Consider the following 57,111-nt stretch of genomic DNA (forward strand, 5'->3'; position numbering starts at 1 on the left):
CAGTGTAACCGCGGGGAAGCGGCGGCCGGGTTCGCCGGCCTGTTCCGCTCGGGCCCCGCTGTTCGTATAAGGGTGGCATGGTTTTCTGGTTTGTCGCAGCCGGCATGACGGCTGCCGCGACGCTAATCGCCTTGTGGCCGTTGCTTGCCGATGCGCCGCGCCGGGTCGCTTCCCGCGCCGAGCATGATGTCGAGGTCTATTCCGCCCAGCTGCGCGAGCTCGATGCCGATGTCGAGCGCGGCACGATGCCGGCCGCAGAGGCGGCGACGGCGCGGGCCGAGATCGGACGGCGGCTGCTGCGCGCCGACGGCAAGGCGAGGCTCGCCGTGGAAGGCGGGGCGCGCGGCTGGCAACGGCGCGGCGCGATCGCCACGGTGGTCGCGGTCGTGGCACTGGTGCCGCTGACCTCGGCCGGCCTCTATTATCTCTATGGCGCGCCGGGTCTTCCCGACCTGCCGCTCGCCTCGCGCCAGAGCCCGAGCCAGACGCCCGATCCGGACGTCGGCCGGATGGTTGCCGCCGCCGAGGAGCGGTTGCGCACCGAGCCCGGGGATGGACGCGGCTGGGACGTGCTGGCGCCGATCTACCTGCGCATGGAACGGCCGCAGGACGCCGCGGAAGCCTTCCGCCAGGCGATCCGGCTGCTCGGTTCCTCTGCGCCGCGCGAGGCGGGGCTGGGCGAGGCACTGACGCAGCTGGCGGATGGCGAGGTCACCGACGAGGCGCGGGCGGCGTTCGAGCGGTCGCTGACGATCAATCCCGCCTTCCTGCCGGCGCGGTTCTTCCTGGCGCTCGACCTGTCGCAGGAGGACCGCCACGAGGAAGCGGCGGTTGCCTGGTCGCAGCTGGTCGAGATGAGCCCGCCCGACGCGCCGTGGATGCAGATCGCCAATGCTGCGCTGGCCGATGCCCGCCAGAACGGCGGCGCGCCGGCGGCCGATGCCGATGCCGGTGTTGCCGCCCCGGGGCCGACCGCCGCGGATGTGGAAGCGGCGTCGCAGATGGCGGAGACCGATCGCCAGGCGATGATCCGGGGCATGGTCGGGCAGCTCGCCGAGCGCCTCGCCACCCAGCCCGACGACGTAGAAGGATGGAAGCGCCTGATCCGTTCCTATAGGGTGCTGGGCGAGGACGAGCGGGCGAGCGAGGCGTTCCAGACCGCCTCGCGCGCCTTTGCCGCGGACTCGGCCGCAGGCCGGGAGATCGCCGCATTGGGGACGCAACTCGGCCTTGCCGCGCAGGAGACCCAGCCATGACCCGTAAAGCCAAGCGCCTGAGTTCGATCGTCGCTATCCTGGTCGTCATCGGCGCGGCGGCGGGCCTGGTGCTCACGGCCCTTTCGGATTCCGTCGCGTTCTTCAACTCGCCGAGCGACATCGTCGCCAATGCCCCGGCCCCGACCCAGCGCATCCGCCTCGGCGGCCTCGTCGAAGAGGGGTCGGTCGTCCGCGACGGGACGAAGCACGTCACCTTCCGCGTCACCGACACGCTGGAAAGCGTGCCGGTCGCCTATACCGGCCTGCTGCCGGATCTCTTCCGCGAAGGCCAGGGAGTCGTCACCGAAGGCACGCTCGGCCCGGACCGTGTGTTCATGGCCGACACGGTGCTGGCCAAGCACGACGAGAACTACATGCCGAAGGAAGTCGTGGACGACCTGAAGGCGCGGGGCCTCTGGGAGGACGGCAAGGGCATGGTCAATCCCGACGCGACCCCCATCGCGACAAATGCCGGAGCCGGCTCATGATCGTCGAGATCGGCCACTACGCGCTCATCCTGGCGCTGTCGCTGTCGCTACTGCAGTCGGTGCTGCCGGCGATCGGCGCCCGGACCGGCGACGCAAGGCTGATGGAGACCGGCCCGCTGACGGCGACCGCCTCCTTCGTGCTCCTCGCCATCTCGTTCTCGGCGCTGACCGCCGCCTATGTCATGTCCGACTTCTCGGTGCTCAACGTCTTCCAGAATTCCCATTCGCTGAAGCCGATGCTCTACAAGATCACCGGCGTCTGGGGGAACCACGAGGGCTCGATGCTCCTCTGGGTGCTGATCCTGGTGTTCTTCGGGGCGCTGGTGGCGCTGTTCGGCCGCGACCTGCCGGCCAGCCTGAAGGCGAATGTCCTCGCGGTGCAGGCCTGGATCACGACGGCCTTCCTGCTGTTCATCCTGATCACCTCCAACCCGTTCACGCGGCTGGTGCCGGCGCCGATGGAGGGCCAGGACCTCAACCCGATCCTCCAGGATATCGGCCTCGCGATCCATCCGCCGCTGCTCTATCTCGGCTATGTCGGCTTCTCGGTGGCGTTCTCCTTCGCGGTCGCCGCGCTGATCGACGGGCGGATCGACGCCGCCTGGGCCCGCTGGGTGCGGCCCTGGACGCTGGCGGCGTGGATCTTCCTGACCGCCGGCATCTCGATGGGCTCCTACTGGGCCTATTACGAGCTCGGCTGGGGCGGCTGGTGGTTCTGGGATCCGGTCGAGAACGCCTCGTTCATGCCGTGGCTGTCGGGCACCGCGCTGCTGCATTCGGCGCTGGTGATGGAGAAGCGCTCGGCACTGAAGATCTGGACGATCCTGCTCGCGATCCTCACCTTCTCGCTGTCGCTGCTCGGCACGTTCCTGGTGCGCTCCGGCGTCCTCACCTCGGTGCATGCCTTCGCCGTGGACCCCGAGCGCGGCGTCTTCATCCTCGGCATCCTGTGCATCTTCATCGGCGGCTCGCTGGCGCTCTTCGCCTTCCGCGCCGCGTCGCTGGAGTCGGGCGGCCTGTTCGCGCCGATCAGCCGGGAGGGCGCGCTGGTGCTCAACAACCTCTTCCTGACGACGGCGGCCGCGACGGTGCTGATCGGCACGTTGTATCCGCTGCTGCTCGAGGTCGTCACCGGCGAGAAGATTTCCGTCGGCGCGCCGTTCTTCGACCTGACCTTCGGCCCGCTGATGGTGCCGCTGCTGCTCGCTGTGCCGTTCGGGCCGCTGCTCGCCTGGAAGCGCGGCGACCTGCTGGCGGCGGCCCAGCGTCTCTATGTCGCCGTCGGGGCGGCGATGCTCGCCATCTTCGCGACGGTCGCGGCGAATTCCGGCGGCGAGATCCTCGCCGCGCTCGGCTTCGGCCTGGCGGTCTGGCTGCTGGTCGGCAGCCTGGTCGACCTCTTCGGGCGGGCGAATTTCGGCAAGGTCGGCTGGCGCGTCGGACTGGCGCGCCTGCGCGGACTGCCGCGTTCGGCCTTCGGCACCGCGCTGGCGCATTTCGGGCTGGGCGTGACGGTGCTCGGCATCGTCGCCACCACCGCCTTCGAGACCGAGACGGTGACCACGATGGTGCCCGGCCAGAGCGTCGACGCCGGGGGCTATTCGGTGCAGTTCGACGGTATCGCAGCGCGGACGGGGCCGAACTACGAGGAGCAGGTCGGCACGTTCACGCTTCGGCAGGACGGGGTCGGCGCCGGCACGATGGAAAGCGCCAAGCGCTTCTACCCGGCCCGTCAGATGCCGACGACAGAGGCCGGGATCACCACGACACGGTTTTCGCAGCTCTACATCTCGCTCGGCGATCCGGCGCCGGATGGCGGCACGGTCGTGCGGATCTGGTGGAAGCCGCTCATCACGTTGATCTGGATCGGCACGATCTTCATGGCCGTCGGCGGCACCGTCTCGCTCGCCGATCGGCGGCTGCGGGTGGGCGCACCTGCCCGCGGCCGCGGGCGCAAGCTCACGGAGGCGTCGGCGTGATGCCGCGCCTGCGCCGTCTCCTGGCGGTCATCGCCCTGGCGTGCATGTTGTTACCCGGTGCGGTGACCTCGCCGGTCCAGGCCGTCCAGCCCGACGAGGTGCTGGCCGACCCGGCGCTGGAATCGCGGGCGCGGGACCTGTCGGCGGGGCTGCGCTGCCTCGTCTGCCAGAACCAGTCGATCGACGATTCCGATGCCGAGCTCGCCAAGGACCTGCGGGTGCTGGTGCGCCAGCGGCTCGTCGCCGGCGACACCGATGCCGAGGTCATCGACTATCTCGTCTCGCGCTACGGCGCCTTCGTGCTGCTGAAGCCGCGCTTCGAGTGGGGGACCTTGGCGCTCTGGGGAGCACCCGTCGTCGTGCTTCTTGGGGGCATCGCCTTCGCCGTCTTCAGCGCCCGGCAGCGCCGGAGCGAAAGCGCCACGGCGGCGCTGTCGGCAGAGGAAGAGGCGGCGCTCGACGAACTGGTACGGCCGCGGCACTGATCGGCTGCACGGGCCAGCATCAAGCTCACCAAACCTTACGAACAATTCACCCGGCCGAAAACCTCCCGTAACCCCCGCCTCCCTATTTTCCCCGTCATCAGCGGCTATCCGACCATCGAGCGGACCAGCCGCGGGCGAATTCAACGGAAAAAGGGTCTCCGATGCGAAACCAAGCAAACAGCAAGAAGACACGCCGCGGCGTGCTCGCAGGCGTTCTCGCCGCCGGCGTCGCCGGCTCGGTCCTGGTCGGTGGGATGGTGAGCAACACCGCGCCGGTTCTTGCCGAGCCGGTGAAGGTCGAAGCGCCGGTCGAGAACTTCGGTTTCGCCGACGTCGTCGAGAAGGTCTCGCCGGCCGTCGTGTCGGTCCGCGTCACCCAGGACATCGCGCCGGCCGCCGATCGCCGCAGCGAACTGGCGACCCCGTTCGACAACCTGCCGGAAGACCACCCGCTGCGCCGGTTCTTCGACGTGCCCGGCGGCCCGGGCGGCCCTGGCGGGCCCGGCGTCAACCCGCGTCGCGAACCCCGCAACGCCATGGGCCAGGGCTCGGGCTTCTTCATCTCGGACGACGGCTACGTGGTCACCAACAACCACGTCGTCGAAGGCGGCAGCAAGTACACGGTGGTCATGGATGACGGCACCGAGTTCGACGCCAAGCTGATCGGCACCGACCCGCGCACCGACCTCGCCCTGCTGAAGATCGACGACGCGGACCGCACCTTCACCTATGTCGAGTTCGACAGCGACGACGCTGTCCGTGTCGGCGAATGGGTGGTTGCCGTCGGCAATCCCTTCGGCCTCGGCGGCTCGGTGACGGCGGGTATCGTCTCCGCCCGCGGCCGCGACATCGGCGCCGGCCCCTACGACGACTTCCTGCAGATCGACGCCGCGGTCAATCGCGGCAACTCGGGCGGCCCGGCCTTCAACCTCAATGGCGAGGTGATCGGCGTCAACACCGCGATCTTCTCGCCGTCGGGCGGCAATGTGGGCATCGCCTTCGCCATTCCGGCTTCGGTCGCCAAGGACGTAATCCAGTCGCTGCGCGACAACGGCAACGTCCAGCGCGGCTGGCTGGGCGTGCAGATCGGACCGGTGACCGAGGACATCGCCGAGGCGGTCGGCCTTGCCGACGACAAGGGCGCCATCGTCACCCTGCCGGACACCGAGACCCCGGCCTCCAAGGCGGGCATCCAGACCGGCGACGTCATCACCGCGGTGAACGGCGAGACCGTCGAAGGCCCGCGCGAACTGTCGCGCAAGGTCGCCAACTTCCGGCCGGGCACCGACGTGGAAATCACCGTCTGGCGCAGTGGCGAGGCACAGGACATCCCGGTCACGCTCGGCAACCTTGCCAGCCTCGACGAGGCGGCTTCCGCCGATAACCAGGGTGCGCCGCGGCCGTCGGTCGATCCGTCGTCGCTGTCGGGCTACGGCCTGACGCTGACCCCGTCGGAAGATGGCGACGGTGTCGTGGTCACCGATGTCGATCCGGACTCGACCGCGGCGGATCGCGGCGTCCAGCCCGGCGACGTGATTATCGCCGTCAACGGCAAGGAGGTCACGAGCCAGAAAGAGGTTCGCGACGCGATCTCGGAAGCCTCGGAAGCTGGCCGCAAGGCGGCGCTGTTCCAGCTGCGCAACGGCGACCAGAACCGCTTCGTGGCGTTGCCGATCGCCAAAAGCTGACCTGATGACGGACGGGACCGACCAGGTCCCGTCCAGACCGGCGGGCGGCGGGGCCGGCGACTCGGGAATCGAGACGCTTCGGCGCCGCCGCCTTTTCTTTTGGGTTCCTTCGACGACATAAGGAAGCAGACATGTCTTCTCCTGCAGCCGAGCGACCCTCTCCCGATTCCATGCGCATCCTGATCATCGAAGACGACCGCGAAGCGGCGGCCTATCTCGTCAAGGCGCTGCGCGAGGCAGGTCATGTCGCCGAGCACGCGGCGAACGGCGAGGACGGCTTCCACATGGCCGATACCCGCAGCTACGACGTGCTCATCGTCGACAGGATGCTGCCCGAACGCGATGGCCTCTCGGTAGTCTCCGGCCTGCGCGAGAAGGGCAACGGCACCCCGGCGCTGATCCTCTCGGCGCTCGGCCAGGTCGACGACCGGGTTACCGGCCTGCGGGCCGGGGGCGACGACTATCTGCCGAAACCCTTCGCCTTCTCCGAGCTGCTCGCCCGCATCGAGGTGCTCGGCCGGCGTCGCGGCGGCAAGGAGGTCGAGACCGTCTACCGGGTCGGCGACCTCGAACTCGACCGCCTGTCGCACGAGGTGAAGCGGGCGGGGCGGACGATCATCCTGCAGCCGCGCGAGTTCCGGCTGCTCGAATATCTCATGAAGAACGCCAACCAGGTCGTGACCCGCACGATGCTGCTGGAGAATGTCTGGGACTACCATTTCGACCCGCAGACCAACGTCATCGACGTGCATGTTTCGCGGCTGCGCTCGAAGATCGAGCGCGAGTTCGGCTCGGCGCTGCTCCACACGGTGCGCGGCTCGGGATACATCATGCGCGCCGGCGAATAGGGCATGGAGCGGCTGAAGGCGCTGATGCGGATGACGGCGGTCCGCCTGTCCGCGGTCTATCTGCTGCTCTTTGCCGTCTGCGCCGTCGTGCTGGTGTTCTACGTCACCGCCACGGCGTCGAACATCCTGAAGAGCCAGAGCCGCGCGGCCATCGCCGAGGAAATCAGCGAACTCGGCCTGATCTACGAGACCGCCGGCATCATCGGCCTGGTCCGCACCATCGACCGGCGTGCGCGCCAGCCGGGCGCCTCGCTCTACCTCGCCACCGACGCCACCGGCCGGATCATCGCCGGCAATGTCGAGAGCCTGCAGGCCGGCGTACTCGACAAGGGTGGCTTCACCGAGAACGTCTTCGGCTACGAGCGCTTTGCCGACAATGCCGACGACCGCTACCACATCGCCGTCGCCGAGGTGGTGAGCCTTCCGAACGGCATGCGCATCCTAGTCGGGCGCGACCAGACCGAGCAGGAGCGCTTCCGCCAGGTCGTGCGCTCGGCGCTGATCCTGGCGCTGGCGCTGATGGGGGCGGCTGCGCTGCTGGCCTGGGTCTTCGTCGGCCGTCGGGCGCTGCAGCGGCTCGACCGGATGTCGGCGGCCAGCAACCGGATTCTCGCCGGCGACCTGACCGAACGGCTGCCGGTGACCGGGGCGGGGGACGAGTTCGACCGGCTTTCGGAAAACCTCAACCGGCTGCTGGCGCGCGTCGCGCTGCTGCAGGAGGGGCTGCGGCAGGTCTCCGACAACATCGCCCACGACCTCAAGACGCCGCTGACGCGGCTGCGCAACCGCGCCGAGGCGGCGCTGGGCGGCGGGACGGGCGAGGGCGTGCCGCGCGAGGCGCTGGAGGGGATGATCGGCGAGGCCGACCAGATGATCCGCACCTTCGACGCGCTCCTGATGATCTCCCGCGTCGAGGCCGGATCGCATCCGGTGCTCAAGGACCGCGTCGACATCGCGACGATCGTCGCCGACGTCTGCGAACTCTACGAGCCGCTGGCCGAGGAGGTCGGCGCGCGGCTGGTCGTCGATGCGCCGTCGCCGGTTCCGGCGCTGGTGAGCCGCGAGCTGATCGCCCAGGCTTTGTCCAATCTCATCGACAACGCGCTGAAATATGCCGTCGGCAAGGGGCGGCAGACGACCGTGACGATCCGCCTTTCGGCGCAGGACGGCAACTGCATCCTGTCGGTGGCGGACGATGGGCCCGGCATCCCGGCCGACCAGCACGAGCGGGTGCTGGAGCGCTTCTACCGGCTCGACCAGAGCCGGACGATGCCCGGTTCGGGTCTCGGCCTGTCGCTGGTCCAGGCGATCGCCCGTGTCCATGACGGCGAGCTGACGCTTGAGGATGCGGCGCCCGGCCTTAGAGTCGTGCTGGTGTTTCCCCTCGACGGAAGGACCGGCAGCGACGATGGCGGATGACAGACCACGCCTGAGGATCGGCGGAGAGATCCGCCCGGTTCCGCTCGACCCGGAGAAGGCGGCGGCCTGGCTCGCCGATCTGCGCAAGGCGGCGGGGGCGAAGGAACTGCCGAAGCTGGACGCGTTTCTCGGACGGGGCGGCCCGGATGTCGACGCGCTCGCGGCGATCCTCGACCTTTCCACCCATCTCAACGCCGAAATGCTGCAGCATCCCGAATGGCTGGAAGCGCTGTTCGGCGAGGATGCGCGGGCGCGGATCGATGCGCTGATCGGGCGAGCCGCTCACCTCGACGGGCCCGAGCTCGGCGAAGCCGCCATGATGGCCGAGCTGCGCCGGATCAAGCGCGAGACCTGCCTGCTGATCGCGCTGCGCGACCTGTTCGGCGCGAGCACCGTGGCGGAAACCACGGCCGATTTGTCGGCGCTGGCGGAAGCGGCGATCGGCGCTGCGATGCGCTTCTGCATCGCCGAGGCGCATCGCGCCGGAAAGCTAAAGCTGCCGCATCCGGACGAGCCCGAGCGCGGATGCGGCATCTTCGTGCTCGGCATGGGCAAGCTCGGAGCGGGCGAGCTGAACTATTCCAGCGACGTCGACCTCATCGTGTTCTTCGACGCCGCGTCCGGCATCTGCACCGATCCGGGCGAGCAGGTGGACGTCTTCTCGCGGCTGGTGCGCCGGCTGGTGCGGATGATCGGCGAGCGCACGGCGGACGGCTACGTCTTCCGCACCGACCTGCGCCTGCGGCCGGATCCGGGCGCCATGCCGCTGGCGATCTCCACCGATGCGGCGATGACCTATTACGAGGGCAGCGGGCGCAACTGGGAACGCGCTGCGATGATCAAGGCGCGCCCTGTCGCCGGCGACCGCGCGGCGGGCGAGGCCTTCCTGCAGGAGCTGACGCCGTTCGTCTGGCGGCGATACCTGGACTTTGCCGCGATCGCCGACATCCAGGCGATGAAGTCGCGCATCGACGAGCATCGCGGCTTCGACGACATCGCGGTGGCCGGCCACAACGTCAAGCTCGGGCGCGGCGGCATCCGCGAGGTCGAGTTCTTCGTCCAGGCGCAGCAGCTGATCGCCGGCGGCCGCTCTCCGGCCCTGCGCCAGCGGCGCACCGACCGGGCGCTGGCGGCGCTGACCGCCGGCGGCTGGATCGCCGCCGATACCGAGCGGGACCTCTCGGACGACTACTGGTTCCTGCGCCGCATCGAGCACTGTATCCAGATGGTGGCCGACGCGCAGACCCACACGCTGCCGGACGACCCCGACGGGCTCGAGCGCATCGCGCGGCTGGCGGGCTTTGAGGACCGCGCCGCCTTCTCGACCGCGCTGCTGGAGCGCCTGCACCGCGTCGACCGGCACTTCACCCGGCTGTTCAACGACGGGCGCGACCGCGACGCGGATGCGCCGCCGCAGGGCGGTTTCGAGCGCCTGCTGTCCACCGACGACGACCCGGAGAGCCTCGCGCGGCTGGCCGAGCTCGGCTATGCGCGCCCGGCCGACATCGCCCGCATCGTGCGCTCCTGGAATTACGGCCGCTACCGGGCGACGCGCTCGGAGGCGGCGCGCGAGCGGCTGGCGAAGGTCATGCCGATGCTGCTGACGGCCTTCGCCGACGCGCGCGACCCCGATGCCGCCATCGCCGCCTTCGACACGTTCCTCGCCGGGTTGCCCGCCGGCATCCAGTTCTTTTCGCTGATCGGCTCCAACCCGCGCATCCTGGACCTTCTGGCGCTGATCATCACCTCTTCGCCGATGCTGACGGAGACGATGGCCGCCCGGCCGCATGTGTTCGATGCGCTGCTCGACCCGGCGTTCTTCGACGAGGTGCCGGATCGTGACCTGATGGCCGAGCGGCTGGCGCCGTTCCTCGCCGATGCGCAGGGCTACGAAGACGTGCTGGCACGGCTGCGCATCTTCGCCTCCGAACAGCGCTTCCTTGTCGGCGCGCGGCTGCTCAGCGGCGTCGTCGATGTCGGGGAGGCGGGACCGGCCTTCTCCAACATCGCCGACGTGGTGCTGGAGGCGACACTGGCCGCCGTCTCCGACGCCTTCGCCGAGCGCCACGGCCGGGTGCCCGGCGCAAGGGTGGCGCTGCTCGGCATGGGCCGCCTCGGCAGCCGGGAGCTGACGGCCGGATCCGACGTCGACCTGATCCTGCTCTACGACCACGATACTGATGCGGAAGAATCCGACGGCGAGAAGAAGCTGCCGGCGAAGGTTTATTTCGCCCGCCTGACGCAGCGGCTGATCGCGGCGCTGACCGCGCCGATGCGCGAGGGCGTGCTCTACGAGGTGGACTTTCGCCTCCGCCCATCCGGCAACATGGGCCCGCTCGCCACCCATATCGACCGCTTCCGGCGCTATCAGGAGGTCGAAGCCTGGACCTGGGAGCGGATGGCGTTGACCCGGTCGCGGCCGGTGGCGGGAGACCCGGCGCTTCGCGGCATCGTCGCGGCGACGATCGAGAGCCTCCTGGCCGCGCCCCGCGATCCTGCCGAGGTGTCGCGCGACGTCGCTTCGATGCGGGCACGGATCGAGCGGGAGAAGCCGCCGAAGGGTTCGCTCGACCTCAAGCTGAGGCCCGGCGGGCTGATCGACCTCGAATTCCTGGCGCAATGGGCGCTGCTGACCGGAAGGGCGCCGCTCGACCTCGTCGGGCATCCGACGGCGGACGTCCTGGCCGCGGCGGATCTCGGCGAGGCGGCAGACTCGATCGACGCGGATCTGCCGGGCACGATGCGCTGCTTCACCGCGGTGATCCAGGTGCTGCGGCTGGGACCGGGCGGTGTCGGCGACGTTTCGGAACTGCCGCCCGGCCTGCGCGAGCGCCTGGCGCGAACCATCGGGGCCGAATCCGCCGACCGTATCGAGCCGCAGCTGGCGGCGGAGGCCGCGGCGACGCGGCGTGCCTTCGAGGCGCTGCTACCGTTGCAGGAGGCCGAGGCGGAGCCCGCCGGCGCGGCGGCGACGCGCCAGCGCTGAGCCGTCAGGCGGCGGAGGCGATGGCGACGTCCCGGCCCTCGCCGGCGTCGAAGCCCTCGACCGGCAGCCGCAGCGCGACGATCGTGCCGGCCCCGACACGGGACGAGATCCGCATCCGGCCGCCATGCAGCTCCACCAGCGAGCGCGCGATGGCGAGGCCGAGGCCGGTGCCCTTGTTGGTGCGGGTCCACTCGTTCTCGATCTGCTCGAAGGGCCGGCCGAGGGTGCGCAGGGCTTCCTGCGGAATGCCGATGCCGTCGTCGCCGATCGAGATCAGCACCGCGTCGCCGACCTGCTTGAGCCCGAGCCGCACCGAGCCGCCCTGTTCCGTGAACTTCACCGCGTTCGACAGGAGGTTGATGAGGATCTGCTTGGTGGCGCGCCGGTCGGAGCGGATCTGCAGGGTCTCCGGCGCCGCCACGGTGAGCGTCAGCTGCTTCTGCTCGGCCTGGATCGCGACGATCTTCATCGCCTCCGCCACCGTCTCGGCGAGATCGACTTCCTCGGGGTTGAGGATCAGCCGGCCGGCCTCGATCTTGGCCATGTCGAGGATGTCGTTGATCAGCCGCAGCAGGTAGTGCCCGCTCTGGTGGATGTCCTCGCAATACTCGGTGTATTTCTGGCAGCCGATCGGCCCGAACGTGCCGTCGCGCATGATCTCCGAGAAGCCGAGAATGGCGTTCAGCGGCGTGCGCAGCTCGTGCGACATGTTGGCGAGGAAGGTCGTCTTGGCGCGCGAGGCGGTCTCGGCGCGCTCCTTCTCGGCAGCGAAGCTGGTGTTGAGCTCGGTCAGCTGACCGGCCTTGCGCTCGGCGTCGCGGCGCGCGGTCGACAGGTCCTCGATGACGGCGATCAGGCGGCGCTCGGAATCCGACAGCCGCGCCTGGTGCAGCTTCAGCTGGGTGACGTCGGTGCCGATCGAGACGAAGCCGCCATCGGTGGTGCGGCGCTCCGACATCAGCAGCCATCGCCCGTCCGGCAGCAGCGCCTCGGAGGCCCGCTCGCCGGCGGCGAAGGTGGGGCTGGTCACCAGCTGGCTGTCGATCGGCCGCCGCGCCTTGGCCATCACCGTCTCGAGCGGCGTGCCGCGGGCGACGTCCGCCTCGGTCAGGCCGAAGGTCTCGCGGTATTTCGAGTTGCACAGGATGACCCGGTCGCGATTGTCGCAGAGCACGAAGGTCTCGGAGATGTTCTCGATGGCGCTGTTGAGCTGCTCGTTGGCCTCGTCCGAGCGGCGGGCGAGTTCCTGCTGCTCGCTGACGTCGACGGCGATGCCGATGAGATGCACTTCGTTGTCGGCGCAGCGCGTCACGTCGGCGCGGGCCCGCAGCCAGACATAGTTGCCGTCGCTGTGGCGCATGCGGAAGACCCGGTCGAGATGGCCGATCCGGCCGGACGCGACGCGGCGCGCGACGTCGAACAGGCTGCCGTCCTGCGGGTGCAGCAGCGGGGCGATCTCGCCGAAGGAGAGGACGTCGTCCTTCGGCGCCATGCCGAGGATCTCGTACATGGAGCGCGACCAGTACATCCGGCCGCGGCCGATATCCCAGTCCCACAGCCCGCAATGGCCGCGCGACAGGGCGGTGTCGACGCGCAGATGCGTCTCGAGGTAGAGCGCGTCGGCGTCCTCGGCCCGGGTCGCCTGGCGGAAATAGGCGTAGAGCACCATCAGCATGATGACGCTGGTCAGCACGAACAGCGTAACGTTGACGTGGACCGACTGGCGCCAGCTGGCGAAGAGTTCCGCGGCGGGCTGGATGAAGCTCACCGTGCCGGCATCCTCGGCGAGGGTCGCGCTGGCGACGAAGGCGTCGTTTCCCTCGAAGACGGTCTCCTGCACGCCGGCTCGCTCGCCGAACATCAGCAGCGCCTGGGAGTCGCCCATGAGCAGCCGCAGATCCCGTCCGATCAGCCGCTCGTAGCCGGGCATGGCAGCCGTGATCCGACCGGAGGCGTCGCTGATCACCGCGAAGCGCCCGTGCTCGATCACCTCGCTCGGGACCTCGCTGGTGAGCAGCGCCGCGCCGTCGACCCGGCCCTCGGACATGAGCGCGAACTGGCTTTCGGCGCGCATCAGCGTCGCGGCGATCTTCAGGTCGCGGGCGACGTCGTTCTCGATCGTGTAGCGTTCGCTGACCAGCGATGCGAGGCGGGCGACGGCGGCGATGGCGAGGAAGAGGATGATCAGGACGGGGATGCTGCGGCGCAAGGGCCGCTCGGAGCGGAGAAGCTTTTCGTAGGCTGGGGCGGCGAGGATTTTCGCGTGTCCGACGATCTCGGCTTTAGCGCTCAGCAGGGTCTCGAATCGGGACAAACGTCCCCCTGCCGGCGCGCTTGGCGCGTCCGCTCGCATGTATCACCCCTCGTGGCCGCATTCGCTGATCCGGCACGCCGCACATCCCGAATCACCTCCAATTGATCAGACGCGAATCACCTTGTCCAGAGTCGGAATGAGGAGAAATTAAGAAATCAATGAGACCGTCGCTCAGCGCAACGATCTTTCCACGATATCTCTGGTATCGTTGGAGAGATCGCTGATCGCTGCAAGTTTCTCCAGCGTTTCCTGTGCGGCATGCCGACGCTGCGCCTCGAAGCTGCGCCACGAGCGGAACGTCGTGGCGATCCGCGCGGCGACCTGCGGGTTGAGCTTGTCGAGCTCGGCGATCCGGTCCGCCACGAAGCGATAGCCCGCGCCGTCGGCCCGGTGGAAAGCCAGCTGGTTGCCGCCGGCGAAGGTGCCGACGAGGGCGCGCACGCGGTTGGGATTGCGCAGCGTGAACTTCGGGTGGTCGAGGAGCCGGGCGACGATGTCGAGCGCTGCCGGATCTGGGATCGTCGCCTGCAGCGCGAACCATTTGTCGACGACCAGCCCGTCATCCTCGAAGCGCGTGTAGAAATCCGCGAGCGCCGCTCTGGAAGCGTCGGCCGCCGGAAAGCGGTGCACGAGGATCGCCAGCGCGGCGAGGCGGTCGGTCATGTTGCGCGCCGCCGCGTACTGCGCTTCGGCGGGTGCCGGATCGCCGCTGGCCGCCGCCAGATAGCCAAGCGCGACATTGGCGAGGGACCGCCGGCCGGCGCTGTCGGCATCGGGCGAGAATTCACCGGCGGGGCTCGCGCCGGCGCGGATGCGCTCGAAGAGCGGACGACCCCGCTCGCCGATCAACCGCCGCGCCGCCTCGACGGCCGCGTGGATGGCATCGGGATCGACATTTTCCGCAAGCATCCGGGCGATCTCCGGCTCGCTGGGCAGAGTCAGGGCCTGAGCGCGATAGGCGGCCTCGATCGTCTCGTCGCCGGCCGAACCGAGGATCGCCTCGACGATCTCCGGCTCCAGTGGCCGCTGGGTGGGCGCCAGCTTCTTGCGGCTGGCCTCGACCAGCGCCTCGGCGACGAGATCGTTGAGGATCCGCCAGCGGTTGAAGAGGTTGGGGTCGAGCCGGGCCAGTGCCAGCCGGTCGGCGAGGCGCTGCTCGTGGTGCAGCGTCACCGGGGCCGAAAAGTCCCGCAGCACGGAGAGATATGGCCGCTCTCCGACATTCTCGAAGACCACGGTCTCCTCGTCGGCGGTCAGGTGGATGACGTCGCCCTCGACCTCCGCGCCGTGGGCAACCGTGAACGCCTTGTCCTCGCCGTTGGAGCCGACGAGGCCGAAGCGCACGGGAATGTGGAAGGGCGCCCCGCCGGTGCCCGAGGCGCCGACCTCGAGCGCCTGCTTGAGCCCGACGGTCAGCGTGCCGCTGGACGCGTCATAGTCTTCGCTGATCGCCAGCGAGGGCGTGCCGGCCTGGCTGTACCAGAGCGCGAACTGCGAGAGGTCCGCGCCGGCCGCATCCTCGAAGCAGGCGATGAAGTCCTCGATCGTCGCGGCGTCCCCGTCATGGCGCTCGAAATAGAGGTCCATGCCCTTGCGGAAATCGTCGCGCCCGAGAATGGTGGCGATCATCCGCACCAGCTCGGCGCCCTTGTCGTAGACGGTCGCCGTGTAGAAGTTGTTGATCTCCCTGTATTCGCGCGGCCGCACCGGATGCTGCAGCGGCCCCTGGTCCTCGGGGAACTGGTGCGCCTTCAGCCGCCGCACCGAGTTGATCCGCTGCACCGGCGCCGAGCGCTCGTCGGCCGAGAATTCCTGGTCGCGATAGACCGTCAGGCCTTCCTTCAGGCAGAGCTGGAACCAGTCCCGGCAGGTGATGCGGTTGCCGGTCCAGTTGTGGAAATATTCGTGCGCGATGACCGTCTCGACGCCGGCGTAGTCGGCGTCCGTCGCGGTGTCGGGGTCGAGCAGCACGTATTTGTGGTTGAAGACGTTGAGGCCCTTGTTCTCCATCGCCCCCATGTTGAAGTCGGGGATGGCGACGATGTTGAACACGTCGAGGTCGTATTCGCGGCCGAAGCGCCGCTCGTCCCACCACATCGAGCGCTTCAGCGCGTCCATGGCGTAGCTGGCCTGCCCGACGCGGCCCTTCTCGGTGTAGATGCCGAGCGTGACCGGCTTGCCGCTGGCGGTGGTGAACTCCTCGTGGATGGAGTCGAGGTCGCCCGCGACCACGGCGAAGAGATAGGACGGCTTGTTGAACGGGTCGTCCCAGACCGCGAAGTGCCGCCCGTCCGGCAGGTCGCCGCGCTCGCCGGGATTGCCGTTGGACAGAAGGATCGGCGCGGCCGCCTGGTCGGCCTCGATGCGGACGCGGTAGGGCGCGAGCACGTCCGGCCGGTCGAGGAAATAGGTGATGCGGCGGAAGCCTTCCGCCTCGCACTGGGTGCACCAGACGCCGTTGGAGCGGAAGAGCCCCATCAGCTTGGTGTTCTCCTCCGGCACGATGCGCGTTCCGATGGCGAGCGTGAAGCGGCCGGCGGCGGGCAGGGCCGGGATTTCCAGCCGCTCGGGCGTGGCGGTGAATGCCTCGGGCGCAAGGGCCACGCCATCCAGCTTCAGCCCGCTCAGGGTGAGTTCGTCGCCATCGAGCACCAGCGGCGCGTCGGCGCCGACGCCCTCTCGCCGCTCCAGCACCAGCTGCGTGTCGACCTCCGCGCGTCCCTCGAACAGCCGGATCGTCATCGCCACGGAATGGAGGACGAAGTCGGTCGGGCGGTAGTCCTCGAGCTTGATCGTCGGGCCGTCATCGGTGCGCAGCATGCGGAATATCCTCTCTGGTCACTCCGGAGGTAATCCGGCGTGGGCGAAATGCCAACCGCTTCAAGCCGAGCCTGTGCCGTTGCTGCCCTCGACGGCGGCGTTCTGCCGCAATAAATGGGACGAGCGGCTTTGAGGCCCGGAACGGGCGAAGCACCGTTCGGGCCGCGCCGCGGCAGACGCGGGCAAGGAAACAGCAGCATGAACGTCATGACCCCCAAGTTCGGCCTCGGCGCATCCGTCCTGCGCAAGGAGGACGATGCCTTCATCCGCGGTGCCGGAAACTATACCGACGACGAGACGCGCCCCGGCCTGCTGCACGCCGTCGTGGTGCGCTCGCCGCACGCCCATGCGCGATTCACCATCGCCGATCTCGAGGCCGCCCGGTCGGCGCCCGGCGTCCGGCTGATCCTGACCCATGAAGACGTCGCCGATCTCGGCGACCTGCCGTGCCTGGCGCCCATCAAGCCGGCCGACGGCATGCCCTTCGCGCCGCGCAACGCGCCGGTGCTCTGCCGCGACGTCGTCCAGCACGTCGGCGACGCGGTCGCCTTCGTCGTCGCGGACAGCGCCGTCGAGGCGCGCGATGCCGCCGAACTCGTCGAGGTCGACTACGACCCGCTGCCCGCCGTCGCCGACATCGCCGGCGCCCGCGCCGAGGGGGCGGTTATCGCGTCCGAGGGCAGCGCCGACAATCTCGCCACGCGCCTCTACGAGGGGAACAAGGCGGCGGCCGAGGCAGCCTTTGCCGCGGCGGCGCATGTCAGCGAGATCACGCTGGTGCAGAACCGTCTCGTCTGCAACTATATGGAGACCCGCTCGGCGATCGGCGAATATACCGAGCCGCGCTACACGCTGACCACCGGCAGCCAGGGTGTCCATGGCATGCGCAACGCGCTGGCCGGGCGGGTGCTGAAGATCGACAACGACCAGCTGCGCGTCGTCACCCGCGACGTCGGCGGCGGCTTCGGCACCAAGGCCTTTCTCTATCGCGAGCACGCTTTGGTGCTGGTCGCTGCGCGCCGGCTGGGGCAGCCGGTCAAGTGGACCGCCGACCGAACCGACCATTTCGTCAGCGACGCCCATGGCCGCGACAATATCGTCACCGGCAGGATGGCGATGGACGAAAACGGCCGTTTCACCGCGCTGTCGATCGACCTGGCCGCCAATCTCGGCGCCTATGCCTCGCAATACGGCCCGATGATCCCGTGGTTCGGCATGTCGATGGCGACGGGTCTCTACGACATCCCGGCGATCGACGTCGAATGCCGCGCCTACTACACCAACACCGTGCCGGTGGACGCCTATCGCGGCGCCGGACGGCCGGAGGCGGCCTATATGATCGAGCGGCTGGTCGACCAGTGCGCCCTCGATCTCGGCGTCGACCGGGTGGAACTGCGCCGGCGTAATTTCATCCGCGGCAACCAGCTGCCGTACCGCACGGCGTTCGGCCGGCTCTACGACACCGGCGACTTCGCCGGCCATCTCGATGAGGCGCTGCGCCGCTCGGGCTGGGCGGATTTCGAGACCCGCCGGGAAGCGGCCAAGGCCGACGGCAAGCTGCGCGGCATCGGGCTGGCCGCCTATGTCGAGGCCTGTGCCTTTCCGGGATCGGAACCGGCCTATGTCGAGCTGACGCCGGAAGGCCGCGTCGAGCTGAAGATCGGCACCCAGTCGAACGGCCAGGGCCATGCGACGGCCTACGCGCAGTTCGTCGCCGAGGAGCTGAAGCTCGACTACGACATGATCGACGTGCGCCAGGGCGACACGGACGACACGCCCACCGGCGGCGGCACCGGCGGATCGCGCTCGATCCCGCTCGGCGCCGTATCGGTGCGCCGGGCGAGCCAGGCGCTGGCCGACAAGCTGAAGAAGCTCGCCGCCGACGAGCTGGAGGCGGCCGTCGCCGACATCGAGCTGGATGGCGGCACGGCCCGCATCGTCGGCACCGACCGCTCGATCGACTTCGCCGCCCTGGCGGCCGCCGCGAAGAGCGATGCCGACCGCAAGGCGACCGGCGAGTTCAAGCAGGAAGAGGCGACCTATCCCAACGGCACGCATGTCTGCGAGGTCGAGATCGACCCGGAGACCGGGGCGACGCACATCGTCGCCTATACGATCGTCGACGATTTCGGGGTGACGGTGAACCCGATGCTGCTCGCCGGCCAGATCCATGGCGGCGTCGCACAGGGCATCGGCCAGGCGCTGATCGAGAATGCCGTCTATGACGGCGAGGGACAACTGGTCACGGCAAGCTTCATGGACTACGCCATGCCGCGTGCGGAGGATCTGCCGAATTTCGACTTCCGCACCCGCAACGTTCCCTCGACCACCAACGCCCTCGGCATCAAGGGCGCGGGCGAGGCGGGCACGATCGGGGCGGCGCCCGCGGTGATGAACGCCGTGGCCGACGCGCTCCGGCCGGCCGGCGTGGAGCATATCGACATGCCGGCGACGCCCCTTCGGGTCTGGGAGGCGCTGCAGGCAGCGCACTGACGGCCGTCGCAGGGGATCTCGCGGCCGGCGGCGAAAGCCGTTGCGAAGGGGACAGCAGGGCATGAACAGTTCGACGGAGGACGAACGGGTCTCCCGCCCGATGCTCGGAATATTGCTGAAATGCATTTCCGTGGTGATCTTCGTCGGCATGCAGACGGCGATAAAGTCGGGCGGCGAGGCGATCCCGGCCGGCGAGATCGTGTTCTTCCGTTCGTTCTTCGCCCTGATCCCGGTGGCGATCTATCTCGCCTGGCTCGGCGACCTCGCCACCGCGCTGAAGACCGACGATCTGCCGGGCCATGTCGTGCGCGGCCTCGTCGGCGTCACCTCGATGGGTTTCGGCTTCTTCGCCCTGACCCGGCTGCCTTATCCGGAATGGATCACCATCTCCTACGCGGCGCCGCTGCTGACGGTGGTCTTCGCCGCGGTGTTCCTCAAGGAGGTGGTGCGGCTCTACCGCTGGAGCGCGGCGATCGTCGGGCTTCTCGGTATCGTCGTCGTCACGCTGCCGAGCCTTTCCGTCACGGCTGAGCCGCTGGACGACGGGCAGCTGGTCGGGATCGGCGCGGCATTGATCTCGGCGACCGTCGCGGCCATCGCGATGATCCAGATCCGCCGGCTGGTGCGCACCGAGGCGACGGCGACGATCGTCGTCTATTTCTCGCTGACCTGCTCGGTGATCGCGGCGCTGTCGTCGATCTTCTTCGGCTGGGTGATGCCGAGCCCCGAGCAGGCGGCGTATCTCGTGGTGGCGGGGCTTTGCGGCGGCGTCGGCCAGCTGCTGCTGACCTCGGCCTATCGCTATGCCGACGCCTCGACCGTCGCGCCCTTCGAATACACCTCGATGATCCTCGCCATCGCCATCGGCTATTTCCTGTTCGGCGAGGCCGTGGGCCTTGCGACGCTGATCGGCGGCGGCATCGTCGTGTCGGCCGGCATCTTCATCATCTGGCGCGAGCACCGGCTGGGCATCGAGCGCAACAAGGCGCGGCGGGTTTCGCCGCCGGGCGGGTGAGGGCGATCCGGGGCGAATAGCTGCCTTGGCTGCCTGAGCGGCGAGGCCGCGTCGCCGGGAAGCCTGCCCCAGGCAAGCGGACTTAAGGAACGCGGCCGATGAATTGAGCGGGCGAGACTAGCTGCCCGCTCCCGGTGCCGTGACCCCGTCGCGGTATCGTTTCGCAAAGGCGCCCGGCGCAATGCCCTCGCGCTTGCGGAACGCGGTGCTGAAGGCGCTCGCCGACTGATAGCCGATTTCCTCGGCCAGCCGCTCAAGCGGCCCGCCCCGTCGTATCAGCGCATCCTTCGCCAGGGTCATCCGCCAGCGGCCGAGATATTCGATCGGCGCGCATTTCAGAACCTGCTGGAAACGCGCCGACAGCACCGTGCGCGACGTTCCAGCCAGTTTCGAAAGTTCCGCCAGGGTCCAGTCATGGCGAACATCCGAATGGATCGCGCGCAGCACGCGGGAAAGGGCGGGATCCCGCATTCCCGCCAGCAGGCCCGCCTGTTCCGCAGCGCCGACCATTCCGCTCTGGCGCAGACACTCCACCAGCATCGCCTCAAGCAGACGCCTCAGCAGCATGTCGCGCCCCGGCCTGTCCGCCTCGCATTCGTCCCTGACGAGGTCGACGATGCGGGCCAGCCGACCGGCGCGTTCGTCCCGCGCCCGCACATGGATCATGCGCGGCAGCAGATCGACCAGGAGCGATGCGTTGACGGCGTCGATCTCGAAGGCACCGCCGAACATGCGGAAATCCGGCGGTCCGTCCCCGCTGCCGTGATGTACCGCGATGGCTGACGGCACGACGTCGGTGCAGGCGATCCCGGGCTCGCTCGAAAGCGTGAAGGCGGGTGTGTGAGGGAGCAGCATGAAGTCGCCCGCCCGCAGTTGCAGCGGCGCGTCACCCTCCAGCCCCAGCCAGCATTGCCCCTCCAGAACGATGGCGAAGCCCGGCTGACGATAGGCGGCACAGCGGATGCCCCAAATGCCCTTGCCGGTGATGGGCTTGGACAAGGCGGCGCGAGGTGCCAGGAGGGCGATGATGTCGCTCAAGGGATCCAGGGCGGACGATCCATAAAGAAATGCGGTAAATCAATTATATTACGTCCGCAGGAATTGTCTAATGGCAGGGGCAGCGAAAACCAGGAGGCCTTCCATGCCCAGGACCATTCTCGTAACCGGCGCCTCGTCCGGCTACGGCAAGGCGACAGCCGAGCTCTTTCTCGATCGCGGTTGGAACGTGATCGCCACGATGCGCCGTCCGCAAGCGACCGCCTTAAGTGCCTCTTCGGACCGGCTGAAGATCCTGCCGCTCGACGTGACCGATGCGGCCTCTATCGGCCACGCCATCGCTGAAGGGATCGGAGCCTTCGGCAGCATCGACGTCCTGGTCAACAATGCAGGGATCGGCCTCGCCTCTGCGGTGGAGGCGACGCCGGACCACGTCATCCGCGAGGTCTTCGAGACCAACACCTTCGCCGTCTTCGCCATGTGTCAGGCGATCATTCCCCACATGCGCGAGCAAGGGCGCGGCACCATCGTCAACGTCACATCGAATGTCGCGATCGCACCGATGCCGCTGGTTGCCGTCTACGCCGCGAGCAAATGCGCGGTCGACGGTTTCACCGAAAGCCTGTCCTACGAACTCGCGCCTTTCGGGATCCGCGCAAGGCTGCTGGAGCCGGGTTACGCGCCGACCACGAACTTCACGGCCAACGGCATGCCGCGCATGGAAGGGCTGATCCCGGAAGACTACGGCGCATTTGCGCAGGGCTGCTTCGCGAAGATGGCACACTATCCGAGCGACTACTGCACCGAGGCAGAAGTGGCGGAGGCGGCTTTCGCGGCGGCGACCGACGACAGCCGGGCCATCCGTTTTCTCGCCGGCGCCGATACCAAGCTTCTGGCGCAATTGCGCTGGAGCACATCCGAAGATCAATATCTCGCTAAAATGCGCGAGATGTTCGAGCCCGCGACTCAGTCCGCTGCATGAGCGGCAGGGCCCGGGACAGGCAAACGATGGAGCAACCCGTGACGATGAACCGGCGCATGTTCACCAAAACCGCTACTGCAGCCGCGGCCAGTGTCCTGCTGGCAGGGCGGACGACTGTGGCCCAGCCTTCGATACCTTCCCGAAACATTGTCTTCGTGCACGGGCTCTTCGCCGACGGGTCCTGCTGGGCAGACGTCATTGCCCGCCTCCAGCCCATGGGGTTCCACTGCACCTCGGTGCAGAATCCCCTCACCAGCCTGCCCGAAGCGCAGGAGGCGGTGGAGCGTGTCCTGGACCGGCAGGATGGGCCGACCGTGCTTGTGGGCCACTCCTTCGGCGGCATGCTCGTGACCCAATGCGGCGCCCATCCGCGTGTTTCGGCACTCGTCTATGTCGCGGCCCGCGCGCCCGACGCGGACGAGGACTATGCGGCGCTCGCCGGGCGCTTTCCGCCTCCGCCGGCGTCGCGAGGGATCGTGTACGACAGCGACGAGGGCCGGTTGACGGAGGAAGCATTCCTTCGCGATTTTGCGGGAGACCTGCCGGAGGCCAGGGCGAGGGTCCTGCACGCCGTGCAGATGCCGTTCGATCGCGCGCTGCTCGCGGGCAGGGTCGACACCGCGGCATGGCGCACGAAGCCGAGCCATTACGCGGTTTCGGCAGCGGACCGAACGATCGACCCGGACCTGCAGCGTTTCATGGCGGAGCGGATGAAGGCGCGTACGATCGAACTCGATGCCAGCCATTTGTCGCTGATTTCGCAGCCGGAAGCCGTCTCCGCGCTGATCGCAGACGCTGCCGGGCATCCCGCGGAAAAATGATGCTGCGTACGTGAGTCACGACCCAGCGGACGAAGGGTTGCCGGCTCTGCTGGGTTGCCGGCGGCACGGGCAGGGCCGACGCAGCCAAACCTGCTTCCACCGACAGCAGTCGCCTCGATCGGGGCCCTGGCCTGAAGCCTTCGCCGGGGCCGGCGGCCTGCCGTGCCGAGCACATCGAACTACGGTTGTAGCAAGACCATGACCCCCTGAAACGCTCGCATAATCGCGGATGGCGAACGTGTGACGGTGTTCCGGTGAGAGCGCCGTCACCTGGCGGCGGCGCAGCGGAGCGGCCCGCCGCGTGGCGCGCAGTATCACGGAGATGACCATGGCTTCCCCGGAACTGGTGGCGCTTGCACAACCCTATCTCGCGCCGTTTCTGACCGAGGCGGTCGCCGAGCGGTATCGCTTCGTCGATCTCGGGCAGCAACCGGGGGTCGCGCCCGATGCCCGTGCCGTGGTCGTCGATGGCGGCCGCCCGTTCGACGCGTCCCTTCGCGAGGCCATGCCCCGCCTCGGGCTGATCGCCTGCTTCAACGCCGGCTACGACGGGATCGACGTCGAGTGGGCGAGAAAGCACGGCATCATCGTCACCCATGCGCGCCACATCAACCACGAGGACGTTGCAGACTTTGCGATCGGCCAGGTGCTCAACGTCTACCGGAAGATCGGCCTCGGCGATCGCTGGGTGCGCGACGGCAGCTGGCAGTCCGGCAACCGGCTGATGACGCGGTCCATAGCCGGCCTGAGGCTGGGCATCGTCGGGCTCGGCGGCATCGGGCAGGCGCTCGCGCGGCGAGCCGACGCGATGCGCATGGTGACGTCCTGGTGGGGCCCGCATCACAAGTCAGGCGTTCCCTGGCCCCGGGCATCGAGCCTGATCGATCTGGCCGCTGAAAGCGACGCGCTGGTGATCGCTGCCAGCGCCAAACCCTCGAACCGGGGGCTGATCTCGGCCTCCGTGATCGAGGCGCTGGGGCCCGGCGGCATGCTGGTCAACGTGGCGCGCGGGTCGCTGGTCGACGAAGCGGCGGTCATCCTCGCCCTGATGCGCGGCACGCTCGGCGCGGCGGTGCTGGATGTCTACGATGAGGAGCCCACCTCGCCCGACCGGTGGGCGGGCGTCCCGAACGTCTTCCTCTCCCCGCATATTGCCGGCGTCACCGATCTCGCGATGCGCCGGATGGTCGAGTTGCTTGGCGCCAATCTCGACGCATTCTTCAAGGGCGAGCCGGTTCCGACGCCGGTGAGCCTCGCGGCCTGACGCTCCGGCCGCAAGGGCCGCGACGGGAGGCAACGCGCGCAATCTACCCGGGAACTGCGGTCGCCGTGCCGCGCAAAGCAGCTCGGCGGCAGTGTCCGGGCGACATTTCCCGCCCGAGGACGATCGCTGCCTCCCCACCGTCATCCGTCTGTGACCTTGGCTCGCTACCTCACACTGGAACCATTCCAGTCCGGCGCCCGGCGCCGAGAGGGTTCGCAAAATTCCGCTGCGACAGGGGTCACCGATGAACGAACACACCACGGACCGCAAAGTCTTCCGGACCAGCCAGCTCGAGCAGGCGGACGGGGAAGGCACCAACAAGACCGACAACCGCACGATGGGCGAGATCATCGCCGCGCGCTTCTCGCGGCGCGACTTCCTGCGCGGCTCGATGGCGGCGACGGCGATCGCCGCGACGGTCAGCCCGCTGGCGCTGATGGCGGCGGGCGAGGCAAAGGCGCAGGGCGCCGGTACGCGCTTCGACTTCACCGAGGTCGAGGCCGGGGTCGACGCGACGCACCACGTCGCCGAAGGCTATGACGCCGACGTGCTGCTGCGCTGGGGCGACGCGATCTTCGCCGACTCGCCGGCGTTCGATCCGACCGCGCAGACCGCCGAGAAGCAGGCCCGCCAGTTCGGCTACAACAACGACTATGTCGGCTTCATCCCGCTGGAAGACGGCTCCTCCGAGCATGGCCTGCTGGTGGTCAACCACGAATACACCAACGAACACCTGATGTTCCCGGGCATCGTCACGGTGAACGGCGACGAGATCACCGTAGCCGACGCCGACAAGGCGCGCGTCGACATCGAGATGGCCGCCCATGGCGGCACGATCGTCGAGATCCGCAAGACCGACGGCAAGTGGCAGGTGGTCACCGACGGCGCCAACAACCGCCGCATCACCGCCGACACCGAGATGCAGATGACCGGCCCGGCGGCCGGCCACGACCGCCTGAAGACCAATGCCGATGCGACCGGCACCAAGGTGTTCGGCACGATCAACAACTGCGCCGGCGGCGTCACGCCCTGGGGCACCTACATCATGGCCGAGGAGAATTTCCACGGCTACTTCATGGGTGAACTGCCGGCCGATCACGCCGAAGCCGCCAATTACGAGCGCTATGGCGTGCCCGAGGGCAGCTACGCCTGGGGCAACTTCCACGACCGCTTCGACGTCTCCAAGGAGCCGAACGAGCCGAACCGCTTCGGCTGGATCGTCGAGGTCGACCCGATGGATCCGAACTCGATCCCGAAGAAGCGCACCGCGCTCGGCCGCTTCAAGCACGAGGGTGCCGAATCGATCGTCAACAGCGACGGCCGCGTCGTCTTCTATCTCGGCGACGACGAGCGCTTCGACTATGTCTACAAGTTCGTCACCGCCGGCACCTACAACGAGAGCGACCGGGCGGCCAACATGGACCTGCTCGACGAGGGCACGCTCTACGTCGCGCGCTTCGACGAGGACGGCACGGTGGCCTGGCTGCCGATGGTCCACGGCGAAGGCCCGCTGACCGCCGAGAACGGCTTCGAGAGCCAGGCCGACATCCTGATCGAGACCCGCCGCGCCGGCGACCTGCTCGAGGCGACCAAGATGGACCGGCCGGAGGACATCGAGCCGAACGGCACCAATGGCCGCGTCTACGTCATGCTGACCAACAACACCCGCCGCGAGGAGGCCGACGCCGCCAACCCGCGCGTCAACAACGCCTTCGGCCACATCATCGAGATCGCCGAAGAAGGTGGCGATTTCGCCGCCACGTCCGGCACCTGGGAAATCCTGCTGCAGTGTGGCGATCCCTCGGTGGCCGAAGTCGGCGCGACGTTCTCGACCGAGACCACCAAGAACGGCTGGTTCGGCATGCCCGACAACTGCGCCGTCGACGCCGACGGCCGGCTCTGGGTCTCGACCGACGGCAATTCGCCGAAGGCGACCGGACGCACCGACGGCCTCTGGGCGGTCGACACGGACGGCGAAGCGCGCGGCACCTCGAAGCTGTTCTTCCGCGTGCCGGTCGGCGCCGAGATGTGCGGCCCGCTGATGCTGCCGGACATGCAGACCGCCTTCGTCGCGGTCCAGCATCCGGGCGACGGCGGCGAGGACTGGGAAGGCTTTGGCCGGCCCTCCTATTACGAGGACCCGTCGACCCGCTGGCCCGATTTCGACGACGCCATGCCGGTGCGCCCCTCGGTGGTCGCCATCACCAAGCAGGGCGGCGGCCGCATCGCCTGAGGCTTATCGCCGACGTGAGAAGGGGCGGTCCTGACGGGCCGCCCTTTTTCGTTGGGTAGTGCTGTCGTGGTCGAAGGGCCGGACGCAAGGACGGGAGGGGTCGCGTGTTGAGGGTAGGGAAAAGCCCAGCGAATAGCTGCCGTTCGGCTCACGACCCATCGCTGTCATGGCGGCCGATCCGGCGAATGCAGGCGTCGGGCCTAAAGGAGACTGGCAGCTTCCGAGTAATCTCGACGGGAAAGCCGCCGTTCAGTTCTCGTAAACGGGTTCAGGAGCAGGCAGGCGCACGAAGGTCCCCGAGGAGACAACCCGCGACCCACAGCCGAAACTGGCAGGCAAGTTCTGGGCGCATCAAGCCTGAAAGCTGACGGTCCCGGTCACCAGCCGTAGGTAAAGGTCGCGCCGCTGTTGCCGTTGCCGGACTGGACGACGGCGTCGCGGGCGCCGCGCCCGAATTGGAAGAGACCGTAGGCGTTGCCGTCGCCGTTCTGCTCCAGCGTGCCAGAATGGCCGTTCCCGCGCTGCTGGACGAGACCGACATTGCCCCGTCCGCGCTGGGCGAGGCCGGCATTGTTGCCTTCGCCCTTCTGCCGGATCGAGCCGTCCTTGAGGCCATTGTAGAGCGAATAGATCCGTAGCCCTGCTTGGACAGCCCCGGTCGTCTGCCGGTCAGTTGGGGCGAAGGTCCAGGACACCTGGCCGTTAGCGGCCGCGGGCGTGGCGAAGATGGCCGGGGCGGCGATCGTGATGGCAAGGGCGGCCGCAATGGCATTCGCGGAAATGAAGGTCATGGAGGTCTCCGTTCCCCGGTCTGTTCCGGGACATGCGTGGACTTTAGGGGAGGTCCCCGCCGGACCGGACCGGCGAGGCAGGAGGTTGTCGCTTCGTCAGATCCCGCTGCCGACACGGTCGGAGCAGGATATTGTCTTGCCATCGACGACTACGCTCAGATCGGCGTCGTAGCCGGAGCCGCCAGTGCCAAGCGTGACCGTGCCGAGCTGTGCCGTCCCGCCTGAAGCGACGGCGAAAGGCCCGCCCTGCCGGATGTCGGTTCCCCGACCGGAGACGCGGAACGCGTACTCACCGCGCGTCGCCTTCTCGGCATGGGCGAGCGCAGTCAGCTCGACCGATCCACCCCGGCGCGAGACGTCGAGCTCGCACCGGATCGGCCCCTCACTCGATTTCGTGACCGCCGGGCCGGCGAAGGCAGCGCTGGTCGCGCCGAGGAGAACCAGAGCCGCGGCGAGGCGGTGGCGAGAACGGAGCATCGGCATGGCGGGCCTCATCAATGGGACGGGAGCGAAACGGGTGGGTCGCGCCGTTCGACGCGCGATCAGTCGCAGGCCTGGACGAGGGCCGCGACGTTACCGCTGCCGCCCTGCACAACGTCGGCCGAGCAGCCGCGTCCGACCTGAACACCTGCCGCGATGTTGCCGTGGCCGTCCTGAGAAAGGATCGTCGTGTGGTTGGCGCCGAACTGGCCGATGCCGGCGGAGTTGCGGCTGCCGTTTTGGTAGGTCGCGCCGTAATGACTACGCCCCTCCTGACCGACGACCGACAGATTGTGCGAACCGCGCTGCTCGCCGACCGAGCGGTTGTACCGGCCGTCCTGATGGACGCGGATGCGGTTGCGGTAGCCCTGCTGGGAGCCGCCGGCGGAGTTCGACCAGCCGTACTGGTCGAAGCGCACGTCGTTAGCGGACGCTGGGGTCGCGGCCGTCAGGCCAGCGAGGACGACGAGGGCGGAAGCAAGGGGCAAGCGGATCATATGGGCGTCTCCGACAAGAGCACATCGGCTCGGGATGGAATGACCCGAACTTGAACCCCGCCGCCGGAACCGTCGCTGAACTCGCCGTTCACACAGCGTTTAGCTCCTCACGATGACCGGGCGGGCCGAGAGCGAAGGGTGGGCTTCTGGCTGTCTCAGGCGACGACCTGAGATCGTGGGCGCCTTCGGCCACTTGGCATTGAGCCTTTCAGTAATGTCTGGTTTCGAGGCGATGCCCAGCATTCTGTACGACGACAACGGGGGCATAGCCGCCGTTGATCGGAGGTCATCTAAATGGCGGCTATCCACCCAAAGCCGCCAGCGGAATTTTCCGCCACCGCGATTACGCCGCCCTGCTGGGGCGCCTCGCCCGTGTCCGCCAGTTCGGCGCGCGGGTCGAGGGGTTACGGGCAGGGAATAGCGCTGCGCACGGCGCGGCAGCTTTCGGCGATTGCTGTCATGGCGGCTGATCCCGGCGAACGCCGGCGCTGCGCGCTCCGGTCGCGAGCGGCATGTTCGTGATCCGTCGACGGGGATCGGCAGAACCCGGCAGATCGGCTCGAGCCCGTACGCAGCTTCGCTAGCGATGAGTACCGCTGAAGCGAGAAGGATAAGCAGTGTCCGGAATAAGGCGATAGAGGATTGCAAATATTAGCCCACAGACAAGCCAGGCGAGGAGAACATCTGAAAGGAAATGTCCGCCGAAGGCGATCCGGTTCAGCGATAACGATCCGGCATAGATTAGTGTCGTTGCTGTTGCAGCCAGCCTGACAGGCCTGGGCGCGACGAGGGCGGCAGCGACGAGCCAGGCTGACGAGGAAGCCTCTCCGCTAACGAACGAACAGTTTCGATCGCACCAATCGCTGATGACCCAGACCGTTTGATGGACTGCGTCCCCTCCGAAGACGTCGACATTGACAGGTCGGGGGCGGCCCCAATGCGCCTTCAAGAGGCCGTTCACTAGCAGTCCCGGACCAAGAGCCAGGCCGGACAGCAGCCAGATCGGCTTCCGCACGCGAGACCAGGTCAAGGCGCCGTTGATGGCATCCCGGAGAATGCGGACCAAGATAACGAGAATGACTCCGGCCAGGGCCCAAGGAGAACTGTTGCGGAGCCATTGCAGGTGCGAATTGCTGGACAGGCTGAAGCCGTCGCTGGGGCTGTAAAACCAGCGGCTTACAACCAGATCAACTTCCGGAAAGACCCAGAAGAACATGCTGGTTGCCAGAATGCCAACTGAGAACGCGATAATCAGACGGTCCGATTTCGCGCCAGATGAAACGGGGATGGATAGGGATACACTCATAGCCGCGGCGCATGCGCTGGCTAACTTGCAGAAAACTTGCAGATTCGGGCGCTCGTGCGCGACGAAGCCGCTGGAACTGAGCCGAGAGATTGACCGAGCAAGCTCCGGGTGACAGGGAAATCAGAGGCCAGCGGCGCTCGAAGGGCGGGCGACATCATCCCGGGCGACCAAGTCTCGGAATGCCGGGACGACTTCGTCGGAACACGCACAGCCGTCAGCAGAGTGAGAGCTTCGCGTTGACCAGCGGTCGTACGGTCATGGAGAGTCGTGATGCGGATTCTGGTCGTCGAGAATGATCGCTTGCTTTCCGAGGCCCTGGGGCGACGGCTTATCGAGGCCGGCCATGCGGTCGATATCTTCGCGACTGTCGCGGACGCCGAGGCGGCTTGGAGAATAGCGCCGTACGACCTCAGCATCGTTGACGTCATGCTCGACGATGGCGACGGGCGGGCGCTCGTCAGGTCTGTCCGTGCCGCCGGCATACGGACGCCGACGTTGATGCTCACCGCGCGGGACGAGATCGGGGACCGGGTGAGCGGATTGGATGCGGGGGCTGACGACTATCTCGTCAAGCCGTTTGCAACCGAAGAACTGCTGGCACGACTGAGGGCGCTGCGACGACGCTCCCCGGAAATCACGGCGACCGAGTTGCGCATAGGAAATCTTCTCTACGATCCTCATAGCACGAGCCTGACAGTGGCAGATCGAGACGTGAGGTTGACTGCTCAGGAACATGCTGCCCTCGACAAGCTGATCCGTGCCGGCGACCGCGTGACCCCGAAGCAGATGCTGGGCGAGCATGTCTATGCGCTCCACCAGGACTGGTCGGACAACGCGGTCGAGACGCTGGTTCATCGGCTTCGCAGGAAGCTTTCGGACGCGGGGGCGACGGTCGAGCTCAAGGCACTGCGAGGCCTCGGCTACATACTGTGCGAGACCCGATCATGAGACGGGCCTATCGCCTCGATGTGAGGCTCGCCATCGTCGTGACCGTCATATCCGCGCTGACCCTGATCGGTGCCGGTATGATCCTGTCCATGGAGTTCACGCGCGGCCAATTCGCAATAGAAGAGCGCGGGCTGTCCACTCAAGTCGAGGAATGGGCGGGATTGCTACGGCGCGATCCCGGCGGCACGGTGGTACTTGACCGCCCGGCCGAGCCATCCTCAGCGATCGACCCCCCTTATACCGGACTCCTGTCAGGGACACGGCCCGTCTACGGCTACACCGTTACGGACGCGACAGGGACGGTGCTGGATCGCTCCGACGCCAACGCGCCTGCCGGACGCCCTGGGCCAGCAGACCCGGAACCCGTTCTTTCAACCGGACCGACGCTCGACGGCACCGGACCAGTCCTGATTGCCGAACTTTTCGTGCCGGAGTTTGGGGCTTGGCTCCGGCTGGCACGATCGCGTTCGGATGTCACCGCTTTGACCAACACGTTCTTTGCCCAATCTCTCGAAGAGCTGGGGTGGGCGGCGCTGGCAATGCTGGTCGTCATGGTGATCACTGCCGTGGGCATCGTTCGCTTCAGTCTCCTAGGACTTCGGCGAGTGGCCGCGCAGGCCGAACGGATCACCTTCGACAATCTGGGGCATCAGCGGCTTTCCGGCTCATCGGCACCCGCGGAGGTTCAGCCGTTGATTGCCGCCGTCAACCACGCCTTGGACGGCATCAGGGCGGGTGCCGTCGCTCAGCGCGACTTCTCCATCCATGCCGCCCATGAGCTCAGGACGCCGCTTGCCGACCTCAAGCTACGGCTGGAAGGTCTTGCATCCGGTCCGGACCGGGATGCGGCCATGCAGGACATCGATGCCATGGCCCGTCTCATCGAGCAGCTACTGCAGATCGCCAGGTTGGATGGCAGTACGGACTTCTCCCTGCAATCGCTCAACCTCGGCGAGACGGTTGCCGAAGTCCTGCAGGAGGCGGCCCCGCGGCTGGTGTCCGCCGGATGGTTGATTGAGGCGGACGGCCTGGATTTACCCGTTCACATAATCGGTGACTCGACACTGATCGCCCTGATCATCCGGAACCTCCTGGATAATGTCCGTAAGCACACACCAGTTGGCAGCACTGTAACGGTCACCATCTCCAACGACGGAACGCTTCTATTTGCCGATACGGGTCCGGGGTTGCCGCCGGGGTTTGCCTGTTCAGGCTTTGCACGGTTCGTCCGGGGTAATGACGATGCTCGTTCCGGAAGCGGCCTAGGACTCTCGATATGTGAAACCGCCATGCAGCGCATGGGGGGAACCTTCAGCCTGGAACCCACAGGGAGCGGCGCAGCATTTCGAATGGCCTTCAGGTTGGACCAGCGTCCTCAGTCAGACGAACATATGGGAACCCACCGGTCGTAAAGGCGCGAGCGCCGGCCCCTCGCATCCAGCACGTCCGCTCCCCTCACGCCGCCTTGCTCGGCGCTTCCGTTTCGTCCGGCTCCGCGAGTTCCGCCCGCGGATCGAGGGCGAAGCTGGCCGGCGTCTGGGTTCTTGCCAGCGGCACGGTCTGGAAGTCTGGGCGCTCGTCGACCGGCATCGCCTCGCGCCGGTAGGTCCGGTAGAAGGAATAGGCGGCGTAGAAGGCCGCGGCGCTGCCGATCGACTGGAAGATGCCGCGCGGGCCGAACGTCTCCATCAGGAACGCCGCGTAGATCGGGCCGATCATCGTGCCGACCCCGTAGAGGATCAGCATGCCGCTGGCGATCTTCACGAAGTCGGAATCGGCCGCGTAGTCGTTGGCATGCGCCACCGCGAGCGAATAGGCCGGATAGACGACGCCGCCGATCAGGAAGGCGAGGGTGAAGAGCACCGCCGGGCTGCTGCCGGAGAGATAGACGCCGGCCGTGCCGGCGGCGACGCCGATGAGGCCCGCCGCGGTCATCACGTAGCGCCGGTCGACCTTGTCGGAGATCCGCCCGAGCGGCACCTGGAAGACGATGCCGCCGGCCATCGCGGCGACCACTAGCGTGGCGATCTCCGTCGTCGAGAGCCCCGCCTTCTCGCCGAACACCGGCGCCATGTTGTTCCAGGCGCCCGAGAGGAGGCCGGCGAGCAGCACGCCGACCGCGGCGACCGGCGAGTTTCGGAAGATCGGCATCAGGTTGATCCGGATCGTCGTCAGCGGCTTCGGCGACTGCGCCTTGGACAGCGCGTTGGGGATCACCGCCAGGGCGAAGAGGATGGCGCAGAGCATGAACGGCACGGTGAGCTGGGGCTGGCTCAGCGGCATGACGTACTGCCCGCCCATCATCGCGCCCATCGTCACCACCATGTAGATCGAGAAGATCCGGCCGCGCGTCTCGTTGGTGACGCGCTCGTTCAACCAGCTCTCGATGATCATGTAGCAGCCGGCGAGCGCGAAGCCGGCGAGGCCGCGGAAGACGATCCAGGCATAGGGGTCGACGACGATGGCGCAAAGCAGCACCGAGATCGCCATCAGCGACGCGAGGCTGGAGAACGTCCGCACGTGGCCGGCGCGCTGGACGATCTTCGGGATGATCACGCAGCCCGCCGTGAAGGCGATCGCATAGGACGTGCCGAAGGCGCCGATCTGGTAGCTCGACCAGCCCTCGATCGAGCCGCGGACCGGCAGCAGGATGCCCATCAGCCCGGCGCCCGCCATCAGGAAGAAGGTCGATACGAGCAGGGACGCGATCGGCAGAAGGGGCATGTCGGGCCTTGGCGAAACGGAGTGGATGCGGGACAGCGCGTCTCGGTGCGACTGGCCCCGGCTTTGACGGTCGGGCGATGAATGCGCTGCCGTTCGCCCGCTCTAGGCATTAACGGCAGCTTTGGCGAGGCCCTTGTGCCTGCCGATCATGACGAGGATCGGACGAAACTCAGTCCGATGCCGACTTTTCCGCCAGGCGGGCCTTGAGCGCGACGAGATCGCGCCAGGCGAGCTTCTTCTGCGCCGGCTGGCGCAGGAGGTAGGCGGGATGCAGCATCGCGGTCGCGTCGATCGTGTCCGCCTCGCCGAGGCCGAAGCTGTAGGTCGTCCAGCGCCCGCGGATCCGCAGGATGCCCTCTTCCGAGGCGAGGATCGCCTTGGCGGCGGGCGAGCCCAGGCAGACGAGGATCTTCGGGCGCACGAGCTCGATATGGCGCTGCACGAAGGGCAGGCAGATCTGCGTCTCGGCCGGCGTCGGCGGCCGGTTGCCGGGCGGGCGCCACGGCACGGTGTTGGTGACGCGGACATTCTGCCGCTCGAGCCCGATCGCGGCGAGCATGCGGTCGAGCAGCTGGCCGGAGCGGCCGACGAAGGGCACGCCCGCAATGTCCTCCTCGCGGCCCGGCGCCTCGCCCACGAACATCACATCGGCGGTCTCGGCGCCGTCGCCGAAGACGGTGGACTTGGCGGTGATGCGCAGATTGCAGCTCTCGAACGCGTCGAGCGCCGCCTGCAGCTCGGCGAGCGTCGCGGCCGAGCGGGCACGCTCGCGGGCGTCGGCGATGGCGATGTCGTCCGGCACGGCGGCGCGGCTGGTGGCGAAGGTTCCGGCCGGCTCGATGGCGAAGGTGGGGGCGGGCGCATGAACCGGCGGCGCGGATGCCTGGGCGGCTGGCGCCGACGGCACGCCCCGACGCCCGTCGCGCGCGGCGATCTCGGCCCGCGTCTCGGCAAAGCGGTCGCGCGGCGCCTCGCCGACGAAGACGTCGATGCCGGCGTCGCGGTACCATTCGATGAGCGCGATCGCGGCGTCGCGGCCGATTTCTGGCTGGGCGGCGTTCATGGACCCGTCCTAGCCGATTTCGGCGCGGCAGGCGACGCCGTCGGAACGGGGAACGCCATGGCTCAGTGGCTCACGGTCTGGGAGAACAGGTTGATCACCAGAACCCCGGCGAGGATCAGCGCGAGACCGAGAAACCCCGCCGCATCGATCGAGGTGCGGAACCAGAACAGGTCGACCAGCGCCAGGATGACGATGCCGGCGCCCGACCAGATCGCGTAGACGATGCCGACCGGCAGCGTGCGCAGCGGCAGCGACAGGAAATAGAACGCCAGCGCATAGGCCGCGACGGTGACCAGGGACGGCAGCAGGCGGGTGAAACCGTGGGTGGATTTCAGCGCCGTGGTGCCGACGATCTCGCACAGAATGGCAACGGCCAGGAAGACAGCGTTCACGGGAAGCCTCGCGGTGGCGGAAAGCCTCTCTTCTCCCGGCGCGCTTTGCCGGGTCAAGCGGCTCACCTGTTACAGCAGCAGGCATTCGGTGCGATTGACGCCCACGTCAATCAAGTTAGAACTCGTCCAGACATCGGATCGCGCTAGTCTACCGGCCTCTGGCCCGGGCGGTGCGATCCGGCCGGGATGCGAGAATGGGAGACGAGATGAGCCACGCCGAGACGCTGCCGGAACGCGAATCGATGGAGTTCGACGTGGTGATCGTCGGCGCCGGCCCCGCCGGGCTCGCCGCGGCGATCCGCCTGAAGCAGCTCGATCCGGAGCTGACCGTGGTCGTCCTGGAGAAGGGCGGCGAGGTCGGCGCGCACGTCCTTTCCGGCAACGTGCTCGACCCCTCGGCGCTCGACACCCTCCTGCCGGAATGGCGCGAGGAGGAGACGCCGATCCGGACGAAGGTCACGGACGACCGGTTCTATCTCTACGGCGAGCAGGGCTCGATCCGCCTGCCGAACATGCTGATGCCCGGCCTGATGGGCAATCACGGCAACTACATCGTCTCGCTCGGCCTCGTCTGCAAATGGCTGGCCGAGAAGGCAGAGGCGCTGGGCGTCGAGATCTATCCGGGCTTTGCCGCGACCGAGATCCTCTATGACGATGCCAACGCGGTGATCGGCGTCGCCACCGGCGACATGGGCATCACCCGCGAGGGCGAGCCGGGCGCCGCCTTCGCGCGCGGCATGGCGCTGCTCGGCAAATACGTGATGATCGGCGAGGGGGTGCGCGGCTCGCTGGCCAAGCAGCTGATCCGCGCTTACGGGCTCGACGAGGGGCGCGAGCCGCAGAAATTCGGCCTCGGGATCAAGGAGCTCTGGGAGATCGCGCCGGAGAAATCCAAGCCCGGCCGGGTCGAGCACTCCTTCGGCTGGCCGCTGGACAGCGGCACCGGCGGCGGCTCGTTCCTGTATCACCTCGAAGACAACCAGGTGTATGTCGGCTTCGTCGTCCACCTGAACTACAAGAACCCGTATCTGTCGCCCTTCGAGGAATTCCAGCGCTTCAAGACGCATCCGGACGTCGCCGAGCTGCTGGCCGGCGGCAAGCGCATCGCCTATGGCGCGCGGGCGATCACCGAGGGCGGATGGCAGTCCGTGCCGAAGCTGGTCTTCCCCGGCGGCGCGCTGATCGGCTGCTCGGCCGGCTTCGTCAACGTGCCGCGCATCAAGGGCGCGCACAACGCCATGACCTCCGGCATGCTGGCGGCGGAAGCCGCCGCCGAGGCCATCGCCGCCGGCCGCGCGCATGACCGGCTCTCCGCCTATGACGACGCCTGGCGCGGCTCGGCGATCGGCCGGGACCTCAAGCCCGTCCGCAACGTCAAGCCGCTCTGGTCGAAATACGGGACGCTCTTCGGCATCGCGCTCGGCGGGATCGACATGTGGACGAATTCGCTGTTCGGCTTCTCGTTCTTCGGCACGAGGAAGCACGGCAAGCCGGACCATGCCTGCCTCGAGCCGGCGGCCAAGCACACGCCGATCACCTACGCCAAGCCCGACGGGGTGCTGACCTTCGACAAGGTCTCCTCGGTGTATCTCTCCAACACCAATCACGAAGAGGACCAGCCGGTCCATCTCCAGGTGAAGGACCCGGCGCTGCAGCATTCCTCGGAATACGCCGTCTATGCCGGCCCGTCGCAGCGCTACTGCCCGGCCGGGGTCTACGAATGGGTGGTCGGGGAAGACGGCAAGGAGGCCTACGTCATCAACGGCCAGAACTGCGTCCACTGCAAGACCTGCGACATCAAGGATCCGAACCAGAATATCAACTGGGTGCCGCCGCAGGGCGGCGAGGGGCCGGTCTACCAGGTGATGTGAACAAGGCGCCCTGCGGCGATGCCTCAGGGACGCAAAGGGGAGACCACCATGCGACTGTTTCTGCCGCTCAGTTTCCTGCTGCTGCTGCTTTCGCTGCCGGCCCGCGCCGACGACGAATACGATGCCTGCGTCAGCGAAGCCGGTGCCGTCATGCCGGACATGGGGGCCTGCGGCGCCGCCTGGATCGACCGCGAGGACGCCCGCCTCAACGAGGCCTGGCAGGCACTGCTGGCGGAACTCCCGGAGGACAGCCATGCGAAGCTGCGGGAAGAGCAGCGCGCCTGGCTCGCCTATCGCGACGCGAGCTGCCTGTTCTACCTCGACGCGGTCGAATACGGCCAGGTCGGCCGGTACCTCTCCTATCCGACCTGCCGGGCCTTCGTGATCGCCCAGCGGACGGCAGCGCTGGAGGAGATACAGGCGTCGGTGGCGCCGATCTAGAGGCCAAGACTTGGACCAGACCCGGCATTCGCGGCTGTGGGTGGTTTGATGACTGGCAGCTTCGGCCGGGTCGGTAGCGCTGACAGCGCATAGAGAGGTCTTGGTTATATGCCGATCGCGCGGCTGGCGAGGTGGCGCCGCGAGAGCAAAATATTGCCTATTAGGCAATATTGCCTTTCATGCATTTTTCCGTATCGGTATCACTTGCCGGCGGGGCTCCTCCCTGCCTGAGCCATGGAGTACCCGAATAATGAACTGGAATTGTCGAAAACTCATCGCCTCGGCCGCTCTCGCGGTATCGCTGATGGCGACGCCGAGTGTGTTCGCGGAATCGCAACCCGCCACGCCCAAAGTGTTCGTGTGGATCGAGATTGAAGCTGCCCCCGAGCGCATCGACGAGACCCGGGAAATGTTCCACACCACCATCAAGACATACCCGAAGCCCGGCATGCTCAGCGCTGTCGTGTTCGAGGACACACAGCGGCCAGGCGTGTTTCACAGCATGCAGGAATGGGAAGACGAAGCAGCCTTCCAGGAGCATATGAGCGAGGCCGATGGCCAGGAAGGCGGGCTCGAGCATGCCACGCGGACGCTCAAGGGGCCGCCGAAGCTCTCGATACTCAAGCAATTGGACTAATAGGCCAGATGTCGACTTTGCCTTCCCAGGCCGCCGAAGCTCTCGGCTTGCGAGAACGCAAGAAGCAGGCGACGCGCGCGACACTGAGCGCGGTCGCCCTGCGTCTGGCACTGGAGCGCGGTATCGACCAGGTGACGGTGGAGGAGATTGCGCAAGAGGCCAATGTCTCGCTGCGGACCTTCAGAAATTACTTTCCGACCAAGGCTGCTGCTATCGTCGACATTGCCCATAACCGGGCGGATACCTTTGTCGCCGCCTTCAAGGCCCGACCGGCCAAGGAAGAATTGTGGTCCTCGCTGACGGAAGCGCTTCTCGCCCTCTATCCCGATGAGCCCGACCGCAATTCGATCGAGCGCATGCGGCTCCTCCGGAACGAACCGGCCCTCGCCGCCGAAGAATACAAGGCGGACCTGACCGTGCAGGCGAAGTTGGCCGAAGCAATCGCCGAGCGAAGCGGCAGCACCGTGACCTCGGATATCATGCCAGGCCTGACCGCAGCGCTTGTTCTGGCGACGGCGCACACCGCGTTAAAATTCTGGCTCAGTTCCGGGTCGCGAACGACTTTGCGCGAGACTTTGTCAGGCGCCATGCACGAGGTTCAATTGATCGTGCAGAGTGCAATTGCGCAGGACGCAGCCGACGCCCCGCCCCAGCGGTGATTCATCGGGGCGCCGCCATCTGCGGTAGGCGGCCTTCCGGCCGACCGACCGGTCGGAATTTTCGAGCGGCAGCCCACGGAGCTTCCCGGCAGGACTAACGACTTGCTCGTACGCCTTGATGGCGTCCCAGACTGCCTTGCGCAGGATCGTATCGGTTGCCCGTGGGTCAACGGCGTAATCGGGTGGATCGCGGTCGGTCCGGTTCCGGCGGTATCGCCGCAGGGGCGGACGTCCAGCCTAGCTGCATAGGTCTTGCCTGACTCAAGCCGAAACCAGGAGGACGAACGCCGGTTGCTGGTTGTCGCTCTTCCGGGTCATCAAACTCTCGCTGCGGCGTCGATGGTCGCGATGTCGATTTTGCCCATCGTCATCATCGCCCCGAAGGCGCGTCTCGCCTTGTCGCGGTCGGAACTCGTCGTCAGCTCGAGCAGCAGCCTCGGGGTGACCTGCCATGAATGACCCCAACGGTCCTTGCACCAGCCGCAGGCGCTTTCCTGCCCGCCATTGCGAACGATCGCATCCCAGGAACGGTCGGTCTCCTCCTGGTCTTTCGTAATGACCATGAAGGAGACAGCTTCGTTCGGCGTGCAGGTCAGGCCACCGTCGAGGCCCACGAACTTGCGGCCGAGCACGGTGAACTCGACGGTCAGATCGTCGCCCTCCTTGCCGCCGGGTAGTCGGAAGCAGCCGCATCGACCCGCTCGACCTGACGGTCGGGAAAGATTGACCCAAAAAACGTTGCGGCTTTCTCCGCTTCGCCGGGGTCGAACCATAGGCAGGTGATGAGTTCGGCCAGGGCCAGCTTCCTTGTTCGGTCGTCGGCGCGGCCATATTCCAGCCTGCCAACCGACGACGTCAAAGGCCGCCATAGATCATTCGCCTGCCGTCGCCCTCGGCGTGGGATCCCCATAGCACCTGTGAAATCGCCGATATCCGCATAGCTTGCGCTGTCAGGCCCTCGCCTCCAGCACCATGTTGAACGGACCGGTAGCCGCGCGCCGGACCTGCGAGAAGCCTCCGGATCTGACGACGTCGCTGAGCACGGCCTCGCCCGCCTGCGCCCCCAGGCCCTCGCCCACTTCCTGGTCGAGCGACGTCGGCACGCAGAGCATGGTGGAGGCGTTGTAGTAGAGCCGCCCGATAGGGTTCATGTTGTCGCTCGGTCGATCCCCGGCGATCGGTTCCACGATCATCCAGGTGCCGTCCTCGCGCAGTATTTCCCTTACGTGACGCGCGCATCCGCGCGGGTCGCCCATGTCGTGCAGGCAGTCGTAGAACGTGATGAGGTCGAAGCCATCCTCCTCGATCTCCTTGGCGGTCGACACCTCGAACCGCACCCGGTCGTCGAGGCCGTGATCCCTCGCGTGCCGCCGGGCCTGCTCGATCGACGGCTCGTGAAAATCGAAACCCACGAACTCGCTCTTTGGAAAGGCTTCCGCCATCAGGAGCGTCGAGAACCCGACACCGCAGCCGATATCGGCGACCCTGGCCCCATCCTCGAGCTTGGCTGCGACGCCGTCGAGTGACGGGATCCAGTTCTGGACGATGTTGTTGGCGTAGCCGGGCCGGAAGAAAGCGCCGGTCGCGCAGAAAAGACACTCGGCCGTGTCGCCCCAGCGCACGCCCGTTCCTGTCTTCATGGAGTTCTCGACCTTTGGCTCTCCCTCGATCATGGCGGCGGCCAGGTCGAACGCACCCGCAAGGTAGAAGGGACTGTCACGCTCCGCGAAAACCATCGCCTGCTCCGGTGACAGGCTGAACTGTTCGGTTTCTGGATCGTAGTCGATGTAGCCGCCGGCGGCCTGGGCAAGCGCCCACTCCCGAATGTATCTCGGCGCCAGTCCGCCCGCGCGTTCGGCCAGTTCGTCCGAGGTCATCGGCCCGCCGTCCTTGAGGGCGTCGAACAACTCGAGCCGGAACCCGATGCGAACGGTCGGCACGCTGTAGGCGCCCCCCAGATCGCCGAGCATCTTCCCAACAAATGCGTGGAGTTTGTTTTCATCAACCTGTTCCACCGTAGCCTCCCTCAGTGAGCGCATCAGTGATGATGACGATAATCGCCTATTTATACTACATTCGACGGACCGATAAAATCTCCGGGAGGAGGGTGTTTATGAGAAGTTCTATTAATCTACTGAGCTGAAGCAGACAAAGGGCTCTCGGCTTCCAGGCGACGCCAGAAGACGACACATTCGCCAAGGCGGGCTTCGACCTACGAAGATGACCATGGTCGCCGATGACCTGGGATGACGCCGGACGGGGAGATTCTCGCGGGCGACCCCTAGGCTGCGCCGACGCAGCCGCTGCGTTGCAATCTCCTGAAAGGAAGGCAGAAGCTTGGGTTCAACTCACGGCTAATGCCATCCGAACGGGCGCTTCCACAGGCATTGTCCAGCCTCGGAAAACCGCAGCTTTCTGGAAAGGCGGATGGGTCGTCGGCGGCGACAGCGGATCGTCACCGGACCAATGTGTCGCCCGACCGCGCGGCCGACGGGTGGTTCGCTGCCATCCGCAACCGTCCCCCTTCACCCGACCGGCCTGAACCGAGCCAGATTATACCCGAAGCCGAGGAACACCACGCCCGTCGCGCCCTTGATGCAGCGCTGGAAGCCGCCGGAGCGGGTGAAGGTGGCGAGGCGGGCGAAGAGGAGGATCACCAGGGTGAACCAGGCGACGTTGATGAGCGAGTGGATCGCCACCAGCGTGTAGGCCGAGGCGACCGGGTGGTCGCCCACCGGGATGAACTGCGGGAACACCGCCAGGTAGAACATCGAGACCTTGGGGTTGAGCCCGTTGGTCAAAAGCCCGTCGAGATAGGCGCCGCGGAGCGAGCGGGCACGGCGCGCGAGCGGCGCGTCGGGCCGGGTCCGCTTCTGCACGAATGATTCGTAGAGGGACTTGAGCCCGATCCAGCACAGATAGGCGGCACCGACATATTTCACGATCGCGAAGGCCGTCGCCGACTGCATGATGATGACCGACAGGCCGAGAACCGACAGCGTGCCGTGGACCCAGAACGCCGTGAAGAAGCCGGCGACGTTGGCGAAGGCGGCGGGAACGCCGGAAGTCGGGACGGTCCTGGCGATCAACGCGCCGTTGGGGCCGGGGGAGGAGACCAGGAAGAACGTCGCCAGGGCGAATGCCAGCAGGTTCGAAGTGCCCATCGTCTCGTCCGTTCCGGCGCCTCGCGCGCCCTCGTCAATGAAGCATGGCGCCGCGGGTCTGCCAACCGGGGAGGGTTGAGGCGCGCATGATCTGTCGGCGGTGATGTGCGCAGGCGCCGCTGCGTCTCCGTCGGTCTCAGCCGATCAGTCCGGGACCGGCTGGGCGACGGCTGTCGAGGGTTTTTCCGGCTCGCGGGGCGGCGGCTCGATGGCGTCCTCGCCGGTGATGGCCGCAACGACGTCCGCCGCCATCGACTCCAGGAGGGTCAGTTCCTCCTCCGACATCTTGCGGGGGCTCATGTCGAGCAGGCTGAGCGCGCCGAGCACCAGGCCGTCCGCCGTCTTCAGCGGCGCGGCGGCAAAGAAGCTCGTGCCCCACAGCCGCAGCTGCGGGTGGTCGGCGAAGCGCGGGTCGCGCTTGGTGTCGCCGACGACGAGCAGCTCGTCCTCGGCCACCGCGTAGCCGGAGAGGGCCTGGTCGCGCGGGATCGTCCCGTCCCGCGTGCCGGGCAGGTCGACGCTCTGGCCGACGACGTGCTCCTCGGTGGCGCTGATGACCGAGATTACCGCGAACTTCACGTCGAAGACGGCAGCGGCCCGCTTGCTCAAGGCGTCGAGCTCCTCGCGGGCATGGTCGTCGAGAATGTGGGTCGCGAGCAGGGCCTCGACCCGCGCCGCGTCGTTCTCCGGGATGTCGGCGACCCGGCGCTCGAGAGACGTTTCCGGCGCGACCATCCGCTGGATGCGCAGCACCGCCTCCTGCACCGTCGTCACCACCTCGTCGGCGCCGAGCGCCGCGATTGCGCCGGGCTCCAGGATCGCCGGCGGCGCGTTCCACAGGGCGACGACGATCCGCCTGCCGGGCCAGCGATTGCGCAGCCGGCGGCAGAAGGCCTTGATCGCGGTGGCGGGCTCACGGCTGAAGAAGCTGATGCAGACGAGGTCGATCCCGTCGAGGTCGAGATCGTTGACGTAGCGGGTGCTCACCACTCCCTCGCGGCGCTCCACGGCGGGCAGGCCCGCCAGCCCGAGCGCATGGACGAGCATCTCGCAGGCCAGGCTGTCGATCTCCCACCGCCCGCCGATGCAGGCGATCCGCGGCGCCAGCGCCGGGTCGACCGCCGGGGGATATTCCTCCTTCAGATCGTCGAGCAGCGCATCCATGCCGTTGAACACACGCTGGCGGTGCTCCGGCCTTGCATTGCTCAGATAGTCCTCGCTGACCTTGCGAAGCACCTCGATGCCGTGGTCGTTGTAGAATTCGACGACGTCGTCGTCCGCGATCGTGTCGTCGACGATCTCGATCGCATCCTCCGGCTTGTCGGCGATCAGCCGCTGGTAGATCCGCGTCGGCACGTCGAGGACCGGGGTCGAGCCGAGCAGCGTGTCGAGGAAGCCGAGCTGCGGGTTGCCGCGCCCGAGCACCAGCAGGCAGACCGTCAGCGGGGTGGACAGGATGAGCCCGATCGGCCCCCAGAGCGCGGTCCAGAAGGTGGCGGCGGCGATCAGCGACATCGCCGACAGTCCGGTGCTGGTGCCGTAGAGCATCGGCTCGACGACGTTGTTGCTGATCAGCTCGAGGAACAGGATCAGCGCGAGGGTCCAGACCACCATCTCCCAGCCGTCGCCGACGGCGAAGGCCAGCGCCAGCGGGAACACCGAGGACAGCAGCGGACCGAGATAGGGGATGAACCGCAGCACCGCCGCGAGCGCGCCCCAGAGCAGCCAGCCCGGCACGCCGATGAACCACAGCCCGAGCGCCATCGGCACGCCGTAGGAGACGTTCACGATGACCTGCATCAGCAGGTATTTGGAGATGCGCTTGGCGGCGTCCTCCAGCGCGTCGGTGGACTGGTGCAGATTGCCGCCGAGCAGCCGGATCAGGCGGTCGCGCATGTCGCCGCGATCGAGCAGGACGAGGAACAGGAAGACGATGACGATGCCGGCGGTCGCCAGCGGCTCCAGCGCCGGGGTGAGCCATTCGAGCGCGGTCTCGAGGGGCTGGCGCTCGGACCCGACCATCTGCACGCGCAACGGCGGGACGATCTCGGTCTCGTCCGTCCCGACTTCCTCCTGCACCGAGTCGACGGTGCGCATGACCCCGTCGAACATGCCGGGCGCGCGGATGCTCTCGCCGACGTCGCGGATCTTCTCGCGGATGGTGGTCTGGTAGGCCGGCAGCTGCGCGCTCAGCGTCCCCAGCTGCGACGCGACGAGGAAGCCGAAGGCCGTGAGAAGCATGGCGAGGGTGAGGATGACGGCGATCACCGACAGCGCCCGCGGCAGGCCGCGCCGCGTCAGCCAGGTCACCAGCGGCTTCAGCGCGAAGCCGATCAGGAAGGCGATGGCCAGCGGCGTGAGGACGTTCTGCCCGAGATAGAGCGCGGCGACGATGATGGCGGCGACGACCAGCCAGGCCGCGACCCTGACGATATTCGACGGATCCACCGCTGCCGGCTGCGGGGCGTCGCCAGGCTGTGTCCCGCGCAAGGCATCCTCCATCGTCGGCAAGATCGCCGCGGTCGCGCAATGCCCGCATCGGATCGCGGAGACAGCCACGCACCTCAACTAAGCCGACGGTCCCCCGTTCCGCAATCACGAGGAGACGGCGGTCTATTTTCTCAAGGATCGATGGGGATAGGAGACCGGGGCCATCGATGGTGGGGGTCGCCGCCGCCTCGACGGCCGACGGTCAGCGCGCCGCGGTGTCCACCGCCGGCTCGACCGTCCCGGCCGGCGGCACGGCGAAGGTCACCAGCACCGGCAGATGGTCCGACCCGGTGGCGTCCTGCCGCTCGACGCCGAGGATGTCGATGCCCTCGCTGACCAGGACATTGTCGATGGGCAGGCCGGCATAGGGGGCGAGCCACGGCGTCAGCGGCCACGGCAGCCAGGTCGGGCCGACATGCGGCACGATGCTCGTGCCGGCGGATGCGGCGTAGCGGCGCAACGCGGCGCTCCAGGGCGTCGCGTTGAAGTCGCCGGCGATCAGCGTCGGTGCCGTCAGTTCGCGGACCGTCGATCCCAACCGGTCGATCTGCTGCCATTGCCGCCCCGGCCACGGCCAGCGCAGATGCTGGATCGCGAGTGTCACGGGGTTGCCGTTGAAGCTGATCGTGCGGCTCAGAAAGCCGTCATAGGCGTTGCAGGTGCCGGAATCCCCGGGCACGAAACCGCGCCGCGACAGCAGCACCAGCTTGCCGAACGAGCTCGGCTCGCCGCAGTCGAAGCGATACGGGTAGCGCGCCTCGAGCGCGGCCAGCAGCGGGCGCCACTCCTCCCCGGCTTCCTCGAGCGTGATGACGTCCGGCTGCACCCGGCCGACGAGCCGCAGCGCCGCTTCCCGGTTGGCGGCGTTCCAGCGAAGGTTCATCTGCAGCAGCGTGTAGGTCGCGGTCTCGTCGGCTCGCGCCGGCACCGACGCCGGAAATACGAAAGGCGCGACCGTGATCAGGCCGAGGCCGCCGATCATGCCCGCCGCAAGGCCGGCCGCCATGGCGCGGGTGGCCATCAGGAGCATGCCCGTGACCAGCAGCAGCACGGCCAGATGGGCGCGGAAATGTGCCAGCGAGTCGAAGAAGGGCACGACGTCGCCGAAGAACCCCGCCGTCAGCGCCAGCGCTGCGACGAGGCTGAGGGCAAGAAGTAGCGTGCGAAGGATACGGCCTCGCGCCGCCGGTTGCTCGGTGACGGCCGCCATTACTGGAACGCGGTCTCGAAGAACGAGCGCAGCTTGCGCGAATGCACCCGCTCGCTCGGCATTTCCGACATCAGCTCCAGCGCCCGCATGCCGATCCGCAGATGCTGCGAGACCTGCCGCTTGTAGAACGCCGTCGCCATGCCCGGCAGCTTCAGCTCGCCGTGCAGCGGCTTGTCGGAGACGCAGAGCAGCGTGCCGTAGGGCACCCGGAAGCGGAAGCCGTTGGCGGCGATGGTGGCCGATTCCATGTCGAGGCCGATGGCCCGCGACTGCGACAGCCGCTCGACCGGCTCCTTGTGATCGCGCAGCTCCCAGTTGCGGTTGTCGATCGTCGCGACCGTGCCGGTGCGCATGATCTTCTTCAGCTCGTAGCCGGAGAGGCCCGTCACCTCCTCGACCGCCTTCTCCAGGGCGACCTGAACTTCGGCGAGCGCCGGGATCGGCACCCAGATCGGCAGGTCGGCGTCCAGCACGTGGTCCTCGCGGACATAGGCGTGGGCCAGCACGTAGTCGCCGAGTTCCTGCGAATTTCGCAGGCCCGCGCAATGGCCGAGCATGATCCAGGCATGCGGGCGCAGCACCGCGATATGGTCGGTGATCGTCTTCGCGTTGGACGGCCCGACGCCGATATTCACCATGGTGATGCCGTGGCCGTCCTCGCGCTTGAGATGATAGGCTGGCATCTGCGGCAGGCGCAGCGGCGCGACGCCCTCGGGCGGCTGCTGCGCGCCGGGAAGCGTCTCCAGGTCGCCGGGCTCTACGAAGCCCGAATAGCCCATGCCGCCGCGCGCCATCATTTCGCGGGCCAGCATGCAGAACTCGTCGACATAGAAGCCGTAATTGGTGAACAGCACGTAGTTCTGGAAATGCGCCGGCTGCGTCGCCGTGTAGTGGGCGAGGCGGTGCAGCGAATAGTCGACGCGCTGTGCGGTGAACGGCGCCAGCGGCATCGGCTCGCCGGGGCGCGGCTCGAAATTGCCGTTGACGATCCGATCGTCGGTCGCCTCGAGGTCGGGCACATCGAAAATGTCGCGCAGCGGCCGGTCGAGGCGTTCGGCGAGCGACCCGTCGACATAGGAACCCTCGGGGAAGGCGAAATGCAGCGGGATCGGCGTCGTGGAGTCGCCGATCGTCACCGACTGGCCGTGGTTGCGGATCAGGAGGGCAATCTGCTCGGTGAGATAGCGCTCGAAGAGATCCGGCCGCGTGACCGTCGTCGAATACCGCCCGGGACGGGGCAGGTGCCCGAAGGCGAGGCGGGAGTCGATCCGGGCATGGGTGGCCGTGGCGATGGCCACCTCGGGATAGTAGGCCCGGAACCGCGTTCCCGCCGAGCCCGCCTCCAGAACCGCGGCGAAACTGTCCGACAGGAACGCCACCGAACGGGCATAGAGCCGCTTCAGCTCGGCGACCGCCTCGGCGGCGTCATCGTAGTGATGGCGCGGCGCAACTGGCGGCGTCTCGAAACCGGGGTCGCCCGGGGAGGGGAAAAGCTTCGTCATGACATTTGTTTAGCCGCGAGCCATGGCGCGGAGAAGACGACGACGGCTAGAAATTTGCCCGGGACGGTGTCGGCGGGACTTCCCGCTCGATCGGACAGACAATGCCGGTGCTGTACTTGCAATCTGCCCCGGCAATCGACGCGAAGGCGCTGCCGGGACGGATCGTCGCGTTCTGCGCGAGCGTGCTGAAGGCGATCCCGAAGAGGGCGATCAGCACGGTCGTGACGGTTAGTCGAGTCACCATGAGCCACACTCCTAGTGCATTTCCGCCACAAATGCACGCCCTGACTGAACCGAGCCTGAACAGACCTCCACGCTAGCGACCCGGTGAACGCTGCGTCGGCGCTTCGGCGCCCTTGTCCAAGCCCGCTCGACGCTAATTGATTGTTACAGATGTGACGGAATCGTCGCGAGATCATGGCAAAGGGCCGAGCGAATGCAGACGCAGAACGAACCGATCCAGCTCTACTACTGGCCGACGCCGAATGGCTGGAAGATTTCCATCATGCTGGAGGAACTCGGCGTCCCCTACGAGGTCCGCTACGTCAATATCGGCGCGGGCGACCAGTTCAAGCCGGAGTTCCTCGCGATCGCGCCGAACAATCGGATGCCGGCGATCATCGACCCGGAAGGGCCGGGCGGGCCGATCTCCGTCTTCGAGTCCGGGGCGATCCTGCAATATCTCGGCCGCAAGTTCGGCAAGTTCTACCCGAGCGACGAGCGGGCGCGCGTGGCGGTCGAGGAGTGGCTGTTCTGGCAGGTCGGCGGATTGGGGCCGATGGCGGGCCAGGCGCATCATTTCCGCAATTATGCGCCCGAGAAGATCGCCTACGGCATCGACCGCTACACCAACGAGGTGAACCGGCTCTACGGCGTGATGAACAAGCGCCTGCAGGAAAACCGCTATCTCGGCGGAGAGTACTCGATCGCCGACATGGCGGCGATCGGCTGGGTGAAGCCGTATAAGGACCAGGGCCAGGACATCGAGGATTTCCCGAACCTCAAGCGCTGGTTCGAGGAGCTGATGGCGCGGCCCGCCGTCGCCAAGGGGCTGGAAGTCGGCAAAGCCGAGCGCGAGAAGCTCAATCTCGCCGCCAACAAGGACGCGCAATCCGTGCTGTTCGGCCAGCGCGCACGGGCCTGAACGACGAAGGCACCCGGGGAGGATCCCCTCCGGGTGCCTTTCATGCCGTACGGACGCCTCGCGTCAGGCTCTGGTCCACACCTGCGTCTTGCAGAAGATGCTGAGAGCGCAGCCGGTGAGCTTGAGCTGGTTGCCCTCGATCACCGCCGTGCCCTGATACGTGCGGTCGTCGCGGGGATCGGTGACCGTTCCCTCATAGCCGCTGCCGTTGCTGCTCATCTGGCCGGCCGACTTGCCGGCGTGCTGGCCGGAGATGACCTCGGCGCAGAAGGCATTGCCGCAGGCGCTGACCTCGACGATGCCGCCGCCGGGCGCCCGCCATTTGCCGACAATGGGCTCCGCCGCGAGCGAGACCGTGGAGAAACTCATTATTGCCATCGCGGCGAGCGCGAACCTCTTCATGTCGTCATCCTGTCTGCTGATCGAGTTTGATTGGGACGACAATGCGCGTCGCGCGCGCAGGTTGCCGCCACGGCTCTCACAGTCGCGAGAGCAGGATCAGGGCCGGCGCCAGCTCTGGACGGTCTTGCAGAACATTTCCATCAGGCAGCCCTTGAGGTCGAGCGCATTGCCGCGGACTGTCATCGAGCCCTTGTATGTCTTGCCGGCGCTGGGATCGGTGATCGTGCCCGGATATTCCGGACCGGCACCCGAGACCTGGGCGATGCGCTGGCCCTGATAGGTGCCGGTGGCGACCGTCGAGCAGTAGCCGTTGCCGCACGGCGCGATGGTCACGCGCTCGCCGTTTTCGGTCAGCCAGTCGCCGGTGATCGCCTCGGCGGAGGCAGCGCCGGCGAGGCCGGCGGTAAACGCTGCCACGAGGGCGAGACGGGCGAAGGTCATGGGCGGAAGCTCCTGGCTCGGGCCGGATGGGCCGGTCGCTCAGGCTTTCCCGCGTCAATCCGTTGAAAATGCGACACGTCCCCGCGTTCGGCGGTGGGCGTGGCGAGATGTCGCGCGAGTTTGCGGCTCGTCACCCCCCCTCTGCCTGCCGACCCGGGGCGAGCCGCTGGTTTCGCCCGTCCTTCGGACCCCCCACAAGGGTGAAGATCGAGGTGTCGGCGCCCCGCATCCTGTCCAGCCCGACAGCCTCAGCAGACGCTCCGGCTACGAAATACGGAAGCGGTAACGTCTGCGACCTCGCGAGGCATCAAAGCGTCGATCTCCCCCCTTGTGGGGGAGATGCCGGCAGGCAGAGGGGGTTATGAGGCGCAGGCTCGGAAACGCACCGCGCCTGAGGCGCCGACCGGGGCTACCGCCCTGGGGCGAACCGCAGGTCTCGCCCGTCGTTCGGACCCCCCGCAAGGCGGGAGATCGAAGCGGATCGCGGACGCTTCGGCCGTCACAGGCCCCACAAGCTCGCAGGCCCCGAGGCGCATAGCGCCGGTGGTGCCTAAGGCCTGGGGCGAGGGGACACGACGGAAAAGACGTCCGCGAATGGCGGGGGGCCGACGACCGTGGAGCCATCACTTTCGTTCGAGGCCAGGACGGCCGCCAGATCCTCGCCCTTCAGGGTGCCGATCAGCCTGAATGTCCGCTCGAGATTGCCGGGCGAGAAGATGATCAGCATCCGCACGATACCGTCGGACAGATTGGCCCATGCGTGCGGCGTTCCCCTCCTGACGGTCATGGAATCGCCCGCCGACAGTTCCAGGGTCTCATCGCCCGCGGTGAGGTGGACGCTGCCTTCCAGAACGACGAAGTGTTCCTCCTCGTTGGCGTGCACATGGAGGGGCACGCCGTTGCGAGGGTCGGCAACGATCTCGAGCATCGTGTAGATGCCGCCCGTTTCCGCGGCGGAGGTGCGAATGACGAAGCGCTCCCCGGGCGTGACCTCCCACCATTCGCTGCCGGCGTCCGGGGCGGCGGGCATCATGCTTGTCGAGATGTTCAAATGCTTGTCCTTCCTCGGATGATTGACACGGCGCCAAGCCTGAAGGGCCCGCGTTACGCCGCGGCTTCGACAGCCGAGGTTGCTATTTCAATCGCAACCGATAGGGCGGACCGGTTACCGCGGGTCAGTGGCAAGCCACCCCCCTCTGCCTGCCGGCATCTCCCCCACAAGGGGGGAGATCGATAGGGGTGAGGGCGGCGGGCTTGCTTCAGCCGTCGTGCCTGAATTCGAGAACGGGGAGGCCGGCGACAAGCCGATCTCCCCCCTTGTGGGGGAGATGTCCGGCAGGACAGAGGGGGGAGGTCCACCACCAATCTCGGTCGGACGGATCAAGCGCGCCAAGTCGTCGAGACCAGGGAATCTGCGGCCTCGTTCAGCCAGGCCAGCGATGCCCACCCCACTCTGCCTGCCGGCATCCCCCCACAAGGGGGGAGATCGATAGGGGTGAGGGCGGCGGGTTTGCTTCAGCCGTCGTGCCCGAATTCGAGAACGGGGAGGCCCGCGACAAGCCGATCTCCCCCCTTGTGGGGGAGATGTCCGGCAGGACAGAGGGGGGTATCGAGGGGCGCAAGCGTCCAAACGGGCGACGAAGGCCGTCAGACCGGCAGGTTCGCACCACGCAACGGGTCATCGTCGGGAAGCGCCTGCGCGAGGGAAAGGCTGGCGAGGCGGGCGGTGGCAAGCAGCTGGTCGAGGCCGTGACCGTTGCGGGCCTTGGCGGAGAGCCCGAACATGGTGGTGCAGACGAAGTCCGTCACCCGCTCGGCGTCCGCCGGATGACGAGCGGCGACGTACTGCCGGATCGCCGCCTCCGCCGCGAGGTTGAGGACGAGGGCCGCTTCGCGTGCCTCCCGATCGTTGCAGCGGGTTCCTTCCACCACCACGCAGCCCCCGGCGGCGGGATCGGCGGCGTAGCGGCGGGCGGCCTCCTCCAATACGGCCGAAAGACACGCGGCGACGGGACGGTCGGGCCGCAGCAGCTCGCCAAAGGGAATGGCGTTGGTGCCGGCATAGCGCTCGAGGACGCGGGCGTAGAGCCCGGCCTTGCTGCCGAACGCGGCGTAGAAGCTGGGCGGGTTGATGCCGAGCGCCTCGGTCAGATCCGCGACACTGACGGCATCGAAGCCGCGCGCATGGAAGAGCTGTTGGGCGGTGGTGACGGCCTGGTCGGGATCGAACCGACGGGGGCGGCCGCGCCGTCGCGGGGTATTTGTATCAGCCACTACATTAAGCCTTGACCTGTGTGATCGCCGAATTTATGTAGCGCTCCGTAAGTTAATCGCAAGGAGCGCCCGATGGCCGCATTCGAAGGAAAGTCAGTACTGGTTCTCGGTGGCAGCCGGGGCATCGGCGCCGCCATCGTGCGGCGGCTTGCGGCGGATGGCGCGGCGGTGACCTTCACCTATGCCGGCTCGCGCGAGGCAGCCGAGCAATTGGCGGCAGAGACCGGCAGCACGGCGGTCCAGACGGACAGTGCCGACCGTGATGCGGTGATCGCGCGCGTTCGCGACAGTGGTCCGCTGGACGTGCTGGTGGTGAACTCGGGCTTCGCCGTGTTCGGCGATGCGCTGGAGCAGGATCCGGACGCGATCGACCGGCTGTTCCGGGTCAACGTCCACGCGCCTTACCATGCCTCGGTCGAGGCGGCGCGACAGATGCCGGAGGGCGGCAGGATCATCGTCATCGGGTCGGTCAATGGCGACCGGATGCCCGTTCCGGGCATGGCCTCCTACGCCGTCAGCAAGTCGGCCCTGCAGGGGCTGGCGCGCGGGCTGGCGAGGGATTTCGGGCCGCGCGGCATCACGATCAACGTCGTGCAGCCCGGACCGATCGATACGGATGCAAACCCTGAGAACGGGCCGATGAAGGAGCTGCCGCACGGCTTCATGGCGATCAAGCGCCATGGGCGGCCCGAGGAGGTCGCCGGGATGGTGGCTTGGCTCGCCGGACCTGAGGCGGGTTTCGTGACCGGCGCGATGCACACGATCGACGGCGCCTTCGGCGCTTAGTGCGCCGTTTCGGGGGGGCGGTTGGACGACGCGCCTTGTCACCATGGGTGCGTTGCGCGGAGCGTCGATGACAGGTCGTCAGGAAAGGCGGCAGGCGGGTGACACCCCTCTGGGCTGCCGCCCATCTCCCCAAAAGGGGGGAGATCGAGGCCTCAACGCCTCCGCGAAACCGGGGGCATTGCAACCCTCGCAGACGTCGGCGCCGCTCTTTGAGCGCGTTCACCATGCGATGCCAACCGAAACGATGCGCGGCGCCGACACATCGATCTCCCCCCTTGTGGGGGAGATGCCGGCAGGCAGAGGGGGGCAACGCGCCCCCCGCAGGACGGCTCCAATTTTCAGCCGAGCCGCGCGAACCCGCCGGCGCTAGCCGGCGCTCAGATCCGGTTGAGCGTCTGCGAGCGGCAGATCAGGCCGCCGAGGACGCAGCCGGAAATCGAGAGGGTGGCGCCGGAGAGCTCGCCCTTGCCGGAATACTGCTTGCCGCCCTTGGTGTAATCGACGACGGTACCGGAATACTGCCCGTTGCCGGTCGGCGTCATCTGGCCGAAATTCTTTCCCTTGTGGGGACCGGTCACATAGGTCAGGCAGAAGCCGCCCGAGCAGGGGGCGATCTGCGCGTCGTAGCCGGACGGCATCTTCCACTTGCCCTCGATCGGATCGGCAGCGGCGGCCCCCGTCATGGCCAGACCGAAGGTGGCGGCGGCAAACATCAGTCGCTTCATGGTTCATTCCTCCCGTTGATGGGGACGCCGGCTGCTCCCGAAGCCGTTGCTTCCCTGAACGTAAGAGTAATCCAACCGCCCGAAAGCGCAACAGGGGTCTGCCGCGACCGAGAGCGGCCAGGGGGCGGCATGCCGATCGATCGGCAGGGTTATCGCCGGGTGAACGACGGATGCGCCTCGGGTCGGTCCAAGGCAATGATTAGCCGAAGTATTTCATGGTCTTGCCGGCGCATGCTGCAGCGATGCGGACGGGCGGCGTTCAGGTCCATTTAAGCTCAAACTTTAAGTAGCTCTTCAGCCGCGCCGGTCATTCTTCTGTCCATCGAAAGCCAACGATCAAGAGCGACAGGGACGCGAAGAAACATGGCTCGCATCGATTTCCAGAACTACGCCGACCAGGCCGCCAATGGCGCGCCTTTCGTCGACGCTGACCTCCTCTTCGACCTCGGCATGCGCGCCGCCTTGGGGCGCGATGGCGCGGTCGACCGCGTGGCGGCGCACATGTATTTCAACCTCGCCGACCGGAAGGGCTGCGAACGCGCCGCCTTCCACCGCCAGGACATGGCCGGGCAGATGTCGAAGCGCGAGATCGCCGCCGCGCTCCGCTCCGCCCGCGAGTGGCTGACGCGCCACTGACATCAGGGACTTGCCGCCAAGTTCTAAGTCAGAACCTGCGTTCGGCGAAGCACGCTAGATCACCGCTGCGTGCATCGACTGACAACACCAAAAATAGTGGGCAACGTGCTGGACCTTAGGAGGCACGGTGAACGCTTCTAAAAGTTAGGTGCTTGCGGCAACTGAAGGGACGAAGATTGAGATCTAGCGATCTCCTCTCTTCGCCTATCTGTTTGGGGTAGGGGCGTTTTGGGGGTTCTGATGTCATCAGAAAGTGCAGCTAGGAACATGTAAATATTTACAAGGTCGTGATCGCCACGCACCCCATGCTGTATTTGCCACATATCTCCCTGATCAATAGGTACGACTTTGGAGGCGCGGCGTATCAGGCGCCATACATCCGCTCCGTGGCGATACGAATACTTCTCTACGAGTTGCCCCTCGATACGTGCTCGACCGCTTTGCATCACAGCCGGGTTGCTGCGGTCGGCTTCCCGCCACCAAGCTTCCTGCATGGGCCCGAGAAATTCTCCAACAAGGGCTGCGATTTTCTGGCTTGTCTCCTGAAGTTCGTCGGCAAGCTGCTCACGATCAATATGAACAATACGATCCATCATTTTTACTTGCCTGCGCTTCAGCAGGATGGCGTAGATGTAATTCGTGCCCGCCAGCATGACCACAAACGTTGTGATGAACACGCTCGCTATCGCCCAATACGGAAGTTGGGACTCAAGCCACGCCCACGCACTCATGAGAAGCGCGGCAGCTAATCCGGCGGCCCCAGTGAGAAATTTCCAAATGCCCCATTGCTCTAGAAATGCGCGAAGCGATTCGAAGTAGGGTACCCGCTTGAAGATCGTTTTGAACATGCCCACAAGCTATCGATAGTCCCCGCCCTTGGGGAGTCGCTATATGCGCTATCTCTGGGAATGCTGCGGGTGTCCCCCCGAGCCTTTAGGGCTAACCTTAGCAGGTTGGCGCGGACCTTGGTGCGCCTTTTAAGTAAGGCGCCTGCGGCTCACCGACCTCGTCGAGGGCGCCTTCCAGCGCCGTCTCCAGCAGCGCCAGGTCGGAATCGGTGCCGACGGTGACGCGGATCATCCGGTCGAGCGGGGCGACGCCCGGCATGCGGATGAACACGCCGCGGCGAAGCACGGCGTCGAGGATCGCCCGGGCGCGCGCCCCGTCGCCGCCGCAGTCGATGGCGACGAAATTGGTGGCCGAGGGCAGCGGCCTCAGCCCCAGCCGCGTCGCGATGCCGGCAAGCTGCGAACGGGCCGCGACGATCTTTCCCACAGTCGCCTGCAGATAGGCCTGGTCCGCCAGCGCCGCGACCGCGCCGGCCTGCGCCATGCGCGACACGCCGAAATGATTGCGCACCTTGTCGAACTGCGCGACCGTCGCGGGCTCGCCCACCGCGTAGGCGACGCGCACACCGGCCATGCCGTAGGCCTTGGAGAAGGTGCGGAAGCGCAGCAGGTTCGGCCGCATCAGCGTGATCGGCGGCAGCGCAGAGGCGGGCGCAAGGTCGCAATAGGCCTCGTCCAGCACCAGGATCGTCTCGTCCGGCGTCCCGGCGATCAGCCGCTCCACCGCCGGCGCCTCGTGCCAGGAGCCGGTCGGATTGTCGGGATTGGCGAAATAGAGGAGCTTCGGGCGAACTGCCCTCGCGCGCTCCAGCAGCGCATCGGGATCCTCGTGGTCGTCGGCCCGATAGGGGACGAAGTCGAGCACGGCGCCGTGGCCGGCGACGTGGTAGTTGAAGGTCGGATAGGCGCCGCGCGAGGTGACGACCGTGTCGCCGGGATCGCAGGCCAGATGCACCAGATGGCCGAGCAGCCCGTCGATGCCCTCGCCGACGGTGATGTTCTCGATGCCGACGCCGAGATGGGCGGCGATCGCCTGTTTCAGATCGTATTGCTCCGGGTCGCCATAGGCCCAGCTTTGCCGGGCGGCCGCCGCCATCGCCTCGAGCACCAGCGGCGAGGGGCCGAAGACGCTCTCATTGGCGCCGAGCCGCGCCTTGAAGCGCACGCCGGTGCGCCGTTCGATGGTTTCGGGCCCGACGAAGGGCACGGTGGCGGGCAGCGAGCGGGCAAGTTCGGTGAAGAGCGGCATGGGCTGATCCGGCGCTGGAGGCAGGGCGGGGGCGGGCGTCAGGCCCGGGCTGTCCGAACGGTCTTCGCTGCACTCTCGGCGGGCGCCTCGTCGAGCCGCTCCAGCCCCTCCGCGAAGCGACGGGCGTTGCGGACATAGTGCGCGGCAGAGGCCCTGAGCTTCTCGGCCGCCCCGTCGTCCAGGGTGCGCGCAACCTTGGCCGGCGAGCCGACGATCAGCGAGTTGTCGGGGAATTCCTTGCCCTCGGTGACCAGCGCATTGGCCCCGACGATCGAGTTCCTGCCGATGCGTGCACCGTTGAGGATCGTCGCGCCCATGCCGATCAGCGAATTGTCGCCGATGGTGCAGCCGTGGACGATGGCCGAATGGCCGATCGTGCAGCCGGCGCCGATGGTCAGCGGAAAGCCGGCGTCGCTGTGGAGGGCGCAATTGTCCTGGACGTTCGAGCCTTCGCCGATGGTCATCCACTCGTTATCGCCGCGCAGCACGGCGCCGAACCAAATGCCGACGTCGGCGCCCAGTCTGACGCGGCCGATGACGTGGGCGCCGGGCGCCACGAAGGCCGAGCCGTCTTCCGGCAGTTCCGGCCTGTCGCCGTCGAGGGCGTAGATCGCCATGATGTCCTCCCGCTTTTTGCAGCGGACCCTGCGACAGCTCCCGGCCGGAATCAAGCGGAACGCCTCGGCGACAAGGCAAAGCCGCCGGCGACGCGGGTCACCGGCGGCTCGATCGAAAGCGGGATGGGTGCGTGCCGTTGCCTACAGGGCGGCGGCGGTCTCTTCCATCCAGGCGCGGTGGCGACGCTCGTCGGCAAGCGCCTTGGCGAAGAATGCGCGCGACTTCTCGATCGCGTCCGGATGGCTGCTGGCCCGCTCGTAGGCGGTCACGGTGTCGTTCTCGTTGGTCTTCATCGCCTTGAGGATGGCGCCGTCGCCCATGAGGTTGGCGAGCGCGATCTTGCCGGTGGTCAGCCATTCCTTCATGTCGCCTTCGAGCGGCGCCTCGGCGCCGGTCTTGGCAGCGATCTCGTTCAAGACGTCGAGATGCTGGAGATGGTCCTGGCGGAAAGTCGCGACCTTCTGGCTGAGCGCCGGGTCGGAGAGCTTCTCGATGGTGGAATCATAGGCGGCGATCGCGTCCCGCTCCAGCAGGATCAGGTCGCGGACGAGACCCTTGATGTCGCCTTCGTTGCCGACGGTGGTGGCCATGGGAGAAATCCCTTCGTTCCGTTGATGGTTGCCACGAAAAGCCGGCCGGCCCGGGAGCCGTTCCCGAATCGGGGTGGCTGTTTCCGGTCACGGCGAAAGGTCGGGGCGTCTCAGGCCCCGAATCTGTCTCGGATCTTCTTGGTCAGCGACTGGCGCACGTCGGCGTAATCCGCCCAAGGATCGGCCTCGCCGAGCCGGGCGATGACGGCGTTGATGTCGAAGCCGTTGGCCACGCTCAGCGTCGCCAACTCGTCCCAGCTGACCGGCGTCGCCACCGGCGCGCCTTCGCGGGAACGGCTGGAATAGGGCGCGATCGCCGTCGAGCCCCGCTCGTTGCGCAGCCAGTCGATGAAGATCCGGCCCTTGCGCTTGGCCTTGGACATGGTGGCGACGAAGCGGTCGGGCTCCTCCTCCGCCTGGCGGACGGCGAAGGCTTTGGCGAAGGCCTTGACCTCCTCCCAGCCCTGCCTGCGGTCGAGCGGCACGACGACATGGACCCCCTTGCCGCCGGTGACCATCGGAAAGCTCTTCAGGCCGATGGCGGCAAGCCGGTCGCGGAGGTCGAAGGACGCCGCCTTCACGTCCTCGAAGTCGAGGCCCTCGTCCGGGTCGAGATCGAAGATCAGCCGGTCCGGATTTTCCAGACGGTCGTTGCGCGAGCCCCAGATGTGGAACTCCAGCGTGTTCATCTGCACGGCGCCGACCAGGCCAGCGGCGTCGGTGACGGTGAGGTAGTGCTCGGTGCCGCCGTCCTTTTCGGGGATCGGCACGGTCTTGACGGCTTCGGGAAAGCCACCGGTGTCGTGCTTCTGGAAGAAGCAGCGCTTCTGGCCGCCCTGCGGGCAGCGCACCAGCGACAGCGGCCGGCCGCCGGCATGGGCGAGCATGCGGTCCGCAACCTTCTCGTAATAGAGCGCGAGGTCGCCCTTGGTGACGCCCTGGCCGGCGAAGACGACGCGTTCGGGATGGGTGAGGCGCACGCCCGCGACATTGTCCGGCGCCTGGCCGAGCACCGGCGTATCGGCCTTCGCTGACGTCTTGCCGGCGCGGCGCTTTGCGGATGCGGCCTTGCCCTCGCGCTGCGGATGCTCGTCAACCACGTCACCGGCCTCCTTGTCCTCGCGCAGACCCTTGAA

49 protein-coding genes and 1 pseudogene (1 of these 50 only partly in view) are annotated in these 57,111 nt (G+C 67.3%); 23 read left to right on the plus strand and 27 right to left on the minus strand.

The genetic code is table 11. From position 1 onward, the window contains the following. Window positions 1–77 precede the first annotated feature (77 nt). The 8 genes from ccmI to GGR03_RS16375 all read left to right on the plus strand — a co-directional run bounded on the left by ccmI (window position 78) and on the right by GGR03_RS16375 (window position 11,149). Window positions 78–1,256: a c-type cytochrome biogenesis protein CcmI gene (gene ccmI / locus GGR03_RS16340; protein ID WP_183209817.1), complete on the plus strand. Its 1,179-nt coding sequence runs from the start codon at window positions 78–80 to the stop codon at window positions 1,254–1,256. Further along, window positions 1,253–1,744 (plus strand): cytochrome c maturation protein CcmE, encoded by a 492-nt coding sequence (ccmE, locus tag GGR03_RS16345; protein ID WP_183209818.1) that lies wholly within the window; start codon window positions 1,253–1,255, stop codon window positions 1,742–1,744. The genes ccmI and ccmE overlap by 4 nt, the downstream gene beginning before the upstream one ends. After that, window positions 1,741–3,723 (plus strand): heme lyase CcmF/NrfE family subunit, encoded by a 1,983-nt coding sequence (locus GGR03_RS16350; RefSeq protein WP_183209819.1) that lies wholly within the window; start codon window positions 1,741–1,743, stop codon window positions 3,721–3,723. Before ccmE ends, GGR03_RS16350 begins: the two co-directional genes overlap by 4 nt. After that, window positions 3,723–4,208 carry a cytochrome c-type biogenesis protein gene (locus tag GGR03_RS16355; RefSeq protein WP_183209820.1) on the plus strand — a complete coding sequence of 162 codons (486 nt, stop codon included), beginning with the start codon at window positions 3,723–3,725 and terminating at the stop codon, window positions 4,206–4,208. Before GGR03_RS16350 ends, GGR03_RS16355 begins: the two co-directional genes overlap by 1 nt. Before the next feature lie 161 nt (window positions 4,209–4,369). Further along, the gene (locus tag GGR03_RS16360; RefSeq protein ID WP_183209821.1) at window positions 4,370–5,896 is read left to right on the plus strand and encodes a Do family serine endopeptidase; all 1,527 of its coding nucleotides are present in this window, start codon (window positions 4,370–4,372) and stop codon (window positions 5,894–5,896) included. A gap of 131 nt (window positions 5,897–6,027) precedes the next feature. Continuing rightward, window positions 6,028–6,744 (plus strand): response regulator transcription factor, encoded by a 717-nt coding sequence (locus GGR03_RS16365; protein WP_281379040.1) that lies wholly within the window; start codon window positions 6,028–6,030, stop codon window positions 6,742–6,744. A gap of 3 nt (window positions 6,745–6,747) precedes the next feature. Next, a complete protein-coding gene (locus GGR03_RS16370; protein ID WP_183209822.1) occupies window positions 6,748–8,163 on the plus strand; it encodes a sensor histidine kinase in 1,416 nt (471 codons plus the stop codon). Continuing rightward, window positions 8,153–11,149, plus strand: a complete 2,997-nt coding sequence (locus tag GGR03_RS16375) for a bifunctional [glutamine synthetase] adenylyltransferase/[glutamine synthetase]-adenylyl-L-tyrosine phosphorylase (protein WP_183209823.1) — start codon at window positions 8,153–8,155, stop codon at window positions 11,147–11,149. Before GGR03_RS16370 ends, GGR03_RS16375 begins: the two co-directional genes overlap by 11 nt. Before the next feature lie 4 nt (window positions 11,150–11,153). Here the strand turns inward: GGR03_RS16375 and GGR03_RS16380 are convergent, their stop codons facing one another. Continuing rightward, a complete protein-coding gene (locus tag GGR03_RS16380) occupies window positions 11,154–13,463 on the minus strand; it encodes a PAS domain-containing sensor histidine kinase (protein ID WP_246368095.1) in 2,310 nt (769 codons plus the stop codon). Window positions 13,464–13,634: 171 nt separating this feature from the next. Next, window positions 13,635–16,283, minus strand: a complete 2,649-nt coding sequence (pepN, locus tag GGR03_RS16385) for an aminopeptidase N (protein WP_183209825.1) — start codon at window positions 16,281–16,283, stop codon at window positions 13,635–13,637. Between the two features lie 198 nt (window positions 16,284–16,481). Here pepN and GGR03_RS16390 point away from each other — a divergent pair, with 198 nt between their 5' ends. Both GGR03_RS16390 and GGR03_RS16395 read left to right on the plus strand, forming a co-directional pair. After that, window positions 16,482–18,776: a xanthine dehydrogenase family protein molybdopterin-binding subunit gene (locus GGR03_RS16390; protein WP_183209826.1), complete on the plus strand. Its 2,295-nt coding sequence runs from the start codon at window positions 16,482–16,484 to the stop codon at window positions 18,774–18,776. A gap of 61 nt (window positions 18,777–18,837) precedes the next feature. Beyond that, window positions 18,838–19,791 carry a DMT family transporter gene (locus GGR03_RS16395; protein ID WP_246368097.1) on the plus strand — a complete coding sequence of 318 codons (954 nt, stop codon included), beginning with the start codon at window positions 18,838–18,840 and terminating at the stop codon, window positions 19,789–19,791. Window positions 19,792–19,908: 117 nt separating this feature from the next. Here the strand turns inward: GGR03_RS16395 and GGR03_RS16400 are convergent, their stop codons facing one another. After that, window positions 19,909–20,829 carry an AraC family transcriptional regulator gene (locus GGR03_RS16400; protein WP_246368099.1) on the minus strand — a complete coding sequence of 307 codons (921 nt, stop codon included), beginning with the start codon at window positions 20,827–20,829 and terminating at the stop codon, window positions 19,909–19,911. A 103-nt stretch (window positions 20,830–20,932) separates the two neighbouring features. Here GGR03_RS16400 and GGR03_RS16405 point away from each other — a divergent pair, with 103 nt between their 5' ends. The 4 genes from GGR03_RS16405 (at window position 20,933) to GGR03_RS16420 (ending at window position 26,087) form a co-directional block, all read left to right on the plus strand. Next, window positions 20,933–21,769, plus strand: coding sequence for an SDR family oxidoreductase (locus GGR03_RS16405; protein WP_183209827.1), 837 nt, complete (start codon window positions 20,933–20,935; stop codon window positions 21,767–21,769). Window positions 21,770–21,807: 38 nt separating this feature from the next. Next, on the plus strand, window positions 21,808–22,590 hold the full coding sequence (locus GGR03_RS16410) for an alpha/beta fold hydrolase (protein WP_183210074.1): 783 nt from the start codon (window positions 21,808–21,810) through the stop codon (window positions 22,588–22,590). A 328-nt stretch (window positions 22,591–22,918) separates the two neighbouring features. Continuing rightward, window positions 22,919–23,854, plus strand: coding sequence for an NAD(P)-dependent oxidoreductase (locus GGR03_RS16415; protein WP_183209828.1), 936 nt, complete (start codon window positions 22,919–22,921; stop codon window positions 23,852–23,854). Window positions 23,855–24,098: 244 nt separating this feature from the next. After that, the gene (locus tag GGR03_RS16420) at window positions 24,099–26,087 is read left to right on the plus strand and encodes a PhoX family protein (RefSeq protein ID WP_183209829.1); all 1,989 of its coding nucleotides are present in this window, start codon (window positions 24,099–24,101) and stop codon (window positions 26,085–26,087) included. Between the two features lie 377 nt (window positions 26,088–26,464). Here the strand turns inward: GGR03_RS16420 and GGR03_RS16425 are convergent, their stop codons facing one another. From GGR03_RS16425 to GGR03_RS16440, 4 genes are all read right to left on the minus strand, one after another. Then, a complete protein-coding gene (locus GGR03_RS16425) occupies window positions 26,465–26,878 on the minus strand; it encodes a curlin (protein ID WP_183209830.1) in 414 nt (137 codons plus the stop codon). A gap of 96 nt (window positions 26,879–26,974) precedes the next feature. Next, window positions 26,975–27,361, minus strand: coding sequence for a curli-like amyloid fiber formation chaperone CsgH (csgH, locus tag GGR03_RS16430; RefSeq protein WP_183209831.1), 387 nt, complete (start codon window positions 27,359–27,361; stop codon window positions 26,975–26,977). Window positions 27,362–27,420: 59 nt separating this feature from the next. Continuing rightward, window positions 27,421–27,855, minus strand: a complete 435-nt coding sequence (locus tag GGR03_RS16435) for a curlin (protein ID WP_183209832.1) — start codon at window positions 27,853–27,855, stop codon at window positions 27,421–27,423. A gap of 580 nt (window positions 27,856–28,435) precedes the next feature. Further along, window positions 28,436–29,071 carry a phosphatase PAP2 family protein gene (locus GGR03_RS16440; RefSeq protein ID WP_183209833.1) on the minus strand — a complete coding sequence of 212 codons (636 nt, stop codon included), beginning with the start codon at window positions 29,069–29,071 and terminating at the stop codon, window positions 28,436–28,438. A 360-nt stretch (window positions 29,072–29,431) separates the two neighbouring features. Here GGR03_RS16440 and GGR03_RS16445 point away from each other — a divergent pair, with 360 nt between their 5' ends. Together GGR03_RS16445 and GGR03_RS16450 are read left to right on the plus strand one after the other, a co-directional pair. Further along, on the plus strand, window positions 29,432–30,109 hold the full coding sequence (locus tag GGR03_RS16445; RefSeq protein WP_183209834.1) for a response regulator transcription factor: 678 nt from the start codon (window positions 29,432–29,434) through the stop codon (window positions 30,107–30,109). Next, complete coding sequence (locus GGR03_RS16450; protein WP_183209835.1) at window positions 30,106–31,521, plus strand: sensor histidine kinase; 1,416 nt, start codon at window positions 30,106–30,108, stop codon at window positions 31,519–31,521. Before GGR03_RS16445 ends, GGR03_RS16450 begins: the two co-directional genes overlap by 4 nt. 43 nt (window positions 31,522–31,564) lie before the next feature. Here GGR03_RS16450 and GGR03_RS16455 read toward each other — a convergent pair whose 3' ends face one another. The 3 genes from GGR03_RS16455 to GGR03_RS16465 all read right to left on the minus strand — a co-directional run bounded on the left by GGR03_RS16455 (window position 31,565) and on the right by GGR03_RS16465 (window position 34,288). Then, a complete protein-coding gene (locus GGR03_RS16455) occupies window positions 31,565–32,833 on the minus strand; it encodes an MFS transporter (RefSeq protein WP_183209836.1) in 1,269 nt (422 codons plus the stop codon). A 169-nt stretch (window positions 32,834–33,002) separates the two neighbouring features. Then, window positions 33,003–33,896 carry a uracil-DNA glycosylase gene (locus GGR03_RS16460; RefSeq protein WP_183209837.1) on the minus strand — a complete coding sequence of 298 codons (894 nt, stop codon included), beginning with the start codon at window positions 33,894–33,896 and terminating at the stop codon, window positions 33,003–33,005. A 62-nt stretch (window positions 33,897–33,958) separates the two neighbouring features. Continuing rightward, window positions 33,959–34,288: a DMT family transporter gene (locus GGR03_RS16465; protein ID WP_183209838.1), complete on the minus strand. Its 330-nt coding sequence runs from the start codon at window positions 34,286–34,288 to the stop codon at window positions 33,959–33,961. A gap of 206 nt (window positions 34,289–34,494) precedes the next feature. Between GGR03_RS16465 and GGR03_RS16470 the strand changes: the two genes are divergently transcribed. The 4 genes from GGR03_RS16470 to GGR03_RS16485 all read left to right on the plus strand — a co-directional run bounded on the left by GGR03_RS16470 (window position 34,495) and on the right by GGR03_RS16485 (window position 37,896). Then, window positions 34,495–36,159, plus strand: coding sequence for an electron transfer flavoprotein-ubiquinone oxidoreductase (locus tag GGR03_RS16470; protein ID WP_183210075.1), 1,665 nt, complete (start codon window positions 34,495–34,497; stop codon window positions 36,157–36,159). A gap of 48 nt (window positions 36,160–36,207) precedes the next feature. Beyond that, window positions 36,208–36,600 carry a lysozyme inhibitor LprI family protein gene (locus tag GGR03_RS16475; protein ID WP_183209839.1) on the plus strand — a complete coding sequence of 131 codons (393 nt, stop codon included), beginning with the start codon at window positions 36,208–36,210 and terminating at the stop codon, window positions 36,598–36,600. A gap of 250 nt (window positions 36,601–36,850) precedes the next feature. Next, complete coding sequence (locus GGR03_RS16480) at window positions 36,851–37,237, plus strand: putative quinol monooxygenase (protein WP_183209840.1); 387 nt, start codon at window positions 36,851–36,853, stop codon at window positions 37,235–37,237. An 8-nt stretch (window positions 37,238–37,245) separates the two neighbouring features. Then, window positions 37,246–37,896 carry an acyl-CoA-like ligand-binding transcription factor gene (locus GGR03_RS16485; protein WP_183209841.1) on the plus strand — a complete coding sequence of 217 codons (651 nt, stop codon included), beginning with the start codon at window positions 37,246–37,248 and terminating at the stop codon, window positions 37,894–37,896. A 317-nt stretch (window positions 37,897–38,213) separates the two neighbouring features. Here the strand turns inward: GGR03_RS16485 and GGR03_RS24915 are convergent. From GGR03_RS24915 to GGR03_RS16520, 7 genes and pseudogenes are all read right to left on the minus strand, one after another. After that, window positions 38,214–38,806: pseudogene (locus GGR03_RS24915) on the minus strand (VOC family protein). A 40-nt stretch (window positions 38,807–38,846) separates the two neighbouring features. Then, entirely contained in the window at window positions 38,847–39,911 is a 1,065-nt protein-coding gene (locus GGR03_RS16495; protein WP_183209842.1) for a methyltransferase domain-containing protein, read from the minus strand. A 510-nt stretch (window positions 39,912–40,421) separates the two neighbouring features. Continuing rightward, the gene (locus tag GGR03_RS16500) at window positions 40,422–41,060 is read right to left on the minus strand and encodes a LysE family translocator (RefSeq protein WP_183209843.1); all 639 of its coding nucleotides are present in this window, start codon (window positions 41,058–41,060) and stop codon (window positions 40,422–40,424) included. A 144-nt stretch (window positions 41,061–41,204) separates the two neighbouring features. Continuing rightward, window positions 41,205–43,550 carry an AI-2E family transporter gene (locus tag GGR03_RS16505; protein ID WP_246368101.1) on the minus strand — a complete coding sequence of 782 codons (2,346 nt, stop codon included), beginning with the start codon at window positions 43,548–43,550 and terminating at the stop codon, window positions 41,205–41,207. A gap of 202 nt (window positions 43,551–43,752) precedes the next feature. After that, window positions 43,753–44,760: an endonuclease/exonuclease/phosphatase family protein gene (locus GGR03_RS16510; protein ID WP_183209845.1), complete on the minus strand. Its 1,008-nt coding sequence runs from the start codon at window positions 44,758–44,760 to the stop codon at window positions 43,753–43,755. Then, window positions 44,760–46,262 (minus strand): AMP nucleosidase, encoded by a 1,503-nt coding sequence (locus GGR03_RS16515; RefSeq protein ID WP_183209846.1) that lies wholly within the window; start codon window positions 46,260–46,262, stop codon window positions 44,760–44,762. Before GGR03_RS16515 ends, GGR03_RS16510 begins: the two co-directional genes overlap by 1 nt. Window positions 46,263–46,308: 46 nt before the next feature. Continuing rightward, window positions 46,309–46,506: a hypothetical protein gene (locus GGR03_RS16520; RefSeq protein ID WP_183209847.1), complete on the minus strand. Its 198-nt coding sequence runs from the start codon at window positions 46,504–46,506 to the stop codon at window positions 46,309–46,311. Window positions 46,507–46,698: 192 nt separating this feature from the next. Between GGR03_RS16520 and GGR03_RS16525 the strand changes: the two genes are divergently transcribed. Next, entirely contained in the window at window positions 46,699–47,406 is a 708-nt protein-coding gene (locus GGR03_RS16525; protein ID WP_183209848.1) for a glutathione S-transferase N-terminal domain-containing protein, read from the plus strand. A gap of 63 nt (window positions 47,407–47,469) precedes the next feature. On the opposite strand, the gene GGR03_RS16530 is transcribed toward GGR03_RS16525, so the two are convergent. The 4 genes from GGR03_RS16530 to GGR03_RS16545 form a co-directional block, all read right to left on the minus strand. After that, a complete protein-coding gene (locus GGR03_RS16530) occupies window positions 47,470–47,808 on the minus strand; it encodes a DUF2147 domain-containing protein (protein WP_183209849.1) in 339 nt (112 codons plus the stop codon). 96 nt (window positions 47,809–47,904) lie between these two features. Beyond that, window positions 47,905–48,249, minus strand: coding sequence for a DUF2147 domain-containing protein (locus tag GGR03_RS16535; protein ID WP_183209850.1), 345 nt, complete (start codon window positions 48,247–48,249; stop codon window positions 47,905–47,907). A 550-nt stretch (window positions 48,250–48,799) separates the two neighbouring features. After that, the gene (locus tag GGR03_RS16540; RefSeq protein ID WP_183209851.1) at window positions 48,800–49,300 is read right to left on the minus strand and encodes a cupin domain-containing protein; all 501 of its coding nucleotides are present in this window, start codon (window positions 49,298–49,300) and stop codon (window positions 48,800–48,802) included. Between the two features lie 596 nt (window positions 49,301–49,896). After that, a complete protein-coding gene (locus GGR03_RS16545; RefSeq protein WP_183209852.1) occupies window positions 49,897–50,523 on the minus strand; it encodes a TetR family transcriptional regulator in 627 nt (208 codons plus the stop codon). A 72-nt stretch (window positions 50,524–50,595) separates the two neighbouring features. Here GGR03_RS16545 and bdcA point away from each other — a divergent pair, with 72 nt between their 5' ends. Further along, a complete protein-coding gene (bdcA, locus tag GGR03_RS16550; protein ID WP_183209853.1) occupies window positions 50,596–51,309 on the plus strand; it encodes an SDR family oxidoreductase in 714 nt (237 codons plus the stop codon). Between the two features lie 377 nt (window positions 51,310–51,686). On the opposite strand, the gene GGR03_RS16555 is transcribed toward bdcA, so the two are convergent. Beyond that, a complete protein-coding gene (locus GGR03_RS16555; RefSeq protein ID WP_246368102.1) occupies window positions 51,687–52,034 on the minus strand; it encodes a DUF2147 domain-containing protein in 348 nt (115 codons plus the stop codon). A 363-nt stretch (window positions 52,035–52,397) separates the two neighbouring features. On the opposite strand from GGR03_RS16555, the gene GGR03_RS16560 reads away from it, so the two are divergent. Next, complete coding sequence (locus tag GGR03_RS16560) at window positions 52,398–52,670, plus strand: sel1 repeat family protein (RefSeq protein WP_183209854.1); 273 nt, start codon at window positions 52,398–52,400, stop codon at window positions 52,668–52,670. 137 nt (window positions 52,671–52,807) lie between these two features. On the opposite strand, the gene GGR03_RS16565 is transcribed toward GGR03_RS16560, so the two are convergent. The 5 genes from GGR03_RS16565 to ligD all read right to left on the minus strand — a co-directional run. Further along, on the minus strand, window positions 52,808–53,518 hold the full coding sequence (locus GGR03_RS16565) for a hypothetical protein (protein WP_183209855.1): 711 nt from the start codon (window positions 53,516–53,518) through the stop codon (window positions 52,808–52,810). Between the two features lie 97 nt (window positions 53,519–53,615). Further along, complete coding sequence (locus tag GGR03_RS16570) at window positions 53,616–54,767, minus strand: pyridoxal phosphate-dependent aminotransferase (protein WP_183209856.1); 1,152 nt, start codon at window positions 54,765–54,767, stop codon at window positions 53,616–53,618. Window positions 54,768–54,805: 38 nt separating this feature from the next. Next, the gene (locus GGR03_RS16575) at window positions 54,806–55,384 is read right to left on the minus strand and encodes a gamma carbonic anhydrase family protein (protein ID WP_183209857.1); all 579 of its coding nucleotides are present in this window, start codon (window positions 55,382–55,384) and stop codon (window positions 54,806–54,808) included. 141 nt (window positions 55,385–55,525) lie between these two features. After that, entirely contained in the window at window positions 55,526–55,975 is a 450-nt protein-coding gene (locus GGR03_RS16580) for a DUF2383 domain-containing protein (RefSeq protein ID WP_183209858.1), read from the minus strand. A gap of 110 nt (window positions 55,976–56,085) precedes the next feature. Further along, window positions 56,086–57,111 carry the 3' end of a DNA ligase D gene (ligD, locus tag GGR03_RS16585; protein ID WP_183209859.1) on the minus strand. Its footprint extends 1,620 nt past the window's final position, so 1,026 of the gene's 2,646 nt are visible here — the last part of the coding sequence; its start codon lies beyond the right edge, outside the window; it ends in the stop codon at window positions 56,086–56,088.

It is taken from the genome of Aurantimonas endophytica, from assembly GCF_014196845.1.
GTDB classification, from domain to species: domain Bacteria; phylum Pseudomonadota; class Alphaproteobacteria; order Rhizobiales; family Rhizobiaceae; genus Aurantimonas; species Aurantimonas endophytica.

Bases quoted from the DNA above. Each gene is read 5' to 3' on its own strand.
- ccmI (WP_183209817.1), top strand. From the start codon at position 78: ATGGTTTTCTGGTTTGTCGCAGCCGGCATGACGGCTGCCGCGACGCTA.
- ccmE (WP_183209818.1), top strand. From the start codon at position 1,253: ATGACCCGTAAAGCCAAGCGCCTGAGTTCGATCGTCGCTATCCTGGTC.
- GGR03_RS16350 (WP_183209819.1), top strand. From the start codon at position 1,741: ATGATCGTCGAGATCGGCCACTACGCGCTCATCCTGGCGCTGTCGCTG.
- GGR03_RS16355 (WP_183209820.1), top strand. From the start codon at position 3,723: ATGCCGCGCCTGCGCCGTCTCCTGGCGGTCATCGCCCTGGCGTGCATG.
- GGR03_RS16360 (WP_183209821.1), top strand. From the start codon at position 4,370: ATGCGAAACCAAGCAAACAGCAAGAAGACACGCCGCGGCGTGCTCGCA.
- GGR03_RS16365 (WP_281379040.1), top strand. From the start codon at position 6,028: ATGTCTTCTCCTGCAGCCGAGCGACCCTCTCCCGATTCCATGCGCATC.
- GGR03_RS16370 (WP_183209822.1), top strand. From the start codon at position 6,748: ATGGAGCGGCTGAAGGCGCTGATGCGGATGACGGCGGTCCGCCTGTCC.
- GGR03_RS16375 (WP_183209823.1), top strand. From the start codon at position 8,153: ATGGCGGATGACAGACCACGCCTGAGGATCGGCGGAGAGATCCGCCCG.
- pepN (WP_183209825.1), bottom strand. From the start codon at position 16,283: ATGCTGCGCACCGATGACGGCCCGACGATCAAGCTCGAGGACTACCGC.
- GGR03_RS16390 (WP_183209826.1), top strand. From the start codon at position 16,482: ATGAACGTCATGACCCCCAAGTTCGGCCTCGGCGCATCCGTCCTGCGC.
- GGR03_RS16395 (WP_246368097.1), top strand. From the start codon at position 18,838: ATGAACAGTTCGACGGAGGACGAACGGGTCTCCCGCCCGATGCTCGGA.
- GGR03_RS16405 (WP_183209827.1), top strand. From the start codon at position 20,933: ATGCCCAGGACCATTCTCGTAACCGGCGCCTCGTCCGGCTACGGCAAG.
- GGR03_RS16415 (WP_183209828.1), top strand. From the start codon at position 22,919: ATGGCTTCCCCGGAACTGGTGGCGCTTGCACAACCCTATCTCGCGCCG.
- GGR03_RS16420 (WP_183209829.1), top strand. From the start codon at position 24,099: ATGAACGAACACACCACGGACCGCAAAGTCTTCCGGACCAGCCAGCTC.
- GGR03_RS16425 (WP_183209830.1), bottom strand. From the start codon at position 26,878: ATGACCTTCATTTCCGCGAATGCCATTGCGGCCGCCCTTGCCATCACG.
- csgH (WP_183209831.1), bottom strand. From the start codon at position 27,361: ATGCCGATGCTCCGTTCTCGCCACCGCCTCGCCGCGGCTCTGGTTCTC.
- GGR03_RS16435 (WP_183209832.1), bottom strand. From the start codon at position 27,855: ATGATCCGCTTGCCCCTTGCTTCCGCCCTCGTCGTCCTCGCTGGCCTG.
- GGR03_RS16440 (WP_183209833.1), bottom strand. From the start codon at position 29,071: ATGTTCTTCTGGGTCTTTCCGGAAGTTGATCTGGTTGTAAGCCGCTGG.
- GGR03_RS16445 (WP_183209834.1), top strand. From the start codon at position 29,432: ATGCGGATTCTGGTCGTCGAGAATGATCGCTTGCTTTCCGAGGCCCTG.
- GGR03_RS16450 (WP_183209835.1), top strand. From the start codon at position 30,106: ATGAGACGGGCCTATCGCCTCGATGTGAGGCTCGCCATCGTCGTGACC.
- GGR03_RS16455 (WP_183209836.1), bottom strand. From the start codon at position 32,833: ATGCCCCTTCTGCCGATCGCGTCCCTGCTCGTATCGACCTTCTTCCTG.
- GGR03_RS16460 (WP_183209837.1), bottom strand. From the start codon at position 33,896: ATGAACGCCGCCCAGCCAGAAATCGGCCGCGACGCCGCGATCGCGCTC.
- GGR03_RS16470 (WP_183210075.1), top strand. From the start codon at position 34,495: ATGAGCCACGCCGAGACGCTGCCGGAACGCGAATCGATGGAGTTCGAC.
- GGR03_RS16475 (WP_183209839.1), top strand. From the start codon at position 36,208: ATGCGACTGTTTCTGCCGCTCAGTTTCCTGCTGCTGCTGCTTTCGCTG.
- GGR03_RS16480 (WP_183209840.1), top strand. From the start codon at position 36,851: ATGAACTGGAATTGTCGAAAACTCATCGCCTCGGCCGCTCTCGCGGTA.
- GGR03_RS16485 (WP_183209841.1), top strand. From the start codon at position 37,246: ATGTCGACTTTGCCTTCCCAGGCCGCCGAAGCTCTCGGCTTGCGAGAA.
- GGR03_RS16500 (WP_183209843.1), bottom strand. From the start codon at position 41,060: ATGGGCACTTCGAACCTGCTGGCATTCGCCCTGGCGACGTTCTTCCTG.
- GGR03_RS16510 (WP_183209845.1), bottom strand. From the start codon at position 44,760: ATGGCGGCCGTCACCGAGCAACCGGCGGCGCGAGGCCGTATCCTTCGC.
- GGR03_RS16515 (WP_183209846.1), bottom strand. From the start codon at position 46,262: ATGACGAAGCTTTTCCCCTCCCCGGGCGACCCCGGTTTCGAGACGCCG.
- GGR03_RS16520 (WP_183209847.1), bottom strand. From the start codon at position 46,506: ATGGTGACTCGACTAACCGTCACGACCGTGCTGATCGCCCTCTTCGGG.
- GGR03_RS16525 (WP_183209848.1), top strand. From the start codon at position 46,699: ATGCAGACGCAGAACGAACCGATCCAGCTCTACTACTGGCCGACGCCG.
- GGR03_RS16530 (WP_183209849.1), bottom strand. From the start codon at position 47,808: ATGAAGAGGTTCGCGCTCGCCGCGATGGCAATAATGAGTTTCTCCACG.
- GGR03_RS16535 (WP_183209850.1), bottom strand. From the start codon at position 48,249: ATGACCTTCGCCCGTCTCGCCCTCGTGGCAGCGTTTACCGCCGGCCTC.
- bdcA (WP_183209853.1), top strand. From the start codon at position 50,596: ATGGCCGCATTCGAAGGAAAGTCAGTACTGGTTCTCGGTGGCAGCCGG.
- GGR03_RS16555 (WP_246368102.1), bottom strand. From the start codon at position 52,034: ATGAAGCGACTGATGTTTGCCGCCGCCACCTTCGGTCTGGCCATGACG.
- GGR03_RS16560 (WP_183209854.1), top strand. From the start codon at position 52,398: ATGGCTCGCATCGATTTCCAGAACTACGCCGACCAGGCCGCCAATGGC.
- GGR03_RS16565 (WP_183209855.1), bottom strand. From the start codon at position 53,518: ATGTTCAAAACGATCTTCAAGCGGGTACCCTACTTCGAATCGCTTCGC.
- GGR03_RS16570 (WP_183209856.1), bottom strand. From the start codon at position 54,767: ATGCCGCTCTTCACCGAACTTGCCCGCTCGCTGCCCGCCACCGTGCCC.
- GGR03_RS16575 (WP_183209857.1), bottom strand. From the start codon at position 55,384: ATGGCGATCTACGCCCTCGACGGCGACAGGCCGGAACTGCCGGAAGAC.
- GGR03_RS16580 (WP_183209858.1), bottom strand. From the start codon at position 55,975: ATGGCCACCACCGTCGGCAACGAAGGCGACATCAAGGGTCTCGTCCGC.